The sequence below is a fragment of the Oribacterium sp. WCC10 genome, from assembly GCF_900113415.1.
GTDB lineage: Bacteria > Bacillota > Clostridia > Lachnospirales > Lachnospiraceae > Oribacterium.
In genome coordinates, this window is record NZ_FOPH01000016.1 from 1 (window position 1) to 57671 (window position 57671).

Consider the following 57671-nt stretch of genomic DNA (forward strand, 5'->3'; position numbering starts at 1 on the left):
TCTCTTTAAGTTCTTCCTCTGTTTGTCATCGTTGAGCTTGTGACTCACCGATGATCCTGCTTGCGCAGGACGCCGATCATAGATCGGTGCATATCGTTCCGGAGTTTTCTGATGAAAACTCCTTCAACTCAAAACTAAAGCTTGGCTTTTCGTTCTGTCCGTTTCTTTACTGCGAATAAATTCGCTTGACCATATTTGGTCGTTTGCTTCCGAGTTCTCTCGAACTCTTCCGCTCTGAATTTTCTTTTTCAAAGAATCTTCAGGGTCTGTGTATTAATCGATCTTTGATTTTCAAGGTTCTAATGTGCTCATTTTCAAGAACTGATGTTCCGGTTCTCTCGAGCGCTCAGTTATAATAACAATTCACGGCAAAGATGTCAAACACTTTTTAATGTTTTTTAAAAGTTATTTATTTAACAATATTCCTCCGTTATTATGCTTATTTATGCCCTGTTTCCGAAGCTCTGACACCAATAACAAACCCCATTACTTTCATATATACCTATGCCTATATCCCGAAAGTCTCCAAGCATATTCTTACGGTGCCCGTCAGAATTCTTCCATGTGTTAAATACCTCTTCTGCAGAACGGTGGCCGCAAGCAATATTTTCACCTGCGATTGTATAGTTATACCCCATCGCTTTATATAAGGTAAAACACTTTGAACCGTCAGGTCGCGTATGAGTATATTTATTGCTAAGTTCAACAGCTCTAGCTTTGGCAACTTCCGATAGCGTGTCATTCACTTTTAAAGGCGCTTTTCCATTTTCAGTTCTGTACTCATTTACCAGACTAAGAATTTCTTCAGCAGAAGCTGCAACGTCAATCTTTTCACCATTGCATTGAGACGCCTCGACGCCGGTTTTCATCTGATATAATCCGGACAAGTCATTGTATGAAATATTGTTGGCAAGAGATGAGTACAGCATTTTACCCTGCGTATCAACTGCTGCAGAACTTAAATATAGAGCCGGGTGTATCCAAAGTGCCCCGTCATCGCCAAAGAAATACGGAATGTTATCTATCACACGCCACCCTGTGACCATCAGTTTATATGATGGATCTACATAATATACCTTTCCGGAGTCCTGTATCCACCCATCCGCAAGAGTTATCCCATCTTTTGTATATGCCCAGTTTGTTCCCAGTTGAATCCAGTTTCCGGCAAGTGATTGCACAGACAGCATAACACTTGCTGCCATTCCTATTATTATTGATATTTGGCTTTTCTTCATTTCTTTATCCCCGTTTTATTCTACGCCCATTTTTGATGCAGAGTTAAAAGTACCAAATCAAACTCCTATGCTAATCAGTGAATCGCAAAGTCCGGGCGCATCCATTATTTTCTACGCTTTTTGAAGAGCGAGACACAACCTATGACAATTCCCAACAGCCGTTGCATATGTTTTGTGGGTCTCTTCATTATAAATAGCAACTAAGAACTTTTATCCTTTATTTTTTGTAGTATACTACCTTAAATTTATCGAAAAAAGCGACGTTTTTATTAAATCATTCTGAGGAAATTACCTTTATATCCCACAATCACCTTAAGCCAAAAATTGACCGGCAAACCGGCGCTTGCATTGCACCTGTTTGTCGGTCAACTCATCTAATATCTATATAACTACCAGGATTGATTTACTTCTTCTTTTCTACTGCCTTCTTGTCAACAGGCTGTGCAGCAACATCGCTCTTTGCCTGCTCGGGCTTTTGGCTCTTTGCAGCCTTTGCCTGTGCCTTTGCATCCTTACGTGCAACATACTGTAACAGGTTGATGCACTGATTTGAATAACCCCACTCATTGTCATACCATGCAATGAGCTTAACAAAGTTGTCATCAAGCATGATTCCGGCCTTAACGTCGAATATACATGTCTGGAAGTTTCCTCTGAGATCAGAAGAAACGATCTCGTCTGTATTGTACTCGATGATATCCTTCATTTCATGACGGGATGCATGCTCGATAGCCTCGCAGATTTCCTCATAGTTTGTCTTTGTCTTAAGCTCAGCTGTAAGATCAACTACTGATACATCGTTGGTAGGAACACGGAAGCTAAGTCCTGTCATCTTTCCTTTAAGCTCAGGAATAACCATTCCAACAGCCTTGGCAGCTCCTGTTGATGAAGGAATAATGTTGTTAAATACTGAACGTCCTGTTCTCCAGTCGCGACCTCCGTTTGAGTCTACCGGCTTCTGCTTGGATGTAGATGCATGAATTGTAGACATAAGAGCTCTCTCGATTCCAAACTTCTCATTAAGAACCTTAGCAAGAGGTGCAAGACAGTTGGTTGTACATGATGCATTTGAAATGATTCTCATGGAAGGATCATAGCTTTCGTTGTTAACACCGAAAACGAATGTTGGGAAGTCAGGATCCTTGCCCGGTGCTGTAAGGATAACCTTCTTTGCACCGCCTTTGAAATGCTTTTCGCAATCCTCAAGACGAAGGAACTTACCTGTAGACTCAATGATGTATTCAGCTCCTGTTGACGCCCAGTCAATATTTGCAGGGTCATCCTCTGAGAATACATGTATCTTCTTCCCATTAATCACAAGCTCATTCTCTGTGTATCTAACACGGCCTCTGAAACGACCGAATACCGAGTCATACTCCATCTGATAGGCCATACGTGCAAGATCAGCATTTCTTAAGTTTATAGCGCATACCTCGATATCATTATCACGCTCCTCGAGAATTCTAAGGATAACTCTTGCGATACGGCCAAATCCATTGATACCAACTTTAACTAACATAATTGCTCCTCTCTATCTAAAAAATCAACTATTCGGATTGTAGCACTATTAAATTTATATGAAAACAAATGTTAATTTATGGACATTTATGACTATATTTTATCAATTGTTATAATGTTTTAGCTTTTAATTCGTGCACATTCAACAAAGCTTGATTTTGCGCCACTTTTTGTGGTTTTTGTATACATAAGAGCAGGTATCATCCGGTCTCACGCCATGTTTTTTGTATCCAAAGAAATACATAAAAGGGGAGCTCACCATAATGCCTCCTGTAATTTATCAACAAAAAAGACCAGGCTCTAATGCCTGGCCCTTAATATCCCCGGAGGCCTCAAGTGAATTTTGAGGATTATCTATTTATGTTCTTAAGAGTAGTTCGCCACCTCGTTAAATGCCAACTCACCCCTGGCAAACTTTTCAGCAGCGTCATCACAATTGCCTTCCATGCCACCACAAACTCTTATTCCCAACTCAGCGAGAGAAACCTGCGCTTCATCACCTATACCACCACAAACCAAAGCATTAACGCCTATTCTGCGTAGTACACCAGCCAGCGCACAATGCCCCTGTCCATCGGTGCTGACTACAGATGAATCTATGATATCGTTTCGCTCAATGTTGTAAAGCTTAAAAAAACGAGTCTCACCAAAGTGCTGAAACACTTCTTTTTTGTCCGGATCATAAGTAATTGCAAGAATCATAGTCTCATTAACCTCTTCTATTCAATTTTCTATACTTCTTAGGCCTGCAAGCCAATAATAAAATTATTATAAATTTTTCAGTATAATAAAACAAGCTATGGTTTAAATTTAATTCAATTTTTAATGGAAGAAGCCACGCGGCATTGAGTGCTTCAAAGGAATCTGCAAAGATTCTTGCTCTTTCACACGAATGTGTGCGTTGGCACTAATCAGCGAGTGACAAATACTTTTGACACTCAATGATGATATCGGCTCAACAAAATTCCAAAATAAAAAGCCTCCCACCACAGGAGGCTTGACCAATGTTATATACTTGTGAACTTTGTGCCCATAAGATTATTTACTAAATATATGTGTCCCACCATCTTCATGTTAATACATTAACGCATTTTTTGCAACAAAAATCTTAAAAAAGATATTTCTTTTGTCATTCACCATTGACTTTATAATTATTTTATCTTTTTTTCTTTTTCACAGGTGCAAACAGTGCAAAAGCCAATACAATAACTGCAAATACGGCAAACGCTATAGGAAGATACTCCGGTATCTCATGTCCCTGAGACGCATCAGATTCAACGGCATTTAAGCTCGTACCTCCTGTAGCTTCGTAGTTTCTCGCCACATACTCTTCTTCAGTTATGGTCTCTGTATGCTCGCCCTTAACCAACATACGATGAGTGTTGACACCATACGGGGTACAGGTTACCAGAGTGCAGTAATCCTTGCCTTTTTCAATGTCTATATTATCAACTTCGTCAGGAAGAACTACCGTAACATCGCACACCTTATATATAAGAACCTTTCCAAGGACATGCAATGCGAAAATGTCTCCCTCTGTCATTTCATCAAGCCTCGTAAAAAGCTTTGCTGAGGGAAGACCACGATGCCCTGATAACACAGTATGTGAGCTTTCTCCGCCAACCGGAAGAGAAGAACCCGGAATATGCCCCACTCCTATCTGAAGCACTGATTCATCCGTTGAATGATATATAGGAAGGCGTACTTCTATTTTAGGAATGGTTATAAAACCCATAATTCCGGTTCCGGTAGAATTCAAAAGTCCCGTATACTCTTCCTCTTCTTTTTCGCTCATTTTGTATCTGTCATTTTTTGAAAGAAGCTCTTTATTATATCTGACCGCATCGTCCCACTCTTTCTCTACATGATCGGAATCGTCCGATTGAATCTGTTCAGTATATCCGGCAATGATTCTGGACTGGTGTAATGCATTCCACTTCTCACTGATGGTTGGATATAGTAAAAGGCCGATTCCGGCAAGCATCACCAGCACCATAAAGCCGGTTATGACATTCGAAAATGCACCCTTCTTTCCTTTTGTGATTGGAGTTCCGGCAGATTTTATTTCATCATTATTCTGATCTGTTTCAACAGTTTTTCTTTCTTTCATATCTCAATCTTTCATCTATGGGAACAAAGGATAATTGAAATTTAGGAAAACGCTGATTAAATCGTTTCCCTGGCCGGATTTTCGATGCGAAGCATCAAATACCTTTGAAAATCCGTGTCCCGACGCCGGAGGCTCTGAAGAAACACTGATATAATCAGTATTTCCTTAGTTTCTTAAAAATCGAGTAGCAGTCTGTATAAAACTGCTACTCAAAAATAATTCTATATGTAGATTAAGCACGTTGCATATGCAAGCAAACATTCACGTATTAATGAATGACAAACACTTTTGCGACTCATGTCTTGTACATCGAATAATAAGTACCTGACACGTTGTTTATTGTAAAAATGCTGAAATATACAGTGATTACAGCGAATATGATGTATCAGCTACTCAATATATGCTGTACTCGTCAGCAATTATGCTGCGTCATTTCTTCTCTTTATGATGATAGCTGCGCCGCCCATGATAACAAGGATTGCACCGAATGCATACATGATAGTTGTACCAATGCCACCGGTTGATGGAAGTGTTGAACCTGTGTAGTTAACAATCTCTGTCTTTACAATTCCATAGTTGTCATCAGACTTAATCTCTGTCTTGTCATTAAGCTTTACGGTGAGTGCCTTTAGAGCAGCATCCTTAGCTGTCTTGCCTTCCCAGTTCTGATCATTAACTGTAACAGCTGTAAGCTCAAGCTTTACTCTGTCTGTGAGCTTATTATATCCGCTAGGTGCCTCTGTCTCTTCGAGATAATAAACGCCTGAATCAAGGCCCTTGATCTTTACAAGACCGTTAGCATCTGATTCAACCTCTGTAGACTCACCTTCTGCAACTTTATAATCAGCATCTTTCCAGCCCTTAAAGTTAAAATCTTTCTTTTTTCCATTGTCATCCACATCATAACTAAAGACTGCTACATCGCCTTTTTCTGTGAAAAGCTTGAACTTTGCGCCTGAAAGCTTTCTTCTGTATACTTTCTCAGCTGTCCCATCACCATCCAGATCATAGCTTACCTCTTCAAACTTAGCTTTATCCTCCTGATTAAGAAGGGCATAGTCAGTCTCTGACATGTAGGTTACCTTTTCGTTGTCAATCTCGTAAGTAAATACAATGTTCTTATCCTCAGGAGTTTTTCCATGTCCTTCTCCGTTGGGATTATTAGAATACTCAAGATGGAACTCGTTCTCATTACCCGGAAGACCTACTGCAGCTTTCTCATTAAGTGAAGCATTGTATCTTACAACAAACGTACTGTCCTTTGTAATGTTTATTTCTTTGCCGGAATCCTTTGCAACAGCTTTTTTTAGGTCTTCGAAAGATACATTAAGTACTGTTGAACCATCATCTGTCGATACTGTCTTTCTATAACCAGTCTTGTCATCCTTGTTTGTCACTTCTTTTAATTCTATCTCTGTAGAATCATCGACTGCTGGTCTGAAATATACCTTAACGCTGTCACCATCAAGTGTAAGACCCTCGCTCATGGTATCAACAAAAGAATAGTAGTAGGTCTCATACTTATCGTAGTTTGATGGAAGTGTACCAACAAGCTCATAAGGGATTACGTCGCCAATGCTGTAATCCGCTACATCGTTGTACTGTTCACCTACTTTGAAGGAAGCAATTCTGGTATCTTCATCTCCTTCAACTTTCTTAACGTTCTCTTTTACCTTCTTAAGAGATGAAGGTGCATCAAGCTTCGTCTCAGTCTCAGTATCTCCGACGATCTGAAGGATGTACTGTGTATAAGAACCATTCTCTACGTCTTTGCCGTTAAGTTTTTCCTGTGATCCGTCAAGATCCTTTACAAAGTAATAACCTGCAGGAAGTGCTACAGTACCTTCATTTCCGGCATCGATATCAATAGTTGCTGTAGCACTCTCACTCAAAGCCTTGCTGATGAGTTCTGCAAATTCCTCTACATTTATTTTTCCTTCCTTTGCATCTTTTTCATCTGTAAGTTTTGCTGCAACCTTTGCCGCATCTTCATCATTTATTTCATTTGGAAGTTTTGTTGTATCAACGCCTTCTCCCCACTTGATGTATGATAAGCTTCTTTTAGCATCTGTCACAGTAAGCTCACCCTTGAAAATCTGATAAATCTCGAACTTGTGAGCAGTCTTACCTGTATTCTTAATGGTAAAGTTATACTTATCTGTCTTTTCCTCTGCCCCCTCGGTTGATGAACCATTCTCTGTTGCAGCGTATGCTGTGAAGCCCTGTGAAGTTACGGTTCCCATAGACATACTTGCGATAAGTGCCAGTGTCAAAAAATTCTTCTTTTTCATTTCCCTATACTCCTCATATTTAATGTCATCCCTTTTGGCTTAGCCAAATGAAGGATGACATCATATTTTTCAGTCGTTTCTTAAAAGCACATGTATACTACACAAATTTCTCTTATATTTCAAATTAAATTTGCATCTATATTATGCTTTTTTATATTTTGTTTATAAGATTTTGTCGGTTGCCTTTAATATTTAAAACTTTCTTCTCTTAATGATCGCAAAACCACCCAAAAGAACTAAAAACATTCCCATGAAATACATCATGGTTGTTCCGGTGCCACCTGTGATAGGAAGTTCTATAACAAGCCCCGGCGAATTGGAAATCGACAGAACATATCCGGATGCATATACCGGCCTATCACTGTTATAGTCAAGCTTTACATTACTGTCTTTGCCATCACAGATAGTAAAGTAATACGCATTATCACTGTTAACATGATAGCCATCAGGAGCCCGTGACTCTACAAGACAGTACTCCTGGTTGAAAAACATCTCATTACCATCTTTGTGATGATCCAATTCCACTGTGAATTCTCCGTCTTCGCCCGTAGAAAAAGCTTTCAAAAACTCTCTGGCGCCATCCTCCTTTACTATATAGAGATCGAATACAGCACCTGAAAGCTTAGTCTGAACATCCCCTTCCTTGTACTTAACGATCTTAATCTTTGGAATGCTTCCGTTACCCGTTAGCCAAGAATCGAATTCCGCATCAAATTCCGTAATTGATTCAAAGGTCATAAGAGTTGCCTTATTTTTAAGAGTTACAGTATTTTCTTTGAAAACAGGCACAGCCTTATAGCTTATTTCAATCGCTGTTTCATCAGGAATCTTGTCAAAGGTAAGAACATTTCCAGAAAGCGAATATTTAATTTCTGAGACCCTGTCCTTATTTTCCTTATCCTTCGCGGTTATCTTAATAGTGGAAATGTCTATGATCTGATTCTCAAATTCATCCTCAAGTACCATCGCATCCCCATTGTTAAGCTTTTCTTTGCCGGAATTGATGGTTATCGTATACTTTGCCATTCCGTCACCATCTTCATTCCACTTGTATCCCTTTTTCACAGGATTATGCTCGTATGTTATATTAACTTCTGATTTTTCAGTCGCCCAGTAAGCAATATTTTTGAACACAGTTTCTCCGCCATTTGCAAGTGCACTCTGAATAGCATCGCTTTCATTCACAGAAAGATAATATCTTATCCTGTAGTATCCGTAATAGCTGCCGTCTGACTGCTTCGGAAAATCTCCGATATGAATCTTTATTATGCCTGAATCGGTTTGTGTCACATCCACATCCGCTTTTTCACCGGTATCATCCCCGCAATCATACTGATTTCCACCATAAATGCGAGCCGCCGTGGAAGTAAGATCATTGTTATACTGAGATTTACCCATGTAGGAAAGAACCTTAGTATCAAAATAATCATCTATGGTCACATTTCCGTGTGTCACTCCTCCAAGCACAAGGTCATAGCTGTATACAAGTCTTCCATTATCGGTACTGTAATATGCCCCCTGCTTCTTCAGACTTTCCCTTGATGGATATGCCTTTGCATTTACTTTAAGTTCACTGGTCCCTAGCTTTATCGTAGCCTCATTATTATGCTCCCTATAATGTCCGTTACCTGAATCCTCAGCATAGTCCATCCAGTCTTTGTTGTTTTTGGTCTTGTAGATTACAGTTATTGTTCTCTCCGAAACCGTGCTATTAAGTCCTTCAGTAGTTTTGTTTCTGTCCTTATAAAAGGTAAATGTAAGTGTTTCTGTAGTCTTATCAAGTTTGTAGCTTTCTGAATCGCTAAGTCCATAAACACCTGTAAGTTCATAAAACTCATCAAATTTATGAACATTATTTATCCATACATTCGGAAGCGTATCCACGATATGAAGCTTGTCAGCTCCACCGGCTGGAACATTGACATGAATGGTCCAGCTGACTTCGCCTACGTTTACATCTGTTGCATGCTTTGATGCAGTAATATTTGTATTATTTCCCGGTGTGACCTTTACCTCATCATAATTTGAAGAATGATCTGTTTCCGCATGGTTCTTTACTTTAAGATCTGAGGTTCCGTTGGGAATATTCACGGATGTCGTATAAGTCACTTTATATGACGCCTTGCCATCTGATATAGGCGGATACCATTTCCACTCATAGTCGTTAGGTCTTTCCAAACTCTCCCAAGGTATCTCTCTTGTCTCTGTTCTTCCATCCTCAAATGTAACCAGAACACTGATGCCTTTTCCGGAGTATCTCATATTTGATCTCGACTTTTCGTCTATAGAATCCTTTATGTAAGAAACCCGTGTAACGCGTTCTTTATTTGCCTCGATAGTCCAGGTCATATTCTTAGAGATACCATTACTATTAATCGCATCATTCCTGACCTTCGCAGTCTTAACCTCAACGGATCCATATTTAACAAGTGATGAAAAAGTAACATTCTCCACAGGACATGATTTAGACTCATCATCTCTTCCCAGAATCTTTACAGTTACATTATTGCCGGTTTCGCTGAATGTAGCATGACCATTCTGAGCAATCTGATCAAAATCCACCGATGCCGTATAGTTAATATTTGCCGTCTCACCATTTGACATCTTAGGGACTAACACTGTAAAGCCTTTACTGTCAGCTTTAGTCACCTTCGCATCATTGTTTCCATAGATTTTTATAGAATCTGTATCCAGGCTAAGCGCCTTGCCTACAAGCTCGTCCACAGCCTGAATGTTCCTGGTAGTGCCTTTGGAATATAACGTTACTGTGTAATGTATTTTTTTGTCATTAGCATCATAATATCCGGATTTATAGACATCAACTTTGGCTGAATCATCTATCTTTATTTCCCTTGTGATACTATCAGAAAATACGATCTTCTTTGAGTTCTTGTTAAAATAGCCTTTGAAACCAGCTTCAATCTCTACGTTCGTCGAATTGAGAAGGTGGCTGAAATTGGGGCTTTTTGTATTCCATTGGAGTTCAACTGTACGCTCTTTGGCTTTTACAATTAAACGGTTCTCACTGATAACATATTTTCCGTCAATGACAATAGTAAAATAGCGGCTTTGATCCTCTACATACAGTCCTTCAGGGATGTGATAAACCATCCATGTGTCATCATAAGGGAACTGATTCTGATTTGTCTCTTCAAACTTAAGCGTAAGCTTATAGGTCTCTCCGTTTTCAACCACCCAGGTCTTTCCATCATCAGAGCGTGCACCCTCTATGGAAACATTTGTAAGAAGGTTTCTTCCGTCTACGCCTGTTTCCACCATCACGAAAGGAGATAATGTTTCAGCTGTAAATGATATCTCACGAACTGATCCTTCATCGTCCCCGGTAACCTGCGTATCACTTGATTCAGTCAGATCTTCTACACGGCTGAGATCATTGTTTTCGATATGGAAAAGCTTTAACCCTGCATTATCTTCAGTAACGACAGGCTCAACAAACTCCATGTTGATGGACACATTACCATCAGGTTCAACTTCATTACCTTCTTCATCCACGAAGGAGATGTCGTAAGAATACATATTCTTAACAAATCTGTTCTCATTCTTAAGCAGGTCGTTGAATGTATCCTCTGCATCTTTCATCTCTTCGGATCTGAGTTCTGTAGCTTTGAGTGTTACTTCCTTATCAAAAGAAGAAACACCGTAAGAAGCCGTCACTGAAACCCTGCCGTCATCCGAGATGGCTGTCTGTGTCAGACTTTTGCAAATGTTGATGCTTCCGGCATAAGTGCCAAGTTCAACGGTGAACTCATCATCTTCGGTATCAATGTTTGCCTCGGCTTTAAAATAGAAAGCGCCTTCGATACATGTTTCCGACTTAACATAAGTTCTGTCAAATGTAATAGTGATGACGTCCTCTTCTACGCTGTAGGAGCCGACAGTTCTGTCCTCATCCTTTATCTTTCCCTTCTCTTTTTTTGCAGCTTTAAGTCCTTCCGGTATGCTATAAGCTACGCTGCAATCATCTGTTGAAAGAGTATGTTCAGGGATATTAAAGAATAAAGTGATATAAATATTCTCCCCGGAATCAAAATTGTTTACTTCTGTAAATCCTTTGCGCGAAAGCCTCTTTGTTGACGAGAAGGTAAGATACTCATCAAGATCAATGGCATTTGATGTTTCATCCTTGGATTCTGCAGCAATCGTGCTTGATTCAGCTGCTGTTTCTCCGGTCACTTCGGATGTTCCTATTGATTCTTCCTTTGTTCCATCAGTTGTTTCAGATGTTTCGCTTATTTCTACTTTTGTCTTTTCTGTTACCTCAGTTGTATCACTGGTTTCTTCAGCTGCCTCAGTTGTCTCGCTGATTTCTTCCCCAGCCTCTCCGACAGTATCAGATGTTTCGCTGATTTTTCCCTCTGTCTCTTCGATAGCCTCAGTTGTTTCCTTTGTTTCTTCTGTCTCGTCGGTTGCCTCAGAGATTTCGCTGGTTTCTTCTGTCTCTCCGGTTACATCAGTTGTTTCGCTGATTTCTTTTCTTTCTTCGGTTTTCTCAGTTGTATCACTGACTTCTTCCGCTTCGCCGGTTGTCTCAGTTGTTTCCCTTGTCTCTTCTGCATCTTCGGTTGACTCAGAGATTTCATCGGTTTCTTCCCTCTCTTCTGTAACCTCAGATATTTCACCAGTTTTTTCTTTATCTGTCTCTCCGGTTGCTTCTGATGTCTTGCCGGTTGCTTCTGTTGTATCTCCGGCTTCTTCCGATTGAACCTTTTTTCCTTCAATCTGATTCAATGAATCGTTACTATCTATGATGTTTCCAGAATTTGTTTCTTTAACATCTTCAGAAATTTCTTCACTTTGAACAACAGCTTCTCCATTCACTAAAAATGTATCTTCATTTATCTTCTCACGTTCGTTTGCTGAAGAAACATCATGAGTTGTATCAGCTGTTCCCGAAGACTCCTTCTTTAGTTCGCTCTTTGTGGAAACATCCCTGCGCTTTTCGACGTCATCCTTATGCCAGACATAAACCAGGCTGTTTCTGGTCTTGCCCAGCTTATCGATTCTTTCAAGAATCTTTTCGTCATGCTTTTTATCTGCTTCTCCCATCTTAACGGCAATGTTACTTGCTGTTGCGACGGTGTTTCCGTCAGAATCCTCTCCGAAGTCGATCACAGGTGAATCCTTCATGCCGTTTCTGACAAGCTGTCTTAATGCTTCATCTCTTGACAATTCGCCCTCATCGTACTGTTCAAGAATTCTGTTTATGTAATCATCTCTGTTTACAGCAAGTGCAATTCCGACATCACCTATGATGCTCGATAATATAATCACTGTTGCCATGAACAGGCTCATGAACTGTCTGAACCCTTTATTGCTAAAACCTGTTCTGTTCATCAACTTTTTCCCTCATAACTACTCTTACTATCAATGTGCGTGATCAGAATATCTCTTCCGGAAATCATCCTGATCAAAACTGCGCACTACTCTATTTTCTGTGCTTCTTAAAAAATACGATGGACCAGACTGTCAAAGTTGAAATGGAAATGACAATGATCAGAAGATACATGTTCATCAGACTTGAATCTCCGGTCTGAGGTACGCGCATCTTTCCAAGTACCATTTTTTTATCAATTTCCGGTATATCACGGTCTTTACCAAGTACATGTCCGTCATTCTCTTCAGGACTGTCCTTATCATCATTCTCCCCCGGCGGAGTTCCATCGGAACCTCCATTGCCACCCCCATGGCCATGGTCATCCTGAATTTTTGCCTCCAAAATATTCGAAGAAGATTCTCCATCAAGAACTGTCACAAAAGAAGGTAATGCATCATATCCTGATCTCTCGGAATAAATAATGATATATAAGCCTTCTTCAAGTCCGCTAAAAGACGTACTTCCGTTTTCATCTGAAGCCTGTGTAGCTAATGCAGGAATGTTGTTCCTGATTATATTTTCCTCAATCTCAGATGCTTTCTCTGAGATATCATTGGCCGTCTGCTCTTTTACAATGAAATCCGAATCAATAAGTTCTTTGAAATAATCACTTATGACATACGAAGCATCTGTCTCTCGATAAGATGCCACTTCATATATAGAAAGATTCCATCCGGCAATGGCCTGATTTTTTGAATTATGAATGTTGGTAACTGTGACAGAATTGTTCCCGGCTGCCATTGCAGTTGATGTCGAAAGCATCAGCTGCGTGAACATCAACACCCACATCATTAATTTTTTCATACTATCCTATACTCACTCTTTGCTTAAAAAAGCTCATCATCACTGTTAATTTCACATTATTTTTGTAAAATCGCAATGTGGAAATAATAGTCCTATTTCTCTTATAAATCTACTTAAATTTCAATTATTATTTGTGCTTTATTAAATAATAATATGTCACACACAAAAAAGCCGGTATCGAACTTAAAATACGACACCGACTATCTTAAATTTATCTATATTTTGTTTCTATTTAATAGTAAGATTTTGTTTCTTATTGTTATAAAAAGAAATTTTACTCGACATCCTGAAGAGCTGCAGGTCCTTCTTCACCTGTTCTGATCTTTACAACATTATCAAGACTGTATACAAAGATCTTTCCATCTCCGATATGACCTGTATAAAGCGCTCTCTTTGCAGCTTCAATAACATCTTCAACAGGAATCTTGCTGACAACAACTTCAAGCTTGATCTTTGGAAGGAGGGTAGCATCAAGTTCTACACCTCTGTACATCTCGCCGGAGCCCTTCTGAACTCCACAACCCATAACCTGTGTTACTGTCATTCCTGTAACTCCGAGATCATTCATAGCTCTTCTGATCTTGTCATATCTCGAAAGTTTTGCAATGATAGTAACCTTATGAATTCCGCTACCGCCATGGAGAGGGGTAGAAAGTACCTGAACGGAGGCTCTCTTTTGGAACTCAGAAGCCTCATCATATTCATCAGTACCGAGATCAGTGTTCTCATTTACTGCCATATTAAGTGTATTGGAAACGTCCATGATTGCAAAGCCTGAATATGCTGAAGCAAGGCCATGCTCGGTTGAATCAAGTCCCTGTATCTCCTCTTCCTCTGAAACTCTGAGTCCGAGTAGAGCCTTAATTGCTAAAAATGTACCTGTAATAGTAACTGCGGTCCATGCGGCTGTAGCAAACATTCCCACAAACTGTAATCCGAGAAGCTTCAATCCTCCACCATAGAATAGACCAACCATCTCATTTCCGGCAGCATCTGCGATTGAATATCCCGGTGCTGCATTTGTTGCAAAAAGACCTACAGCAAGTGTGCCCCAGATACCATTCAGGCAATGAACAGCTACAGCACCTACCGGATCATCCACACGAAGCTTATAGTCAAGGAACCATACACCGAAGCAAACAAGAAGTCCGGCTACTATACCTATCATTGATGCGCCAAATGCATCAGTAACATCGCAAGGTGCAGTAATTGCCACAAGACCGGCAAGAGAAGCATTAAGACACATAGATACATCCGGCTTGCCATATCTTAACCATGTAAAGATCATGCATGTTACAGTTGCAAGAGCCGGTGCAATGGTAGTTGTTACAAATACTGATCCAAGCTGCTCAACGGTTGTACATGCCGCACCGTTAAATCCGTACCAGCCAAGCCAAAGGATGAAAACGCCGAGGGCTGCGGCTGTAAGATTGTGTCCCGGGAAAGCATTAACCTTAACTATATTTCCGTCCTTGTCTTTCTCAAACTTACCAATACGTGGGCCGAGGAATGCTGCACCGATAAGTGCTGAGATGCCTCCGACCATGTGAATACAGTTTGAACCGGCAAAGTCATGGAATCCAAGCTGTGCAAGCCATCCGCCGCCCCATGTCCAGTGAGCCTCTATCGGATAGATTACCGCCGAAATAACCGCCGAGTATACACAGTAGGAAATGAACTTGGTTCTTTCTGCCATGGAACCTGATACTATGGTTGCTGTGGTAGCACAGAACACAAGGTTGAATACGAAGTTCGACCAGTCAAAACTTCCGTAATTTGTAAAAATGTCAAAGCCCGGTTTACCGATGATTCCCAGAAAATCCTCTCCCAGGAAAAGGCCGAAACCTATAAGAATGAAAACAACCGTTCCTATACAGAAATCCATCAGATTCTTCATGATGATATTTCCTGTATTCTTGGCTCTTGTAAATCCGGCTTCGCACATTGCAAAACCTGCCTGCATCCAGAACACCAAAGCTGCGCCTATCAAAAACCATACTCCGAAGACGCTTGAGTTAACAGCACTTAAAATTTCCTGACTCATATTTACCCCCTAAACTTTCATTTGATTTTTTCGCTACAGAATGATGTAAAAAAAAACGACACAATGGTCAATGTACAACGTACATCGATACAACATTGCATCGTTCTTTATTCTTCCTGCATATTTCTATATGATCGATCATCATTCATACTCACCCGGGATCATTGATCCAACATATAGACATACGCTTATTCTGTGCGATAAACAAAAAGCGCCTTGGATAAATCCAAGACGCCTTTGCCTTTATGGATACATAATTTAAAGCATAGTTAAATATCTGTCAAGAACAATTTGAATGTTGATGCATCGATGATATATCCCCAAGTTATATCATCTCAACTTTAGTATTTTGTCATTAAACACTATGGCCACGGCTCCTATAGAATCCTCGTGATCACTGATTGTTGATCTGCTGACAAAGTCTTCATCGAGCATAGGATACCGGCGTGTAAAAACATTTTTGAAATTGCTCTTTATATAGTCTATATCAAAAAGTTTTCCGTAATAAATTATATTATCAGGAGACAGCACAACTGAGACATTGTAAAGTGCCTGAGCAAGCATCTCCATGATGCCGTCTAAAACCGATTCGACTCCGGGATCCTGAAATGAGCACCATTCGTATATGTTCTGTTCTTCTACCCTCTGTATGTCCCCCGCAAAATGTTCCCATAGTACAGGAGTTACACTCTCAGAAAACATAGACCTGACTTTATCCGTGATAGCACCTACTGACACTACGGATTCAAGCGTATGGCTATGGTTGTCTATGATGATATGTCCAAGTTCTGAAGTCCTTCCGTCCTGATTGCTATAGACCTTATTATTGATAGCGATGGAAGATCCTAAACCCGGGCCCCACTTGACGAAAACAAAATTACCTTTTTCTCTGCCGGCACCATAAATAAGCTCTGCCATTGCAAATGCATTAACATTGTTCTCAACCACAACCGGCAGACAGAGTTTCCTCTCCAGCATCTTCTTGACGGGGATAGGAACATCCCAGATGTTGTTTCCGTCAGACTCCCGCAGATTCTCCTTTAGGCCATATCCAGGCATGGTGACACCAACACCAAGGAAATCATCCGGTCCGATAGAGATGCTGTCCATAAGTTCATAGACTGTGTCCACGATCTTTTGGAGATATGTCTCCGGAAGCGTACCGGTGTCAGTTGTTATGGCTTTTTTCAGGATACATCTACCCCGAAGATTATTGATTGAAATCACAGTCTGATTTCGTTCAATGCATATCCCAAGAATGTTTGTGAAATCCTCATCCAGTCCTATGCGGATCTTTTTGCGACCCACATGAGCTTCCTCTTCCATCTCACCGTTTTCCTTGAGAATACCTATCTCCAGAAGTTCATTACTGATCTGCGTCACAGCAGCTGCCGTAAGTCCCAGTTCGGTAGCGATATCCTTCCTTGCCATATCACCCTTGTCGTTCAACAAACGGATGATTTTACTTCTGTTTTCTGATTTAACATCGTTGCTGTTTATTCCTGAGTATTTCATGCCGTCTCCTATACGTTACAAGAGAAATATGAAAACGAGCCCTGTACACCTTTTGACGCAAATATCTGAAACTGTAACAGCCTAATTGCATCTGTTCGCCATTGTAGCATGGGATTTCAAGCTCTACCATGTACAAAACGCTTGAAAACACGTGCTTTTTTTTAGGGAAACGCTGAATAAAACGTTTCCCCTGCCGGATTTTCGGCTCAAAGCATCAATTTCTTTTGAAAATTCGTGCCCCCGACGCCGGAGTTTCTGAGGAAATGCTGATAATAACAGCATTTCCTCAGTATCGGTCAGAATCTGCACACCTCAACACCAAGCATATTACCGAGTGCTTCGAGTTCTTCTGCACAGCTTCCGTATGTCACAACATAGTGTGGCTCCCAACCGCCCTTTACTGCATCTTCAACTATCTTCCTGGAATTATTATCAGTCTTTACAACTATAGATGTTCCAAGGAACTGCTTTGGTTTATCGAGTACAGCTCCTTCTGCGATAAAGAATCTGAACTTTCCGTTCTCATCTCTTCCAACACGGAAGATGGTTGCATGCTCCGTACTTTCGCATCCAAACTCCATCGTAGGTCCAAGTTTTCTGTTTGGATGTACACCAACGGCTGCGCCGGTATCTTTTCTTGCGAGATCACAGGATGCCATTCCGCAATGCCAGAATGTAATTGTGTTTTCACCCTCATCCAGTGAAACAGGATCACCAAAGAAGCATGACTTTCCTGTAAGCTTTGATCCTATGTACATTGAAAGAGCACCGTATGTATCGGATTCACAGCTTGCAGATACTCCCAGTGAATTGAGAAGGGAAAGAACCGCGCAAACAGGTGTGCCGAAATCAGTGAAGAAATCCGGCCAGCAGCGTGAAGAAATCGCACCGATATGATTCTCTGTTACATAGTCCTTGTACGCCTTGTAGAGCTTTGCAAAATCCTTAACATTCTTTTCAGGGGTGTTATCAAGTCCAACGATCTTCTTTTTAGCATCATTGAGATACTCTTCACACTCTTCGTCTGTATATGACTTTGCCTTATTGATGAGTTCTCTTGATTCGATAGAATCGAGAGTTGCACCAAATACTGAGGTAATGTCACAGTCCAGTGCTCTTCCGAAGCCAAAGCCCTGAGGAGTATGTCCGATAGACACAAGCTTCAAGCCCTTTAAGTCTTTCTTTACTCTTGCAGCATTGATAACAGCTCTTGCCTTGTCAATGATTTCCTGCTCATCAGGGGCACCGAACATATACTCAAACTTTGAGTCTTTTCTGAATGCCTTGATACTGTTTGCCGCAGAAAATGCTCCTGTCAGTGAATTCAGTCTGAGTCTTCCGCCGTCGATAACAGGCTCTCTCAAAGTCCAGAGAAGAATAGGACATGAGAATTTCCTCAGGACCTCAGTAGCATATGCAGCATTTGCGAATGTTATATTCTGAAGAACTATAAGGTCAGGATTTATCTTATCCAGAAACTCATCAAGAAGGTCTATGGACAGAAGCATTTGCTCCGGAACCACAACATCCTCTGTGATGTCTCTAAGCATCTTTACTGACTTATCAAACTGAACCTGTGCACTCTCTAAATGAAATGTGCCTACTCCTATAGGTACATATGCTACCTGAAAACCCATTGTTATTTCCTCTTTTCCAATTACTTGATGTAAGTGTCAAAAGTACCAAATCATATACTTGCACTTTGATTTGAGACTTTATGACCCGCCCGAACACAAATGTGTGCGTTGGCGCTAATCAGTGAGTGACAAATACTTTTGACACTCACGTCATTACTTAAGTTTATGTCTGTTCAATTTTTCCGGAATGATGACCTGAAAACTGCATTTCTTCACCCATTAGGGGGCAGACGCCGGACGGAATAATCCCTGCTCGAATCTATCCGGTCAATTAAGTATGAAGTTCATTTGGAACCTTTACTTCTGTAAAGTGTCATCACTCACTCCCCTTCAACAGGCCTCTGCTGAAAGATCCTCATGCATCTTTTCGATTTCTTCAGCCTGCTCTTCGTTGAGGGCTTCAACCTTCTTGTTGATTCTGAGCATTGAGCCAACCAATACAACTGTGATGAGAAGGATGATGAGAGATATAGGTCTCTTGAAGAAAATGAAGTAATCTCTGTCATAAGACATCATAGCTGTTACAAAGTTTGTCTCCATGATCTTCGCAAGGATCAGTCCGAGAAGAAGCGGAATGGCATCTATCTCCATGATCTTAAGAAGATAGCTGAATACCAGAAGTACGGCACAGAATACCATCTCCTTGAAGTTTCCTGTTCCTGCAAATGCTCCTGCGAAGCAGAAAAGCATGATAGCCGGTGCAAGATAGGTGTACTTAACCTGTACAACTTTGGCTACAACTCGTGTCATAACCTTACCGAGCGGCCAAAGGAAAAGGTTTGCAACGAAACATCCAACGATGATTGTGTACGCCTGAAGTGCCTGCTTTGTGAACATGTTAGGACCCGGCTGCATACCATGAAGGATAAATGCTCCGAGAAGGAGGGCTGTAACACCGTCTCCCGGGATACCCATGGTCATGAGAGGAATCATTGCTGAACCTACGACTGCATTGTTGGAAGACTCTGCTGCTGCGATACCTTCGAGAGAACCCTTGCCGAACTTCTCAGGATGCTTTGAAAACTGTTTAGCCTGGTTATAGCAAAGGAACTGCGCAACACCACCGCCTACGCCCGGCATAGCGCCGATAAATGAAGCGATAATGGTTGAAATGGCTGTTGCCGGAAGTATTGACTTCGCCTCTGAAAGGCTTAATCCCTTCTTATCGATCTTATTGGCATCTTCCATCTTTCCGCCGTTTACCTTGAACTCGGCAAGCTTTCCAACAACCTGCTTAAGAGCAACAAGTGCGATCATTGCAGGAAGCATATCGATACCAAACTGAAGGATGGATACTCCAAATGTAAATCTTGAGACACCTGTTACGGCATCAACACCGATGCAGGCGATAAGTATTCCGAAAAGACCTGAAAGGATTCCCTTTGGAAGTGAGTTTCCGGATACACCTGCTAGAAGTGAGATTCCGAGGATTGCCATTGAGAAATATTCAACTGAAGTAAACTTTGAAACAAATGCTGCGATAGGAGCTGCAAGAATAAGAAGCAGAAGTGCGCCGATGATACCACCAAATGATGAAGCAAAAAGTGAAGTATCAAGTGCCTGAAGAACTCTGCCCTTCTTAGCCAGTGGATATCCGTCAAATGTTGTTGCGATAGCCGAGTTTGTTCCGGGCGTATTGAGTGTGATGGCACTTATGGAACCGCCGTACATTCCGCCTACGTAAACAGCAAGGAGTGAAATGATGGCTGTACTCGGATCCTTGATTCCGTAAGTAAGCGGAAGGAACAGAATGATTCCAAGTGTAACGCTGAGACCCGGTATACAACCGATGACCATACCCATGAGCATTCCGCCAAATATGAATGCCAGATTTCCTAATGTAAATACCGCAGCAAAAGCGGATGAAATATAATCAAAATAACCCATAATCATACCTCTTTAGATTATTCCCTTGAGTATTCCGGCAGGAAGATCCACATGGAACACATTCTGGAAAAGGAAGTAAACTATGACCACCATAGCCAGTGTATAAATGTAGATAAGCGGTTTTCTTTCGCCCTCATACCACTGGATACCGCAAAAGATAAGCATTCCGGCAGGAATAAATCCAAGTATCCTGGTAAGTGCCACAAACACTACCAGTGCGCCTATAAGAAGCAGCTCTTTTCTTTCATTTTCCCAGGCGAATTCATAAATATGCTCTTTATGGAAAACGAGACTTTGTACCAGAAGTATGATGGAACAGATAAGTATGCCAACCAGACATATACCGGGTATTATTCTTGGGCTTGGCGCTCCCGAATCCCACATGGGAAGTCGCACCTGTGTGGGCATTACCAGAAGCATGATGACCGAAAACAGTCCCATTACGATACCCGCCAGAAGGTTGGTTCTGATTTTAATTGTTTTTTTCATAAGAAAATCTCCAAAATAGACCAAAACAGCCCGGCACTGCACAAAGGCAATGCCGGGCAGCTCTTAAGTTTTTAACTTATTAATAATTCAATGAACAACTATTTATACCTGATAACCAGAATCAGTTCTGACCGCTGAGAAGCTTGAAAGCCTCTACCGCTGCCTTACATGCATCCTCATAGTGCTGAACATCATCCTGTCCGTAGATCTCTGTATCGTTAAGCATGATGCTTGCAATGAAATCCTTGTACTCGTCTGTTGCCCAGACATCCTTTGCAACCTGAACGACTGCATCCTGCCACTCCTGAGATGCACCCTTACGTGTTGCAAGAGAACCGCCCGCAGGAAGGATTGACTTTGTATAGTCCTTAGAAGCATCAAGATCAGCTGCCATATCAGCGCCTGCAAGTGAAGGAACTGTTATATCGCCCTGAGGTCCCTTGAAACCTGTGAATGCCTTGTCAGAGAATGCAAGAACCGGAATAAGATTTCCTGCTTCAACATCTTCCTGTGCAGCCTGTGTTGTACCTACGAAACAATCAACTTCACCATCTGTGAGACCCTTCTTCTGAGCAGCACCACCGTCATAAGGTACTACCATTACCTTTCCGCCCTCCTGAGCAAGAAGTGAACCTAAAGCAAGATGTGGGTCTGAAAGAGGGTTTCCACCGGACATCTTAAGTCCGCCGCTCTTTGCCTTCTCGATAAGGCCGCCAAGTGTCTGATCAGGTGTTGTGTAAAGGATCCAGGTTCTGTCGTCTACTGTTGCAAGTGGAAGGATCTCGCTTCTGTCGAAATCAACAACTTCTGTATTGAACTGCTTTCCGAGATCATGACGATAAGCTACACCGTATCCGTAAACGAGAAGATCTGTTGTGCTTGGATCTTCCTGTGTAAATGCTGTTGCTGCTGCAAATCCGTCACCGCCTGTCTGCTGCTCAACGATGAAGTTGTACTCAGGATGAGTCTTTGTTGCTACTTCTGCGAACTTTCTTGCGATGATATCTGCTGTTCCGCCTACGCCGTAAGGGCAGATAACCTTAACTGTCTCACCGCTTCCTGTTGCTGCCTGCTTTTCTTCAGCTTTTGTCTCTGCTGCTGATTCTGTCTTGGCAGCTTCTGTCTTGGCTGCCTCTGTTGCAGCTGAAGGTGCGCTTGAGCTGCCGCATGCAGCAAGTGATGCTGCCATTGCTGTTGCAAGGATTCCTGCCAATAACTGTTTTCTCATAGTAACTTCCTCCTGTTTACCTATGTAAATATTTTTCTCGGTCTTATGACCTTTTGATTTTTAAATTTAAGATGTTAATTTTCCTAAATACGCCTTATGCTCAATGATCTCGATACGGTGAGACTATGAATTGATATCCATACAGTCATGGAAACGCTGAATTAATAAGTGGTTTCTCAGAATAAGAGCTTTATTCCCATCAGTAAGAGAAGAACAAATGTCACGATCATAAATGTATGCTGGCTCATTCTCTTATAAAGCATTGAACCTATCTTCAGTCCTCCGAACAAAAACGGTGCTGCACATACTGTAGTAAGCATGAGCTTGACATCCCAATATCCTGATCTCAGATCATCCATAAGAACCAGAGTATTCAGAAATATCCAAACCGTCGATATGGTGGTTCTGAACTGATTTTTCTCCGGAATACGCTTTGCAAGATAGCTTATGAGAAGCGGGCCTCCGCTGACAAAAATTCCATGAATCACTCCGGCTACCGGAAGCAGCAGACAGGATAATCCCGAAAAAGCCCTGCCCTTATCGCTTTTCTTCGCTTCGCTCTCCGTATCAACTTTCAAAGTCCCATTTATATCTGAATCTGTTTCAGCATCCGGCCTTTCTTTTTCCAATGCTTCTTCAGAATGAACTTCACCTGACTTTTTTCCGGAGCCTGTCATAAGCTCCTTGATAAGCCCTTGTATCGATACTGCTATAACAAAAATGCCAAGCACCAGATAAAGCAGCTTTTCTTTTCCGAGAAGCATATCCTTAATGCATATTCCCGCCAGTATTCCGACAGACATTATGGCCACTATCTTCCACAATTCCTTCCATACTACATATTTCCTGTTTCCGAGAAATACATAGATTCCACTGAATAATCCAAGAATATTCAGTACCGGTTTTGCTACCGGGTACCCCACCAGCATGAGTCCGAAGGGCATGGCGAGAAGTGTTCCCGCAAAGCCTGTGACTCCATGCATGATGTGGGCGAGAAAAATATCAAGAAAGAAGTAAAGATAATTAGTACTAAGCATCTGTGTTCCTTTTCAGCCCGTCTTTATGTTAATGTTAAGAATCTGCTTTATTGTGCCGGATACCTCGCTGCAATCAACTGCGCCTGCCGTATTTATCAGTAATGTTTTCGAAAAGTTCTCTGTATCCGGAAGACTTTCTGTAAAATACAGGCGGAAATCCAAGTTCCGCATCTACAACATTTATGCCCTGACCGTAGCTTCGTCCTGTCCAGAAGTGAATCCACTCATCATCCGGAAGAAAAACTTCTCTCTCAGTCTTTCCGGCTTCATAAACCGGCGCTACCAGCACATCTCTTCCAAGGAGATATTCAAACTGCTCCGTATAGCAGCGTGGCTCATCATAATGAAGGAACAGCGGTCTCTGAACCGGAATTCCCTTTTCATGATTTTCCTTTACGGCATCCTTTGTGTACTGTGACATCTCTCTGTAAATATCTACAAGTCGTGCCATCCTTCTGATACCGTCTTCATCATCATAGAACTGATAACAGTCGTCCGGTCTGTTCCCCTCGTGAGTTCTCATAACAGGTGTAAATGCTGCCATCTCCGCCCATCTCATGAAAACTTCCTTGGTTCTGACATTGCCGAAAAGTGATGTATAACCACCAATATCGCTGTGACTTAATCCGCAGCCCATCATTCCCGAGCCTAACGCCGCTGAAATGACTGTGCATAAACCGTCATGTCTTGAGAAATCAACCGACTGATCTCCTGCCCAGAGAAGTGTGCAGTACTTTTGGCTTCCCGCAGCTCCTGCTCTCATGAAGTAAACTATCTTACCGAGGTTTCCCGTCCCGGAAACCGCTTCGTAATTGCATTTTGCCCAGAGAAGCGGCCAATGATTATGCTCAACCATAGCCTCTTTTCCGCTGTGAAGCACGATATCGTCAGTTGGAAGGTATTCACCGAAATCCGCCATCCATCCGTCGATTCCTATGTCAATACTGTACTTCTTGATGATTCCCTTGAACCACTCGAAGGCTTCCGGGTTTGTAAGATCCACCGCACCGCAGTAGAACTCACCGAAATCCACAAGATATGTGGTACCATCGTGGCGCTTTGCGAAATATCCCTTTTCTTCGCCTTCTTTAAACAGCTCTCCGTCATTTACAAGATATGGATTCACATAACCAAGGAATTTAATTCCCTTTTTGTGAAGCTCTGCTATCTTCTCAGGAAGATCCGGATACATCTCTTTGTGATAATGCCAGTCCCACTGAAGTCTCTTGCCGAAGCTTGTGATTCTCTTGCCGCACCAGTCCTGACACCAGATTCCCGAAAGCTTTACGCCTTTCTCACGTATCTTTTCCGCAAGTCCGAAGGACCTTTCATTTCCGCCCTGAACTCCGAAGATAAGTCCGTTATATACCCAGTCGGGAAGTTCAGGCTGTCTTCCGAAGTATGCTGTTTCCTTTAAAAGAAGTTCTTCAAAATCCTTTGCTGCCTCTATGCGTATAGAAGCGGGAACCTCCCAGATCTGAAGCTCATGGAACTCATCATTTCTGAAATCAAAATCAGCATAGGCTGTTGAATCAACATGGAGATAATATCTTTTTGATGAAACGAAGGTAGGCTCAGGATAGTTCGTATTGTAGTAGTCCCCTCCGGCCTTGTTCTCAACGTCCGATCTCCAGGTTACATATGTTGTTTTATCTCTGCCGACTCCCGGCTCTGATGTCCAAAGGGGGAAATGTCTCCCTCTAAGGTCAAAATAGGACATCTGCTCACCGCAGCCATAGATATGCTCATCCTTGTCGGCTGCGACTCTGAACCAGAACCTGTTTATGGCCGGATCATGATTCTCAAATTTTATTTCCGCACACTCACCCTTTAGGGTAACTGTGGCTGTTATCTTTCCTTCAAAATCAAGGACAGTGGTTCCGTCTTTTTCTTCCGAAGAAGTAAGTTTCAAAGGAACTTTATCTTCCACATAATCCTCGATCTTGAAATTTCCTCTGTACATATCAACAGATTCTTTTCCATGACCTATGTAGATCATGGGCTTATCCGAATCTGCGGAAAGTATGATTCTGTCACCTTCTGTAAGTTTTAATGTCTGACCAATAATCTGTAATTCCATACTGCCCTCTTTTGTTTTCTATATTGAAGCGTTTATCTGTCACGAAGGCTGCGCCGCCGCTTCACAGTGACGGCTGCACCCCGTGATCATGGCAAAAGTTTCAATAATGGAGTTCCTTATTTGGTCCGATGACTCCTGTAACCGCTCCCTGTTTTACCAGTGGTTCTCTCTCAGGATGACAGATGACCCATTTGTTTCTCTGAAGAAGCAGCTCGCTTTCCTTGTCTACCGGCGAAAGCTTCTCAAGCGGTGTGTTGGTTCCCTTTGGCAGGATCACAACTCCCTTGAATCCTTCATCCGTCACTCTGCAGGGTGAAAGGTGAAGAGTTGTCTCATACATCTCTATCACTGTGCCCTTCGGCACGAAGAATACCTGCACATCCTTAATGTCATAGGTATTATCCTTTATGTCCCAGACATGTCCGAGACAAAGCATAAAGTCTGTAACGGCAATGTTTATCTCGCTGCCCTTGTGATACTCGAAACCGTTGTATGTGGTGTTTCTGCCGTTGCAGTATCCGATTTCTATAGGCATCCCTCCGTACAGAAGATTCTCAACCTTCTCTTTTACGGCCAGGTTCTCCATTTCGGGAACCGATGCTACATAGACATTGCCCTGCTCCGGAATAGGAGTTTCTTTTTCCATATAAGCGATAACTTCCGAAAAATCGTATCCTGTGACTACACGTCCGTAGGTCTTGAAGGCTTCCGGGTCAAGAACTGACTTTACAGAAACATCATTAACTTCATTTAAATGCTTTAAAAGCTCCATAATTATTCATAGATAAACGGTCATCTCCCCTGTCGTTATTTTCCCCGTGGATCAACCACCGCCATCTTTCATTCCCCTTTTACAGTTACTCTCTTTATGCCTTTTCAGATCTTACAACCTTGATGGTCGCCGAGAAGTCTTCCTTGGCAAATCCCATCTCCATAGCCTTGTCGTAAACTCTTACTACATTCATCTCACCCGGCATAGGAAGTCCCTTCTCCTCAGCAAGCTTCTTGCAGATGTTCACATCCTTATACATGTTCTCGATGGAGAAGGCTGTTGCGAAATCATTCTTCTCGATAACGTCCTTCTTGCTGTCCAGATAGAAGTTCTGTCCGCCGCCGTAGGAAATAGCTGTTGCGAAAGTCTGAATGTCTATTCCGCAAACTGCTGCAAGGTTTGAAACTTCATTGACACCGTTCTGAATCTGTCCGACAAGTGCATTGTGAAGGATCTTCATGGTGATTCCGGTTCCGTTCTCACCCATACGGATGATGTTCTCACCCATGTAGGAAAGGATAGGACGAACTGTATCATAAAGTTCTTCGTCACAACCAACGTAGATTCCAAGCTTTCCTGCGATTGCTGCAGGCTTTGACTTAACTACGGGAGCATCTGCGAACTGAGCGCCTGTTTCCTTAACCATCTTTGCGATCTCAACTGAAACGCTTGGGTCGATGGTACTCATATCGATGCAGATCTTGCCTTTTCCAAGTTTAGGAAGGATTTCGGTATAAACCGCTCTTGAATGCTCTGACTTGGGAACCATGGAAATAATCACATCCGATTTCTCAGCGAGGTCAACATTGTTCTCAGCAGGAACTGCTCCCAGCTTTGCAAGTTCTTCAACCTTTGCTTTTGCAAGATCGAAACAATAAACTGTGTCGTCGTGCTTTTTTACTATATTTGCACACATTGACTCGCCCATGATTCCGAGTCCGATAAAACCAATCTTCATTGCTTCCTCCAAAGATCTTTTTCTTTTAGTTGTCAGATCTTCTATTCTCTGATTTTCTCCGATGATAATATCTTTTGTTTTTATATGTCCCGTCAATCAGCATTACTTCCTAACTTCATACCGATCGGCAGGCTCCTGTTACCTATCTCAGATTTATGAGATTACTCTGTTTTTGTGTTATCCCATGCATCGCAGAAGGTTCCGATTCCCTGAGTTGTGTATGCGTGGTGCTGAGCGCTCTTGTAGATTGCAAGACCTGCTGTGATAATGTCTGCACCTGCTACTGCGCAGTCAACCATCTGCTTTGGTGAACGGAGTGCTGCACAGATGATCTGTGTCTTTCCGTAGAAGCCATAGTTCTTATAGATGTCAACGATGTCCTTGATGTACTGTCTGCAGTCTTCGCCGTTGTCCTCTTTCCAGCCGATGAAAGGTGATACAAAAAGTGAACCGTTCTTAGCTGCGAAAATAGCCTGCGCAGGAGCAAATACAAGTGTAAGGTTTGTTCTGATGCCTTCCTTCTCAAGCTGTCTTGCTGCTGCTACACCAGCCTCTGTTGCAGGAATTTTGATAGCAAAGTTTGGAGAAACCTTTGCATACTTTCTTGCTTCAGCTACCATATCCTCTGTCTTGTCAAGATGTGGATTGATCTCGATGGAAACAGGGAATTTGTCGATACCCTCAAGGCCGTTTTCCTTAATCCAGTTTGCGATATCTGTGATTGCTGTTACGAATGGCTTTCCGCTAAGCATGATGTGCTTAGGGTTTGTTGTTACACCGTCAATTCCGAATGTCTTGTACGCATAGTCGATCTCATCTAATTTTGCACTATCAAGAAAAAACTTCATTACTTCCTCCTATTTTACGAGAACCCTTCCCCCCCTTTAAGTCTGTTTTTTTAGGTTAGGGCTTGTCTCGTCTGATGCTGTATTTGGTTCGCATCAATTAGTTAATTCAATTAATTAATTAGTATTATAGTGCGACTTGCACAATTGTAAAGAGCATAATCGACCATATATGCACCACTTTATGATTTTTGTGAATTCTATATCAAACATCAACTTAATTTTATCCAAATTGACAGCTTTTTAAGATTGTATTTTTGTAGTAAATATGCATTGCAGCCATCAGCTAAAATCCCACAAAAATACCACCCTTAACTTCCATGGCCATAAAGAGCTCATGAAATATCAAGGGTGGTTTTACTTTCAGACTTCTCACATTAATAATGGCAGCGCACCATTAATGTTTGAATGTCAGGTATCTTATATTCTCTTTTAAACTATGATATCACGTAAGGACGTTTTTTGCGGCCTGGGCGTGAGGAATATGGGAGGAACGCGTGAGCGCAAGGCGGATTCACTTGTCCAGTTTCCAGAAATCGAGATTCATCACTGCGCTTCCTTTTGCTGAAAAGCTTATTTTTCCTGCATCTTCAGGAGCATATACTGTTGACGAACATGTACTTTCCCCATCATTGACAAAAATTTCAGCGGAAAATCTGTCAAGAAGTATACGAAGCTTAAGCCTGCCGCCATTATATCTCACAGGGAACTCTCTTTTGTTATTTATATCATTCGGGAATCCGGAATAGGTTCTGTCGAAGATGGCTATACCATCCTCCGGTCTGTAAATAAAGTCTGTATGGAAATCAGCATTTGAATGGAATGATATCTTAAATTCCCTAAAACTCTGTCCGTTAGGCACAAGCTCAAGTTCCATATCGCAAACCTTCCCGGAAACCCCGGGAAGAGTTGTCTCATGAAGAAGATCTACATCCCTGTATGCAGCATGCTCCTTTCTGTAACTCTCGATTTCTCTCACCGGTCTCTGATAAAGTCTGCCGTCTTTACAGCTCAGCTCTCTCGGAAGAATCATCTGACCGAACCACTTCTGTCCCTCGGGCACCGCCTTACAGGACTCCCATGACTGCATCCATGCTGTCATGATCCTGCGGCCATCCTCGGATTTAAGAGTCTGCATGGCATAGAAATCAAGGCCGTAATCTATGGCAGATACACTTTCGCGTACAAAGCTGTGATTTTTCCTGTCATAGCTTCCCACAATCACGATATTACCGTTTCCATTGTGAAATTCCAGTGTTCTGGCCTGCATGAACTGAGGAGAGGTAAATATAAAGTGTTTACCGTCAAGTTCAAAAAAATCAGGGCACTCCCACATCTTTCCATATTCATTTCGGGAACGGTCAAGCACTGTTACAAACTTCCATTCTTTTCCGTCCTTACTTTCAAAAAGAAGTATGGCACCGCTTCCGTCCTCTGTTCTGTTGCCGGCCACTATGTAGTAACAGTCATCCTCTTCATCAAACCATATCTTAGGATCTCTGAAATCCACTGGACTCCAGCCCTCAGGAATACTTTTATGATCTATCACCGGATTATGCCGGAATTTTTCATAATCAGCTCCATCTCCGAAAGCAAGACACTGGGTCTGTCGTATGATTTCTTTTCCTTCCTTATATTCGGATTTCACTCCGGTATAGACCAAAAGCTGCTTTCCGTCCTTTGTTTCAACCGCGCCGCCTGAAAAGCATCCGAAATTATCATAGGATTCATCCGGAGCTATAGCCGCAGGTAGATAATCCCACTTCACATAGTCCTTTGATACCGCATGGCCCCAATGCATGGGACCCCACTCTGTTTTGTATGGATAATACTGATAAAACTGATGGATCGTTCCCTTATAAATCGAGAATCCGTTGGGATCGTTCATCCATCCTGCCCGGGGCGAGAGATGATATACGGGTCTTTCATCCTCACCTATATATCTCTCTGTCTCTTTCTCCTGCTCTCTGGCCTTTTTCAGTAATTCACTAATCATACTTTTCCCTTCACTTCCGTCGACATTCCCCTCTTTAATTTTACAGGCAGTGTAATGACTTTTTTCTCCGGATTCTTTCCTTCTATTCTCATCTCAAGCTGTTTGAAGCACTCTCTTGCAAGTTCCTTGATGGGCTGCTCTATAACGGTTATGGTAGGATATGACATCTCTATAATATCTGTTCCGTCATAGGAAACTATCTTCAGATCCTCAGGTATGCGCTTTCCTGACTTCAGGGCTTCCTTTTCGATATTGAGTGCTATAAGATCTGTGCCAAACACTCCGTCTATATCTCCATGCCTTTCAAAAAAATCTTTACACAGATTTTTGTTATACTCATAGCCCAGGCTGTTCCACCTGGTGTAGACATTGATCACCTCAACGCCCCTGTCTCTCAGTACCTTTTCAAAAGTATCATGCCTTATGACAAACGGTGCCGAGGTATTTTCTTCATTTCTGAATTGAGCTACTTTTCTGCAGCCTGCCGCCAACAGCTCTTCAGCAGCCATCCTTCCTCCGGCTTCATGATCCGATCTCACGCACGGAATCATATCTCCCAGATCTCTGTCAAGTGCTACAACCGGACGTTCAACCGCTGCATACTGCTCAATGTCCAATGTATGAGAGGCCACCACTATCCCATCCACCAGCTTTTCTTTGAGCATCTTCAGGTACTGATACTCATAATTCTCTTTAAACCAGGTGTTGCAGAGCATCATCCTGTATTTATGCTCTGCAAATATCTCCTCCAGTTCATTTACAAAGGCGGAAAAAAACGGATGATCTATCTCAGGGATAATAACCGCGATTATACCGTTTTTATTGCGGTACAGATTTCTGGCTACAGCATTGGGCGTATAGTCAAGCTCCCGAATAGCATTTTCTATGCGTTCTCTCGTCTCTTCCTTTACGTAGCCCGTATCATTAATGACACGCGATACGGTGGCAACTCCAACCCCTGCCAGCTTTGCCACTTCCTGTATGGTTGCCATAGCTCCTTACTCCTTTCCTTCCGTCTTTCCTTAAATCAAAAAACCTACACATATTTTTGCATATTCCCTGCGCATCATCAACCTGCATCTCATCATCCCTTTATTCCGGAGGAAGCTATTCCTTCCACATAGTATTTCTGCATGAATATGAACATGAGGATCATAGGTACCGCAGAGATCACAAGTGCCGCCATGATGGCGCTGTAATGAACAGGCTGCGTTCCGAAGAACACCTGAACAGCCAGCTGAATAGTTCTCTTTTCCTCTCCGGTCATAACAAGAAACGGCCACATAAAGTCATTCCAGTGAGCTACAAAATCAAGGATGAATACTGTCGCATAAACCGTTTTTGAGATAGGAACCACTATGCTGAAAAAAGTCCTTATATGTCCGCTTCCGTCGATATATGCAGCTTCGATCAACTCATCCGGAATATCGGAAAAGAACTGTCTGAACATGTATATCGAAAAGCACTTCGGGATGAAAGGGATAACCAAAGCCTGAAGTGTATTGACCCAGCCAAGCTGTGACATCTCTATGTAGAGAGGAAGCATGATAGCCTCCATGGGAAGTACCATGAGTGCTATGACCAGATTAAGTATAAGTCCCTTACCCTTAAAATCAAATTTTGCAAGTGCATATCCGCAAAGTGAATTCAGAAACAGGTCTCCCACAAGAATCAAAGCGATATAGCAGAATGTATTTTTCAGAACATTCAGTATATTAAGTCGTGTGAATACCTCTATGTAATTGTTTATGGATGCATGTGTCGGAATAAATGTCCTTATGGAATTCATATTGGCAAATATCTCCGCCTCAGGTTTCAGCGATGCACTCACCATCCACAATAGCGGCGAAACAAAGATGATGCCGATGATTAAATTCCCCAGATAAAAAAGAAATTTACTTATTATTTTTTGTCTTTCAATCGAACTGGTTCTGCTGCTCATGAAATACCCCTTTCAGTCTCTCAGTCTTTCGGCATGGTCAAACGTTTCATAACAAGTGACATCGTTACAACGATGATGAAAAACACAGCTGCCGCAGAGCAGGCATATCCAAAATTACCTTCCTGAAAACCTTCGGTATAGATATAGTAGACCAGTGTTTTGGTTGAGTTCTGCGGACCGCCCTTTGTCATGACATATGGCTGCGTAAAAAGTTTCATAGCCTGTATCATAGTTATCATCACAACATACTTTATGGTTGATTTAAGTCCGGGCAGCGTGATATAGACCAGTTTCTGGAAAGCCGTTGCACCGTCAACCGAAGCAGCTTCATATTGGGATGACGGAATAGCCTGAAGTCCTGCGATGAAGATCATCATCTGGTATCCTGCTCCCTGCCATGCAGACATGAAAATGATCGAATTCATGGCAGTCTTTTTATTACTCAGAAAATTGATGCTCTCCATCCCCAGACTTTTAAGCAGTGAATTGATGAGACCTGTAGATGGATTTGAATTGTACAGGATCGTCCACAGTATAGATATGACAACCATGGAGGTGAGCTGTGGAGCGAAGTACATGGTTCTGAAAAAAGCGACTCCCCGTGTTTTCGCCGCAACCAGAAGTGCAAGTCCTAAAGCCAGAGCCGTCTGTACAGGAACTACAACTACCGTAAAGTAAATTGTGTTTTTAAACGCCTGCCAAAAATCTTTGTCCTGAAAAAGCTTTATATAGTTTTCTATATTAATGAAAGTCATGTCCTGCGGCCGCATTATCTGATACCGAAAAACTGAAAAATACACGGTATATATCATCGGTACAAGAAGAAATGCTATGAGCAGAAAAACCGATGGTGTTACGAGTACTGCCGCTGAGGTACTTTCATTTCTGTTTTTTACATTATTTACCTTTACCATAGTAAGTTCCTCTTATGCAGTCAGCGCTTAAGCGCCGACTGCTGTTTTATCATACATGATACCTTACGCATCACTTTGCATAGTATGTATTGTAGTCTTCTTGAAAATCTGCGGCCACGCTGTCAAGCTGCTCCTTGATGTAAGCTTCATCAACCTTATGATCTGAAGCTGCTGCGGAGAATATGTTAGACATAGCCTCTGCATACTTTGTAGAGAAGGACGCATAGGACGGAGTACGTGGACGAGGTACTGCAGTATGGTTAAGCTGTTCAACCATCAGTGAAAGCGGGTAATCCTTGTAAGCAGCCATTGACTCAGTCTCATAAGAAGAATTTCTGGTGGCAGGCTTTGCAATTGCTGCAGCATATGTAGCAACATTGTCTGTATTCATAAGCCACTGTAAGAACTTTCCTGCAGCGTCAACATTCTGGCAATCCTTTGAAATAGCTGCTGACCAGTCTCCGCATGGTGAAACCGCCTTCTTTGTATCATCGGAAACCGGATAGTAGGTTACTCCCCAATCAAAGTCAGCATTATCTGTTAATGTTGCCACATCCCATGAACCACCCAGCATGGTAGCACATGCCTTGTTAAGGAACTCATCTGTAATCGGCTCTATGTTTGCATATCCGTCTGCTATAAGCTGCGCAAGGAAAGCGCTGGTCTTCACTGCCTCATCACTGTTTACATATCCATCTGCCGTATCTCCTGTCTCGTTGATATAGTCCTTACCCTGTGAGATATACATAGGTTCCAATGCATAAGGAATTCCTTCACCATGATCCATGATGATATGTGTTCCCACATGATCCTCAGTTGTACACTTTTCAGCTATATTACGAAGCTCTGACCATGTAATAGGGTTATCAACAGTCCTTTTATCGATGTCATCCACATCGATTCCTGCTTCTCTGAGCATGTCTTTGTTGTAGTAGAAGGCAACAGATGATTCCGTCGCGGAAATGGCATAAGTCTTTCCGTCATATGTGCACTGGGCAACTGTTGAAGGAACAAAATCCTTCAGATCCTCTGCCGTAAAGTATTTATCCAGAGGCACTATGATATCATTCGCTGCATAGTAGGAAACCTGAGGCCCGTCCACAAAGAAAATGTCCGGAAGAGAATTTGATGTGACAGCTGTTGCAACTTTATTGTCATAAGCGTATGAATCCGAACGATCTATAGCATCTCTTTTTACCTGTATATCAGGATTTGCCTTGTTCCACTCATCAATTTTTTCTGCCCACCATTTTTCCACAGATTCCTTATCTGTAGGACTCCAGATAGTCAAGCTTGCTGCTCCGTCTGAAGCGCCTGAAGCTGCAGAAGTTGACTGAGCCGGTACTGCTCCCGCGTTTGAAGCTCCGCCGCATGCAGTAAGTGATACGGCCATAACTGTCGAAAGAATGGTTAATAGGTTCTTTTTCATTGGATCTCCCTTTCTCTGCATTACATATACAGTAGTAACGTCGTTTTTGTGGAACCCGTTCCATATGTTGCCTTTTATAATGCACAACCAGAAAAGTTGTGCATTATCCCCTTCAATCCATTAATGGAACCCGTTCCATATGTTGCTTTTAACTATAAACATCTTTTGGATTTCTGTCAAGCCTTTAATATGATATAAGTGTCAAAAGTCTTCCTCCACTTGTGCTTGCACAAAAGTGGAGGATAGACTTCATGACACGCCCCACATGACTGGTGGCAGATTCCGTAGGAATCTGGCATATAGCACCAGCCCTTCGCGAAGCGAACTAAATGGGCTGGTGTTCCCAGAGAGCACGAAAGGACGATTTATCGGCCTGAGAGTGCGGAATGTGGGAGGGCGCTGATGATCCAGTGGATCATCGCTTAGCGCCGACCGAAGTGGAACGTAGACGCGGGAGCGCATAGCGCGAAGCGGTCCGATATCGACTTTTGACACTCACATCATTAATATACCTGAGATAGAAAGATACGGGTCATATCAACTTTATCGTAAAAAAGTGCAGATGTCAGAGGAAATTAATCTCTGATATCTGCACTTAATCATCATTTTCACGGAAGATCCCGAAAAATGATCCTTCATTTCTCCAAAGCTCAAAGACCTGTCACAGCGCCTTTTTATAAAGCATCACACAATCCTTAAGTGTGGTCTGGCGCGGGTTAGCCATGATGTTAGCCTGTCCCTTCATGGCATCTTCTGCCATAACATCGACCTTATCTTCTGTTACCCCAACATCCGAAAGCTTCTCCGGTATGCCGAGCTGCCTGTTAAGCTTTTTAAGTTCATCCACAAGCATCATAGGAACGAAGTTCTCAACAGGTCCCTTTTCTTCTCTGATGTATCTGTAGATCTTCTCATACTTTCCGTCATGGTCTGCGATAGCGTTGAACTCAGCCACATAAGGCAGGAGGATGGCATTGGCAACACCGTGAGCCACATGGAAATGTCCGCTTACCGGGTGGCTTAATGCATGAACGTCGCCGAGTCTTGCCCATGCAAATGATATTCCCGCGAAATTGGACCCAAGCATCATGGCACTGGCAGCCTCAGAGTCCTTGCGGTTGGCGGTGAATCTGCGGAGATTCTTTCCGATAAGCTCCATAGCCTTTTCTGCCATGGCATCTGAGAACGGTGTGGCATTGTTTGAAACGTAGGCCTCCATGGCGTGAATAAGGGCATCGATACCGCAGGAAGCTGCTACAGATGCAGGTGCGGTCATGATGAGCTCCGGATCAAGGATGGCAAACTTCGGAATCTGCTCATAACTGAAAACAGACATCTTGAAGTTTGTTATCTCGTCAGTAATTACCGCTGAAGCCGTAACTTCACTTCCCGTTCCCGCTGTTGTGGGAACCGCAATGATAGGTGTGATAGGTCCGGGAACCTTGCCTGTTCCCACATACTGCTGTATCTCACCGCCGTATGTTGCAAGAACACCGACGGCCTTGGCAACATCCATAGGACTTCCGCCGCCGAGAGCAACGATGCAGCCTGCGCCGGACTCCTTGTACTTTGCAGTTGCATCTTTTACACAGGCAACTGTAGGGTTTGGAACCACATCAAGAAAACTTTCGCAGCTGATGCCTGCTGCCTCTATAAGATCAACTACCTTCTTAACTACACCTATGGACTCGAGTCCTCTGTCAGAAACCAGAAAAACCTTATCTGTCTTCATCTCTGACTTCACAAGCCCCGGTATCTCCCTGAGGCTCCCCATTCCGAATTTTATAGTCTGCGGTACTTTAAAATCAAAATCCTTCATCTCATTCTCCATTAATCAATTCCCAAAGCTCCGCGCTTTATCCAATGATACGCGGAAAATCAGGAACCATTCCATAATATTTATTTTTATAATCAGCTATAATCTCTCACCTGAAAGAATCATACATTTGTCATAAGCTTCCGGATGTATCCAGGAAAAAAGCTTCTGAAAGTCCTATATTTCATAAACTATCCAAAACTAAGCTCTGTCCTCTGTATCAGATCTTTCTGCAGCGCTTTTCCAAGTTCCACGAAATAAGCGCTGTACCCAGCAACTCTCACCAGCATGTCCCTATATTCCTCAGGATTCTTCTGAGCTGCCCTCATGGTAGCCGAACTCATGATATTGAACTGCACATGCATTGCCCCAAGCTTTACATATTGATCGATAAATGCTATCAGGTTATCTCTTCCTGTTATTCCTGCCACTGCATCCTGTGGGAACTTCATGTTCATGAGGGTTCCGTTTCCGGCCTTACTGTGGTCAACCTTTACAAGAGAGTTTGTCAATGCTGTCGGCCCCGACACATCATGTGAACCGCCATCGGTATGTACCGGTCCCATATTGTCTGAAATTGCCTCGCCCTTCTTTCGTCCGTCGAGAGTTGCATTGGTGGCCATTCCCATGGCGACATTGGCATTAACGGAATAAACTCCCGGATTGAACTGACCGCCCTTTCGATAGGTCTTTCTGCCACGTATATGCCCGGTGTAGCAATCAAACATGAACTTAAAGAGCTCGTCTGCATAGTCATCATCATTTCCGTAATGATGAACCTTTGATCCGTTAACCAGCGCATAAAGCTTTTCGTACCCCTTCCAGTTATGCTTCACCGCATCCAAAAGCTCCTCGCCTGTCACTTTTTTTTCGTCAAACAAAAGCTGCTTAATCGTAGCAAGAGAATCCGCACAGGTTCCGAGACCGCTGGCCTGAGGTCCGATGCCGTTGTACTTTGCACCGCCTTCGGTGAGATCTTTTCCGGTGTCTATGCAGTTCTGAAAAAATGCTGACACATAAGGCAGCGGTTTTCTGTGCTCATGAGCCGCTTCGATAATGTATAGGCTTGAACACATCTGATCACACCAGTAGTCGAACTGCTTATCTATGCTTTCCAGCACCTCTTCAAAGTTCTTGTATGTAGCGAGACTTCCTGTATCCGGGCCGAACTGATCATCACAATCAAGGAACTTTCCGCCGTTTATGACCATCTCAAGCATCTTAGGAGTATTTACATAAGCAGCGTCATGCCAGCCATATTCAGCGCCCGGTAGATCCGGTTCCACACAACCGACAACACAGTAGTCACGGGCTTCCTCCATAGACATTCCTTTGCTTAACATTGCCTTTATGGCCGGAGCATCATTGAAAAGCTTAGGATGTCCATAGCCGGCTCTTATACATTCAACGGTTTTCACCTTCAGTTCATAAGGAGTCTTTTCAGATACACGGACACAGATCCATGGCACCATCATACGGGTATGTTCCGAAGCCTCCAAAACAAGGAAAGTAAGGTCATTGGTGGCATCATTACCATCCTTATCAAGGCCTCCGATAGTGAGACTCTCACCGCCGAAGCCTCGTCCGTTTCTTACGGCAGTTGAACCCCAGTCTTTGAGCTTTGTGGGATTGTTGAGTTTCACGAACTGATCTTCAAGAATCTCAAGAGCCTGTATTTTGGTGATAACTCCGTCATCGATGTCTGCCTTGTAGTAGGGATACAGCCACTGATCCATGCGCCCGTAGGAGATGGAATGACCGTTACTCTCGATGGTTATAAGGGTTGTAGCAAAATTAAAAAGCTGTATAGCCTGCCAGAAGGATCTTGCAGGTCCCCCTGCTATCTGATGACAGTTAAATGCCATCCTTTCAAGCTCGTCTCTTCTCTCAGGATCTGCTTCTTTATCAGCATATTCCTCTGCGAGACGTGCGTATCTCTCTATATAGGCACAGGATGCCTCAAGCTCTATGAGCATTGCATCATAGAATTCCTTTTTATCGGAGAACTCAGGGTCCTTTTTGGATAATGCTTTCCTGTGGCCTCTTGCCTCTTCCATGAGACCGTTGAAGCCCACCTTCATAAGCTTTCCGTAGTCTATGGCAAGATGACCGGTTCCTGCATAATGATAGAGATTGGTCTGGAAGATCTTCCTGCCTGCCTCAGAACCCTTTAACTGCTCTTCATCAAGACGTCCCTCTACTTCATCTGCAACGGTTCTTCCCTGCCACCATTTGAGAAGCTCGATGGCTTCCTGCTTTTCTTCCTCATTTCTCCAGTAGAACTGATCATGCTCTCTGTCTTCGAAAGGATGATTCACAGCCTCATCCAGGATCCAGTTAACGGAAAACTCAGGATATATAGGTGATGCTTTCGCGGGGGCAGCATTATCACCAAGGATAAGCTCCCGGTCATAGATATGAAGTGTTACATTTTCGAGAATGTTTTTGAAGGCATAAGCACACCGGAGCTTTGCCGGCGCGTTTGGATGTGCCTTGTAAGATTCCGTCACGAGGCGCAGACGCTCGATATCGATCCAGTAATTCTTCTCAAGGAAAGTCTTTCTCAGGTAATTGATCCTTGGGAACGGTGACCAGTCCTTGTGATTAACCTCATAACCCAGGTGGCACTGATGATCATAAGGCTCAGTGCCTGAGCAGGTAGTGTGAAATTCTGCCATGTATATTCCTCCATTTTATTTCTGTATACTTGGTTTATGTTTATATGAAACCAAAGGTATTTATTTCTATGTTTTTACTTAGTCTTGTAACTACCCGGGTCAGGCGATCCAATCAATTCTTTGCTCCGGTTCCAACCGTGCAATTGATTCCTCTCTCTTCAAAGTAATCTCTGATTTTCTCTACCCGCTTTTGAAACGCCGGCCTGTTAAATCTCAAATCCTTCATGGGGTATTCCCGCCCCAGAGATTCATACTTTTCTATTCCCAGACGCATGTAGCTAAGAAGCTGCAGAACCTTTACATGGTTCTGTAATTCCTCCAGTATGAAATCTGCTGTTTGGGAAATGTTTTCCATGTCGTCGTTTATGTGTGGTATCACAGGAATGCGAAGTATCAGGTCATCTCTCGATTCCGACAGTATTTTCAGATTCTCGAGTATCAATCTGTTGTCGACTCCGGTAAAGGTTTTGTGTTTCACCGGGTCCATCATCTTGATGTCTGATATCAGGATGTCAGTGTAGGGGAGTACCTTTTCTATTTCCGTCCGGCCTGCGAAGAATGTAGATTCAAGGCAGGTGTTAATGCCTTCCTCTCTGCACTCTTTAAAAAGCCCGGCAACGAAATCCGCCTGCATCAACGGCTCGCCACCGGAAACCGTAACTCCGCCTCTGGATTCTTCATAGTAACCTCTGTCACGAATTATGATATCCATACATTCGGAAACAGACATTTCCTTTCCCCAGACCTTGATGGCATCAGATGGACACCCTTCTACACAGGACATACACCCGGTACATTTTTCTCTGTCAAGACCGGATAACCTGTTTCTCGTAAAGTGTAAAATGTCTTTTTCAGGACATACGTCAAGACATTCACCACACTGTTTTTTTCCGATACATCTTTTACTGTAAAGTCCCGGTTCAGGACTCTTCCTCTGACTCTCGGGATTGCTGCACCACTTGCACTTAAGAGGACAGCCCTTCAGAAAAATCTCGGTTCTGAGCCCCGGTCCGTCATGTATGGTGAACCTCTGAACATTGAACACTACTCCGCTTTTATTCATGAACTCACCATCCTTTCGGAAACTTCCTTTAAACACGTTAAATTTTAGGAGATTTTAAAGAGCTTTAATATTACCCGTATTTCTTATTTCATATAGGGAATGTTCCCTATATACGTAATCAAAAAGAACCGGAACAGTCGTTTTTTCAGACTGTTCCGGTTCGTTAAGTTTTATTTATTCAGCTACATCCGACACCATCCGGAGCTCATCCGGCTCCACCTTGCATCTCAGGATCAATATCCCGATGCCGGCATTTTTATCAAAAACCCGCTCCGAATCAGATTCCGCAGGCCTCAACCTTTACCGCACACACTTTATATTCCGGAATACGGGCAAATTCATCAAGCGCTGCATTGGTCAGCATATTTACAGGTGAATCAGGGAAATGAAACGGCATCCAAGTCTCTCCCTCAGAAACTTTCCTGCCTACGCGGGCCTTTGCAGTTATGGAACCTCTTCTGCTTGTAACTCTCACGAGACTTCCGTTTCTGATTCCAAGTTTATCTGCGTCCCTATAATTTATTTCTATGAAACCTTCACCAGAGATATCCATGAGCCCCTTTGAACGTGAAGTCATGGCAGAAGCATTATAATGATACAGAATTCTTCCGGTCATCAGAATAAAGCTGTATTCTTCATCCGGAAGTTCATCGGAATCCCTGAACTCTGCCGGATACAGAAGAGCCTTTCCGCGTACCGGATGCCCTTTATGCATTATATCCGTACCCGGTTTATCCTTATCAGGACATGGCCACTGAAGGCTTTCTCCACTATCAAGTCTTGAGTGACTGATTCCATGGAAGCTCGGCGTCAGTTCAGCAATCTCATCCATTATCTCTGAAGGTGTCAGATACGGCTGCTTATATCCCATGGCATTCATGAGATCAATGATTATATCCGTATCCGCTCTCATTTCTCCCGGAAGCTCCACTGCCTTTCTGATTCTCTGTACTCTTCTCTCAGTATTGGTAAATGTTCCCTCTTTTTCTGCATAACTTAATGCCGGAAGGATAACGTCCGCATATTCTGCGGTCTTTGTCATAAAGAGATCCTGAACCACAAGGAACTGAAGACTCTCAAGTGCCTTTATTATGTGGTGTGTATCCGGATCGGAAACTATCGGATCCTCACCGCAGATATAAAGTCCCTTTATCTTTCCCTCAATTGCCGCCGGAAATACCTCCGTCGCTTTCAAGCCCGGAGTCCTGTTTAGTTTGACTCCCCATGCCTTCTCGAATTTAAGTCTGACGTCTTCATTATCCACCTTCTGATATCCCGGGAAGTCTGTCGGCATAGCACCCATATCACAGGCTCCCTGAACATTGTTCTGACCGCGGAGAGGATTTACACCACAGCCGCTGCGACCGATCTTTCCGCAAAGCACTGCCATATCAGACATTGACATGACGCCCTCCGTTCCGGTGGAATGTTCCGTTACTCCAAGACAATAAATGATGGGAGCCTTCTTTGCAGTGGCATACATTCTCGCTGCTTCTCTCAGCATATCAGGATCTATATGGCAGATTTCACCGACTTTTTCCGGAGTATACTCTGAGACAAGTTCCCTGATCTTTTCGAAACCTTCGGAATTATCCCTTATGTACCCGTGATCCACCAGATCCTCGTTTATCATGACATTCATCATTCCGTTGGCAAATGCAACGTTTGTGCCGGGGCGAAGCTTCAGATGTATGTCAGCCACCTTTGAAAGTCCTATGTCTCTGGGATCCACAACTATCAGCCTTGTACCCCTCTTCACGGCTTCTCTTATCTGCATACCGACAACCGGATGAGCCTCCTCAGGATTGGAGCCTACCAGCATTATCACGTCCACATCATGGGTAATGTCATAGACAGGATTAGTCATAGCCCCAGAACCAAGTGTCTTTGCCAGCCCTGCAACAGATGCGGAGTGACAGACTCTGGCACAGTTATCCGTGTTGTTTGTTCCGAAGCAGGTTCTCACCATTTTCTGCACCATGTAAATGTCTTCGTTTGCACTTCTGGAACAGGCAAATCCGGCAAGACTGTCGCCCCCAAACTTTTCACGAAGCTCCATAAATCTCTTCGCTGTATAATCTATCGCCTCTTCCCAGCCTGCTTCCCTGAATTTACCGGTGCTCCTGTCTTTAATAAGCGGCTTTTTCAATCTGTCCGGCGAATGAACAAAATCAAAGCTCCCGCTTCTTCCCTTTACACAAAGTCTCTTGTGGTTTGACGGACCGTCCGCAGCTTCAACATTAACGATTCTGTTATCCTTTACCACAAGATAGAACTGGCATCCCGTCGCACAGTGAGGACAGGTGGTCAAAACCTTTTTAACCTCCCACTCTCTGTATGTCCTTTCTCTTTTTAGTGACAATGCTCCCGTCGGGCAGACAGCGGCACAATTACCGCAGCTTTCACAGCCGGTTTCCTTATAGTTTTCTCCGAAGGGTGCCTCAACGATATGAAAAGTACCAAGTCTTCCGCTCTTTATAGTGCCGTTACATGCCACCCGATGACACATATTGATGCACCTCTGACAATGGATACACTTTCCGGGTTCATAGCTGATGTAAGGATTACCCTCCATAACAGGAAGCCTGTTTTCTATCTCCGCTCTGTTTCCCACATGCTCTGAACCGCGGACATCATATCTGTTGCAAAGACTCTGAAGCTCACATTTTCCGTTGGATGAACAGCTCATACAGTCAAGATCATGGTTTGAAAGTATGAGTTTAAGCATGTTTCTTCTGTATTCTGTGAGGAGATCCGACTCCGTCACGATACTCATCCCGTCCCACACTTTGGTTCTGCAGGCAGGAAGCAGAGAGTCATATCCTTCAACCGAAACCATGCAAAGCCTGCATGAACCAATGTTACTTACATCCTTAAGATAACAAAGGGTAGGGATATAGAATCCAAGGTCCGTAGCAGCCTCTAGGATCGTGCAGACTTTTTCAAGCTGATAATCCGCACCATTTATCTTAATGTTTATCATTCCCCTCTGCCTCCTTCCATAGCTCCGCAGCCGAAGTGGTCACAGCGCAGACATCTTCCTGCTTCACGCATTGCCTCCTCATGTGTCATGGGAAGCTCAACAAATTCAAAATCAGCTCTTCTTTCAAACGGGTCCCGTTCCTCTATTTCAGCTCTTCCTGTCGGCGTACATGTAGATGGCATGGCATCGGGAACAGAAACATCCAGCGAAATCTTATGATGGTATCCCAGATACTCATCGATGTTGTAAGCTGCCACCTGACCTGCCGCTATGGCATTGATGGCAGTAGAAGGTCCTGTGACACAATCCCCACCGGAAAAGACATTATCCATCCCCTCTACCCGGCAGAATTCATCCGCTTTTATCCGGCCTCTCTCGACAGGAACTCCTGAAGCCTGAAAGCTTTCAGTATCACTTCTCTGACCGACACCAAGGATCAAAAGATCACATTTGAAACGATACGGATAATTGCTTGAGTGCTCAGTGGTCATCATTCCGAACTTATCATACTCTGCAACTATCTCCGGCTGGAGCCATACAGCTCTCACCTCGTTACTTTCTTTATCAGTTTCAATGTTAAGGAAGCTGAGAAGTGTTCTGAATCTGACTCCTTCCTGCATGGCTGCTTCTATCTCACTGGGGAGCGCGGTATAGTCATCACGTTTTCTTGTGAACACGTGAATAGTCTCCGCATTAAGCCTTGCTGCGGTACGTGCAGCATCCATGGCAACATTTCCTCCGCCGATAAGGACTACCTTTTTACCGCGCAAATCTATATTTTCACCTCTGGCAACAGCCTGCAGGAAATCTGCTGCAGGGATAACATTTTTCGCATCTGCGCCCTCCACAGGCATGCGATTACCGATCTGAGCTCCTATGCCAAGATATACAGCATCAAAATCCTGCCTGAGCTCTTCAATTCTGATGTCTATGCCGATTTTTGTACCGCTGTGAATCTCTATATCTCCTGCTCTCAGTATGGCTCTAATGTCTTCATCCAGTCTTTCCTTCGGAAGTCTGTATTCGGGAATGCCGTATCTGAGCATGCCGCCGAGTTTCTCATGCTCCTCGTACACATGAACCTCGTGTCCCATAAGCGCAAGAAAATAGGCAGAAGTCAGGCCGGACGGGCCGCCTCCGACCACTGCAATTTTCCTGCCGGTTTTGACATTTTTCGCAGGAACAGATACCTTGTCTGCAGAAACCATATCAACAGCATATTTCTTGAGACCTCTGATATTGATCGGAGCATCTATAAATGTTCTCCTGCATTTTCTCTCACAAGGATGCTCGCATACCATGGCACAGGCCGTCGGGAAAGGATTCCTGTTTCTGATCACCTTAACCGCACCTTCATAATCTCCCGCCTTTATCATGGCTATATATGCAGGAACATCAACGTGCGCAGGGCATAATGTCACGCACGGTATAGTTTGAGATGATTGAAGACATCTTCTGTTTTTTATATGACTTTCATACTCATCGGGAAATTCCGATAGGGAATCAAGTATCAGTTTTGCTCCCATGATTCCCACCGCACAATCAGCTGTTTTCGCAATCATCCTGCACTTATTCTCGATCTCCGATAGTGCATCCTGTGAAGCATCCCCATCTATAATGCTCTTCAATATCGCATCAACTTCACTTAATCCGTCTCTGCACGGAACACATTTCCCACATGATTGATTCATGGAAATCTGCAGAAGTGACCTGTACAATGTAAGCGGACACAGTCCCGGCGGATAAGAAGTCATCATAGTTTTGAATTTCCGAAGAACTGTATCTGTTCTGTCATTAATGTTTCCCTTTTTACTTAGTGCACGCATATCAACCTCACTGAAACAAAACTCCCGATTTTTAAATGAATCCTTTTTTTATTTTAACATGAAATCAATATACACAATCTCTATTTTAATACATTTCCTAAGCAGAAATGCTGCTACCTATTTTACGGATCAACAATCAGTTTCAGGCTATGATATGATATGATGTAAGGGTCAAAAGAACCCAAAAAAACACTGATTATTTAAATGTTTACCTCAACTAAAGCTAACATCGCATTTATGAACAGAGAAGAAATATTCAAAAAAGGCTTTTCCGGCATCATACTCGCCGGCGGAAGAAGCCGGAGAATGAAAAGAGATAAATCAGAAATAAAGATAGGGGATAAAACATTTCTTGAGATTCAGATTGAAAAGCTTAAAATGCTTGGTGCCTCTGAAATTCTTATCTCAGGAAAAACCGTGCAGTTTTCGGGAGTCAAAAATGTCTCTGACATCATTCCGGACTGTGGTCCTCTGGGCGGCCTGTATTCCTGCTTTGCAAACTGTTCATGTGATGATGCACTTGTTCTTTGCGTAGACAGTCCGCTTCTAAGTATCACAACTCTTAAAGAGCTCCTTATCACTCATCAAAGCAGCTTAAAGGACGCCACCATTCTTTCACACAATGGTATAACAGAACCACTCATTGCTGTTTATAACACAAGAAAGTATCCCCTCATTAAAACTCTATTAGACGGAACAGCGAAACAAGTCACTGTTGTCTGTTTTCCGGATAAAAATATTGCAGAGAAAAAAGCAAAGAAAAAGCCGGCAGTACGGGCGTTTCTTGACAGGCTCGACTTCCGGCTGTATGAATTCAAAGGTGATGAAACTGAGCTACTGAACTTTAACACACCGGAGGATCTTCATCATTTCCCCCCAAGCAGTTTCATCAGCTGATATCTGCTGTTTACATGGCACTTTTCATAGATGTTCTCCACATGCTTTTTTACCGTGTGGAAACTTATCATCATTTCTGCTGCGATTTCTTTATAAGTGTATCCCTTTGCCATAAAGGAAGCCACCTTCTGTTCTGTTTTGGTAAGCTCTCCCATACAGTATGAAGCCACTGCTTCCGGCGAAGAATCATTGGCAGACAAAGTATCACTTACGACATCCTTTTTATGTATGGTTATCCAATGATACATATCAACTATTCCGTTGGAATATCTTTTGGGATAATCATGTATAGTGTAGATATAATTCTTGATAGTCCGGTTATGAACCTCAGAAATATCATCATCACTCACTCCCAAAAGAAACGGCAGCCAACCGCATGGTGTATCAGAATCTATCCTGCCGACACTTCCCATAAGTTCTTCAAGTCTCTTTACCGCCTCGTCACTGTGATCAAGAACATGCATAAAATCATCCGTAATAAGATATGCTCTCTCACCTGATGAAATAATCTCTCCCTGAATCTTTGATATGATCTTCACCTGTTCATATTTCTTGAAATTCTTATACGCCATAGCAATGTAAGAATAAATATCCTTCATGTAACTCAAGTCATCTTCTGAAAAATCCCCCTCTGACTCTTCTCTCAGAAAAACCAGTTGTATGTAGGCATTAATGCCGAAAGCCATAGTGAGACTGTAGTGAGCATTGAGATATTTTTCAAGGAAATCAACATATACCGACTCTTCATAATCAGTCACTATATCTGTGGCCCTGTATATCCTCGGCTCAATATCAAAGTAAGTAAGGTGATCACTTACCGCATCATCGTATATATTTCGTCTCACTATATCTTCCGGAACAAAATCGCGATAAGGATGAGTTTCCGCTTCCTGCGCTCCTCCTGTTTTATCCGTCCAGGAGAGAAACTTTCCATGAGTATCAAAATAAACGATATTTACATTATTCAATCCGAAGTTTCTCTCAAGTGCTTCCAGCATAAACGGGCTGAAAAACTCCTGTGCCGAAATCTGATGATTCTCCATTTCGAGAAAGAAATTCTTCTGCCCGTCATTTCGTCCGTAATTCATCTATAATTAATCCTTTAATCTTTTCATAAAACCGGCTTAGGTCCATATCGTATACTCACCTGCATTAAGATAGAGCAGCTTCTCCACTATCCATCATATAAAAACCGTGGTTCAATGATACAACATTTCCAACCGACTTTCCTCAAAAATATCAAATACCCCCTTATGCAGCCGGCATAAATCCGGGTGATTGCTTTGCCCTGCTTCGGACACAATTATTCATACTGATAATAAAAAAGGCCCCCTGGGATTCTGTTTCAAATCCCGGAGGCCTTAGCAATATTCACTTTTAAGCAATTCTTGCATCTGTAGCTTTCTTCATTTCATCAGACTGCTCTGTGATACCATGCTTTTCTGCATAGCCTGTAAGGATAAGTGTAAGGGCACCATCACCTGTTACGTTACATGCAGTTCCGAATGAATCCTGAAGTGCAAAGATTGTGAGCATAAGAGCGGTTCCTGTATCATCAAAGCCGAGAACGCTGATGATAAGTCCGAGCGATGCCATAACTGTTCCACCCGGCACACCTGGCGCTCCGATAGCGAATACTCCGAGGAGCAGACAGAAGATGATCATCTTAGGTGCAGGCGGGAATGTACCGTAAAGCATCTTTGAAACTGCCATAACGAAGAATGTCTCTGTCATAACAGATCCGCAAAGATGAATGTTTGCAAAAAGCGGAATACCAAAGCTTACCATATCATCACGAAGTGTAGGCTCTGATTTCTTTGCGCACTGAAGGGCTACAGAAAGTGTTGCTGCAGATGACATTGTACCTACTGCAGTCATGTATGCAGGGCCGTAGTTCTTCAGAATATTCATAGGATTTCTTCCTGAATAAGCCCCTGCGATTCCGTAAAGAAGTGCAAGCCAGATATAATGTCCTACCATGACGATAACGATGATGGCGAGGAATATCGGAAGCTGCTTTGTGATAGTTCCCTCATATGCAAGTGTGCAGAATGTTGTTCCGATAAGTACAGGAAGTACCGGAATGACAAACTTCGTAACGATACTGAGTACTATCTTCTGGAACTCTTCGAGTATATTTGTGATGTACTTGCTTGAATTCCATGCCGCTGCAAGTCCTACCAGAACTGAGAAGAACAGTGCTGACATAACAGGCATGATCTGCGGAATATCAAGTGCAAATACAGGTGCAGGAATCTCCTTAAGTCCGTCTACCTCAGGATTGATAGCCATATGCGGAAGAATCGCATATCCTGATGCTGTTGCAAAGAATGCTGCTCCGATAGATGATACATATGCGATGCAGAGCGCAACCATAAGCATCCTTGAAGCATTGTTTCCGAGTCTTGTAATTGAAGGAGCGATAAAACCGATTACGATAAGCGGTACGCAGAAGCTGATAAACTGTCCTACGATATACTTAACGCAGACAAGTACGTTAAGTACTGCCACTCCAAATGCTGAGCCATCCGCAGCATTCAGTGCAAGTCCTACGATGATACCTATCGCAAGCGCACATAAAAGCTTAAACGGTAGGCTGTGAATAAAGCCTTTCTTTTCCATCCCCTTGTTCCTCCTTTTCATTGGGAACATCAGCCCTCTGTATTCATTTTTCAAAGGGGTGATGCTTAATGTCAGTTTATGCAGAGACTGACATATGATTGATTTTTGTTTTATGCCACTCTCAGGCTTAATTGAGATGAACGAACAGCATAAAACAATTTGAAGAAATCAATCATGACTTCTTCTATGTGAACCGACGCACATTACCCTTAATTCATGCATCAGATCATATATATTTAATATATCATTACTATAATACACAATCATGACTTATATATCCACACCAAGATATACATACTGCACAACAGCCACAATCATATCCTTGAAATTCTTTCCTTTTCAGAAGATCATTGAACCCTGATGTATGAATGTTTCACATCATAAGTCAGCAACAACTTCTATGAAACAATGAACAGCGCAGTATTCCCTCTGTCACTCATGTATCCTATCCGCAATACAAAATCCATGCTCAAAGGCATGCTCCAACATCCACCTTGTCTGTCATGACATTAAGAATTTCCTTATCTGTAGGCATCATTCCGATCTTTCCGATGTAGCCCATATTCTTGATGGTCTGCTCTACATCCTCCTCAACGATTCCCTCGCCTGGCTGGAAAGATTTGTCATTCATACTCATATAGTGAGCAAGAAGCGCAGCATGAACAGACGCTGCGATCTTGGCCGCACAGCTTGGCTTCGCACCATCACATACGATGCCGCCGACATTGGCAAGCGTATTGGTGATGGTCTTCGCAATATGAACATAATCTCCACCGCTCATATATGTGATGGCAGCTCCGGCTCCACAGGAAGCACTTACTGCTCCGCAGAATGCTGAAAGTGCACCGATATAGTGCTTAATGTAAATAGATACAAGGTTCGAGATAATAAGAGCACGCATACGCTTTTCATCTGATAATGAAAGCTCCCTTGCGTATACGACAACAGGCATTGTAACAGTGATCCCCTGATTTCCGGAACCCGAGTTAATGACTACCGGCATAGGACATCCCGACATTCTGGCATCTGAGCCGGCTGCTGCACAGGCACAGGCACAAGACTTCACATTATGGCCAAAGTTCTCGAGAATTGTCTTTCCTACACTGGCCCCCCATGGGTTATCAAGTCCTTCCTGTGATATTGCAGAATTCATCTTTATCTGACGGTTAAGAATATCTTCAACCTCGGAAAGATCTACCTGATTCGCATAGTCAAGAAGTCCCTTCAGACTCATTAGATTTCTGTTTCCTGCATGAATGGCTTCTGAATACTCATTCTTTTTACCATGCTCAACGAGAACTTCTCCGTCTCTCTTTATCAGCGTGATATCCGTATGATGTTCAGCGATAACGACCTCGGCATCATGCTCTTTTCCTTTGATGAGAGCCTGAATATAAAGATTCGGTACATTCTCAACATAGTTGCAATCACAGAACTTTTGTGCCACCAGTTCTCTCGTCTTATCGCGATCCTCATCTGTGACCTCTGCGATAACCTCAAGCTTCTTGTCCGGATTTCCTCCAACTACTCCAAGTGTGGCAGCAACCTCAATGCCTCTCTGACCTCCTGAATTCGGAACTTTGACACCCTTTACATTCTTGATCATGTTACCGGAACAATTGATAGTGATATGCACCGGTTCATCTGAAAGAACCTTTCTGGCCATTGCTGCTGCATATGCTATGGCGATCGGCTCTGTACATCCCATGGCGGGAATCAGTTCATTACGTAAAATGTCTGTATAATTATCCATCAGTTCCTTATCGAGTGAAAATTCTGCCATAATTACCTCCTCTGTTTCACGTACCGGAAACGCTGTTCATATTACTGATAATATCACTGGTATTATCAGCTGTCATTCTTAAATTTCTATGAAATGATGCACTATTTATTGGATAATATTTCGCCCCGTTTCACTTGCATTTTCCCGATGTCTTTTGAGAAAACACAGGTGTCTCCCGTATGCGATACAATACAAACCAATAAAAAAATCACCCGAACATGAACCTTTCTCAAATGTAAATCCAACATCGGAGATCAATCCATATTCAGGTGATTTGTATATCATTTTGATTCTATATTCTATACAGACTCTTGCAGCATTTCAAGAAGCAAATATCCGAATCTGAACTATCAATCCTTTTTATCCGACAGATTTCGAAAAGAACATCGATGTACCGCCGAAATCATTCAGGTCTTCTTTCAGATGGAACAATGCTTCATCTATCTTTTCATGCTTAAGTGCATCAAGAATCTCTTTATGATGCCTTGTATCCATGGAAAACATGATATCCACACCGGGATTCCAGTAGAACTGGGCATAGGCCCGTTTAAGCCTTATCATACACTGTTTAAGCTGCGTGGTAGCATAATCATTGCCACAGCTTTCTATAAGCCTGATGTGAAATTTGATATTATACTCGAAGTGAGTTCTTGCATCTGTATCATTGATCCTGCAATACTGATCCAGGTGCTCCAGCTCGGCATAATCCTCTGCACTGATATTCCTGTATCTCTCACGAAGTATGCCGCCCTCCAGTGCAAGTCTGAACTGCAGCATCTCATAGATATCATCTTTGGTGAGTCTGATAACTTCATATCCATATCTCGGTATGCTTCGTAATACACCATCAGCACACAGCGATAGCAACGCTTCTCTAACCGGAGACTTGCTGCACTTATACTTTTCGATCATTGCTTTTTCATTCAAAATCTCACCGGAAGTATAGGTCGAAGAATAAATGTCTTCGAGTATGGAATTGTAAACAAATTCTTTCAGATTAGTTGTCTTACGCTCCATGCAATCTCCTTAACTGCTCTTTTGATGACTCAGTCCACGAATAATGCTTCATGGAAGGACTGAGTCGTCCACCGTGTTCTCGCGAAAATCAGCCTTAACTAAAAATCAGCTTCAGCTGTACTTTCATTTTCGTATTTTAACGCGTGCAAATTTGATTTACAAGTGAGCGTTTTCATGTATAAATCCACTCTTTCCATAGTTCGTTTTATTTTTCAATTCGTATTATTTAAACAATTATAAATATATATTTTTTACAACATAATTTTCGGTTTTTTTGTTATACTAAAAATAGATTTTCTACATTTGCGATAACTGTGAAAATTTTATCCTTATGTACATTTTTGCAACGTGATTTAATACTAAAAAGGAGGTCAAGATGAAACTGAAAAAGCTGTTGATGACTACAGGTCTTACTTTTGGACTTGTGGTGATGTTCGCTCTTACATCTTTTGCCGGAAAATGGCATTGGGGCGATTATGGCTGGTGGTATGAACTATCGGACGGTTCATATGCCAAAAACGGTCTTTGGTCGATTGATGGCGAAAAGTACGCATTTGACAGTCATGGCTGGATGATTTCCAATGACTGGTTCCAGGGCACCAAGGGCTGGTACTACTGCACAAACAGCGGAGCTGTTGCAAGAAACCAGTGGGTAGGCAACTACTACATGGGAAGCGATGGCATCATGCTCACAAACACGTGGACACCTGATGGCTATTATGTCAATGAACTCGGTGAATACGATCCTTCGATGGGCGGTGGCAATAAAGACGAAGAAATCAGCGAGTACTACACCATCGACGGCAACTGGGATAACCGTGATCAGTCCGGTTACAGCAAGGATAACAGAGTGGATCTATGGATAAATGTTGATCCGGGTGATGCATATCTTGCCACTATGGATTTCGGTCTTTATATGAGCAGCGGCACACCGTACAGTCTCTATGATTCGGTTAATCCTAACGGTGACTCCCTGAAGATTGCAACAGTCGACGGTCTCAACTGGGGCTGCAGAAGTACGATATCCGACAAGTGGTATGACATGACTTATAACGGCAAAGATACCATAACACTTTACTGGAGAAGCACAGCATGGACTTCATCCGGAAAACTTATATTTAAGAGAAGATCCGGCGGACGTCTGCTTAACTCATGGGACAGCGGTTCAGGCGGAGTAGGCTGATATATTGCAGAGTCTCATCATGATCCGTACCCGCAACTCCTTAACTATTTAATACGAATAAAAAGCCCTTCAGGGAGTTTAACCACTTCCTGAAGGGCTTTTTCCATGTCATCTCACACAGGAGAATCATAATATGCGTATTTCTTTATATTCTTATAGGCTGTAACATTAAGCACCACCATTACAATCATGAGAAGAATACCAAGAATGATCTGTATCGCTTCAGATTCGACAACACCACTTAGCATACAGATAAAATCATAAGCTCCATGAATCAGTATTGCGGTGATCACACCCCGTCTTCTGAGCTTTTTAGCACCCACAGGATCTCCGTGAAGCTCATGAGTCTTTGCCTGCCCGTAATAATAACCCATGTAAATGCCGAAAACACAATGTCCCGGAAATGCCGCTCTAAGGAACGCCGTGCTGGCTGTACTGTCGACGATGTACAGAAGATTCTCTGCAATATCAAATCCAATGGCAAGCATAGTACTGTACACAACTCCGTCAAAACGATAGTTAAATGCCGGATGCTTCCATGTAAAGGATTTCAAAATAAAGTATTTGCACAGTTCCTCCGTTGCGGCTGCCAGAATAAATGCTTCAAAAAAGCAGTAAACAACAGGATTCCACCAAAATAAACAGTCTATAAGTACTCCCATGAAAGATTCTATGAAACCGGCTGCTGTAGTTGCAAGAAATGCTCCTCCAAGAAAAAGTTTCAACATCAGTCCCACCGGTTCAGGCTCTATCCGATCCATCTTATATATAAGAAACATCAGCACTATACCTGGTATGCAGGATACCATCAATGCAAGATCGGCTTCTCCATCCTCCATAAAGAAAGAACTAATGATAAAACCAATCGTCAATACTATGATGAGAATTATGGGCATACCCCTGACAACAAATGTCTGCCGCTGCACTAGGCAGGGTGTCCCGCACTTAGGACAAAACCTCGCTCCATCCCGGAGTGGTGAACCGCAATTTTGACAAAACATAATCCATCTCCATAAAACAGCTGTGAGTTTCCAAAGTATTCCATACCGGTGAGTGAATCACTCCCTGACTTTCTGTGATAATGCATTATCCCGTGCAACTCTCACCCGGATGCATCATCAAAATCAACTTAAGTTTATCACAAAATACTATGATGATGTCAGGGTCATTCGATATCGGAGATCATAAAAAAGCAGCATGCAGTACTTCCACCAGCTTGTTTCAGAGGGAAAAAGCATCATGGAGGCCTGCATAAACAGCGGTTTTTCTGACTACTCCAGCTTCACAAGAAGCTTCAAGAAGATACATCAGATGAGTCCGACACAATATATAAAAAGGATGGAGGCAGGCGAAGCTGCGCAGAAATATGTATTTCTATAACCTTATCAATAGAGCAAAATCAGCCTTTATTGCGTCATTTTCAACCTTTTGTCTGTCAAAACCTGATGAATCCTTTCTTAAATGCAAATAAATTTTGTTAAGATATAACATTGTTCAATGCGTTTGTATCATGTTATATTTCTTTTCCAATGGCGGTCATAACCGCCTGCGGAAAGGTGAATCTATGAAACAGTATAAACTCAAAAACGGAACTTATATTGTAGAGGCTGTTCCTATGTCTATGGGCTCTATCGAGGGTTATGGCGTACGTTATACACCTAACGGCAATATCGTATGGTGTGAGCGCAACGGCTTTGAACTGGACTATGAGCCTGTAAATAAGTAAAGATATGAATAAGCTGTCGCATGACCGGATAATACTCCAAATCAGCGGCAGCTTTTCTCATGAAGATACGAATCCCCCTGCTGTCTCAGCACATCAGCGCTTTTATTTTTTATATCTCTTTATATTCAGGATATGGTGAAACCGAACCTCCAGATCCGCAAATCTCTCATCTTCTATCCTTCGACTGTAAGTAGCAAAATCAACTCTTATATCCTTTATTACTCCACCCTTAAGCTGAAACAGCACAGGTATGGTCAGCTCAGATCGTTGATTAGCTTCCTTTATCATATCCACGTACGCAAATACATTATCGGAATAAACCGAATCATCCTTAAATGCACATAAAGTATGTATATACTTATTCCACCCGATAATCTCTTCTCCGTAAATCTCTGCGACGATATGGCCGCTTTCGACATCACTCTCATCCTGTGTGAAATTGACGCCCATTTCACAGGTTTTATATTCAGACTTCCCAAGTAACTGTTCCAAAAATCCCATATACATTTTCCTGTTAATTATGATGTAGTATAGTTTTTAACACGCATTTTTACGAAATATACTATGACATATTATACCATCATTAAACACTGCCATATCTTAAAAACACAATCTTTATCCTTTTCTTTGTCTTATTATTTAATTCCTTTTGCCGATTAAACTACTAAGAGGAAAGATCCATTAGGAAGGTGGTACGGTCATGATAAACATCAGTAAAAAGGACGCTTTAAAATATCTGGAAAATACTCTAAACAATACAAGCCAAAAAGAAATCATGGATCTTATCTATGAGACCACAGTACTTGGCAGAGCCGCCAGTGATGAAAATGCCATGTCATATTTTTGCAGGGCATATAATATAACTGCTTTCGGAGTAGAACATCAGTACAGAAATGTACTGAATGATTTTCTGCAGGAATTCGGCTCTGATCCGATACGCAGAGCCTTCTCTCAGCTTTTCACAAGATATCCGAACGGAATCTCAAAAGATTTCCCTACTTTTGCAGACATGCTGGAAGCACAGATCAAGTTGAACAATGAAAATGACGAGAAGCTTATTGAATCCCACGAAAGCATGTTTAACATCTTTTCGGCTTTCGGTAGCATTTTTGGCTCCCCAAGAGTTCGCGCAAATTAAGACAACATAAAAGGCTCAGCCCTAACGGGTTGAGCCTTAATTCGTGCACCTTCAGGGACTTGAACCCTGGACAAACGGATTAAGAGTCCGCTGCTCTACCAACTGAGCTAAAGGTGCATTTCGTTCATCGCTCTTGGCGACGCGTTATAATATACCCTTTTCTTATGTATCTGTCAACAGTTTTTTTAAAAAAAATTTCGAAGTAAGAATTGAATGTGAATGTCATAGCAAACCTTAACAATTCTTTATACTTTTCTGTTTTCCCTTCAGCTTCATTTAAGCTTACTGCGCTATCATATGTCCATCAGATAGAGATATCTGAGCCCTATATATTTTTTTCATACTACCCGCCGGAGAAACGATAACGACAGTTTTTACTTTTCCCCAAAGAACTATCGCAATCCTCCCTCACTCTCTCCGGCAACCCTCGTTAACAAAGGATAATTCCTTTTATATATACATACTGATGGGACCAATACAATGGACATCCGTTTAAAGCACCACTCACACATCACGCAGTAATCTGCACGATGAACTCAGCGGTCAAATGCATATCCGTCAAAACCGGATGCACACAAGACCGCGCTACCATTCATACGAACAGGCCGGAATCTTTAATCGATTCCGGCCTGTTGTTTTTCTGCCTCCTTAAAGGCAAATATAGAAATGAATATCTCATCCGGTTTCCCGAAATCTATATCAAATACTTTCTCCAGTTGTGAAACTCTATACTTAACAGTATTCAAATGAATCCCCATTTTGTCGGCAGTATTCTGCTTTGAACACATATTATGAACATAAATATCAAGGGTTTTAAAATAATCAGTCTTATACTCTTTATCATATCTCAGGATTTCACGTATCTCAGGAATTATGAAGGGACTTGTATCCTTAATATCGCGACTTAAGCATTCTCTCATATAAGCATTGTAGTAATCCCTGAAATATTCAACGCTGCCACTGCCATTTCGGATGGCAACATCTGCCTGAACAGCATAAGCCTTAAGCAAATGCAGGCAGTCAAAGGGCAGACTCACTCCAAGACGTATGTCCTTCCTCAAATGTTTTTGAGGAACATCGTGACCTTCTGAAGTCAGGATGTAACACTGATTACTGATCACTCCGCACAAAAGCATGGGATCCATATTTTTAATATCGACAAGAAAAGCGCTCAACAGTGCAGAACGGTCTTTAACCGATGTATCCGCTTTGATGATATGGTATGGAGGTTTCCCGGTATATCCGGCAGATTCCAGTATCTTCCTTCCTGTACTCTCTGACTCCGGTGTATCCTGTAAAAGAAGTGCAAGCCCCTGCTCCAGAGTGGAACCCGATGTTCTTGACTGCATTCTGAGATAAATCTCCGCCGCTTCACTGATATGTATAACCTCATCATCTGTCACAGGCTCCTGCTCGACTATGGTCAGTTTTCCTATGGAATTATTCCCGGAAAAAATATCCATAATCACCACATCTTTATCAAACAGACTGTCATGAAGCCGCACTGGTTTCCTGTTCCCACTCACCTTCTCCAAAAGTCCGCTGCTCACCCACCTGTCGACCCGTTCCATGGTTTTTCCATCTTCAAAATCACGGATAAACGGCGTCGATGAAGGCTTGAAAGATCTCGCCAGTATCCTATATGCCACATCCATGATCCACAGGGGATTTCTGATATACTTCGCACAGGCTTCCACATATTCCTCCAATGTCTTCGCATGTACGATTATCTCAAACAGATCTTCTTTTCTCATCATAACTTTCCTTATTTTGCTGTACTCCCCGAAATGTTACCCGAATAACTCACCGGTTACCATCCTATTATACAGAAAAAGCTCTGATGTTCAAAAAACGGGCAGAGAAAAAAACGTCCGTAGACATTTCTCCTCTGCCCTTATGTAACATAGTGTTCGATATATAACTCGGCAAAAACATCCGATTCATAACAATAACAAGCTGTTATGATTCCCTATTCCGAAACACTCTGTTTCTATCCTTTATCTCATATCTTTTACGTATTGATTATCCTCTGGCAAATTCAGCAGCTTCTTCTCCGCAGATTCTTCCGCCTGAAAGTGCATTCATCATAGTTACACCCTCAACTAAAGGATAAGAATTATTGAACATTTCTGCAACATCATTTCCGGCTGCGTAAAGTCCTTTGATTACAGTTCCGTCATCCTTGATAACCTGAAGGTTTGAGTTAACAAGAACTCCACCTATACCGCCAAGTGAAACAGGTCTTGCCTTTACCGCATAAAGTGTTCCATCGCCAAGACTCTTCATGTACTTAGATGCCTTTCCATATACCGGATCTACTCCATTCTCACAGGAAGCATTGTAGTCTGTCAATGTTTTCTCAAGAGTTTCAGCATCAATGCCCATGTTTGCTGCAAGCTCAGCAACATTGGCACCCTTAAATACGATTCCCTTTGAAACTCCGTCCTCAAGAGCTGCACGGAACTCAGTCCATCCTTCATCTATTGAGAACATAGGTATAGTAGGTTCATAAGCAACTGCTGTATCAACATCCAGAGCCTTTGCGCCACCCTCTTCGAGAGCCTTCACCATATCCTCTGAAATGATTGAATAGAAATACTCACCCTGTGTAGCTGCTGCATTTGAGCAAAGTGCTGTATCATAGTTCAGATCCTCAGGACAGAATCTTGCTGCACGTCTGTTTACCCAAACGCTTGTAGGCATATAGATGGCCTTTGCGATCTCATCCTTGCCCTGGCCTGTCTGGATTCCTGAGTATGAAGTTACACCGTGATACTGCTGTATAGTCTTGCCTTTACCTGCCCCGATAGCAC

General features: G+C 42.6%; 41 protein-coding genes and 1 tRNA gene (1 of these 42 running past the window's edge). 5 read left to right on the forward strand and 37 right to left on the reverse strand.

Annotated features, from left to right (window positions below):
- Positions 1–443: 443 nt before the first annotated feature.
- The 28 genes from BM294_RS11445 to BM294_RS11580 form a co-directional block, all read right to left on the reverse strand.
- Complete coding sequence (locus BM294_RS11445; RefSeq protein WP_091208339.1) at positions 444–1235, reverse strand: CAP domain-containing protein; 792 nt, start codon at positions 1233–1235, stop codon at positions 444–446.
- A 403-nt stretch (positions 1236–1638) separates the two neighbouring features.
- A complete protein-coding gene (gap, locus tag BM294_RS11450) occupies positions 1639–2754 on the reverse strand; it encodes a type I glyceraldehyde-3-phosphate dehydrogenase (RefSeq protein ID WP_091208342.1) in 1116 nt (371 codons plus the stop codon).
- A 365-nt stretch (positions 2755–3119) separates the two neighbouring features.
- Complete coding sequence (locus BM294_RS11455) at positions 3120–3455, reverse strand: NifB/NifX family molybdenum-iron cluster-binding protein (RefSeq protein ID WP_091208345.1); 336 nt, start codon at positions 3453–3455, stop codon at positions 3120–3122.
- A gap of 454 nt (positions 3456–3909) precedes the next feature.
- Positions 3910–4863: a class C sortase gene (locus tag BM294_RS11460; RefSeq protein ID WP_091208348.1), complete on the reverse strand. Its 954-nt coding sequence runs from the start codon at positions 4861–4863 to the stop codon at positions 3910–3912.
- Positions 4864–5282: 419 nt separating this feature from the next.
- Positions 5283–7154: an isopeptide-forming domain-containing fimbrial protein gene (locus BM294_RS11465; RefSeq protein ID WP_091208504.1), complete on the reverse strand. Its 1872-nt coding sequence runs from the start codon at positions 7152–7154 to the stop codon at positions 5283–5285.
- Between the two features lie 192 nt (positions 7155–7346).
- The gene (locus BM294_RS11470; RefSeq protein WP_091208351.1) at positions 7347–12509 is read right to left on the reverse strand and encodes an LPXTG cell wall anchor domain-containing protein; all 5163 of its coding nucleotides are present in this window, start codon (positions 12507–12509) and stop codon (positions 7347–7349) included.
- A gap of 91 nt (positions 12510–12600) precedes the next feature.
- The gene (locus BM294_RS11475; protein ID WP_139225879.1) at positions 12601–13353 is read right to left on the reverse strand and encodes a hypothetical protein; all 753 of its coding nucleotides are present in this window, start codon (positions 13351–13353) and stop codon (positions 12601–12603) included.
- Between the two features lie 274 nt (positions 13354–13627).
- Positions 13628–15397 (reverse strand): ammonium transporter, encoded by a 1770-nt coding sequence (locus BM294_RS11480; RefSeq protein ID WP_091208356.1) that lies wholly within the window; start codon positions 15395–15397, stop codon positions 13628–13630.
- A gap of 330 nt (positions 15398–15727) precedes the next feature.
- The gene (locus BM294_RS11485; protein WP_091208359.1) at positions 15728–16912 is read right to left on the reverse strand and encodes an ROK family transcriptional regulator; all 1185 of its coding nucleotides are present in this window, start codon (positions 16910–16912) and stop codon (positions 15728–15730) included.
- A gap of 296 nt (positions 16913–17208) precedes the next feature.
- Positions 17209–18549 (reverse strand): fucose isomerase, encoded by a 1341-nt coding sequence (locus BM294_RS11490; protein ID WP_091208362.1) that lies wholly within the window; start codon positions 18547–18549, stop codon positions 17209–17211.
- Positions 18550–18879: 330 nt separating this feature from the next.
- Positions 18880–20436, reverse strand: a complete 1557-nt coding sequence (locus tag BM294_RS11495) for a tripartite tricarboxylate transporter permease (RefSeq protein ID WP_091208364.1) — start codon at positions 20434–20436, stop codon at positions 18880–18882.
- A 12-nt stretch (positions 20437–20448) separates the two neighbouring features.
- Positions 20449–20925 carry a tripartite tricarboxylate transporter TctB family protein gene (locus BM294_RS11500; protein ID WP_091208367.1) on the reverse strand — a complete coding sequence of 159 codons (477 nt, stop codon included), beginning with the start codon at positions 20923–20925 and terminating at the stop codon, positions 20449–20451.
- 121 nt (positions 20926–21046) lie between these two features.
- Positions 21047–22153, reverse strand: a complete 1107-nt coding sequence (locus BM294_RS11505) for a type 2 periplasmic-binding domain-containing protein (RefSeq protein ID WP_091208369.1) — start codon at positions 22151–22153, stop codon at positions 21047–21049.
- A gap of 176 nt (positions 22154–22329) precedes the next feature.
- Entirely contained in the window at positions 22330–23190 is an 861-nt protein-coding gene (locus tag BM294_RS11510; RefSeq protein ID WP_091208372.1) for a sulfite exporter TauE/SafE family protein, read from the reverse strand.
- Between the two features lie 73 nt (positions 23191–23263).
- Positions 23264–25270 (reverse strand): alpha-glucosidase, encoded by a 2007-nt coding sequence (locus tag BM294_RS11515; RefSeq protein ID WP_091208375.1) that lies wholly within the window; start codon positions 25268–25270, stop codon positions 23264–23266.
- Between the two features lie 100 nt (positions 25271–25370).
- Positions 25371–26042: a DUF4867 family protein gene (locus BM294_RS11520; RefSeq protein ID WP_091208379.1), complete on the reverse strand. Its 672-nt coding sequence runs from the start codon at positions 26040–26042 to the stop codon at positions 25371–25373.
- Positions 26043–26136: 94 nt separating this feature from the next.
- Positions 26137–27000: an NAD(P)-dependent oxidoreductase gene (locus BM294_RS11525; protein ID WP_091208507.1), complete on the reverse strand. Its 864-nt coding sequence runs from the start codon at positions 26998–27000 to the stop codon at positions 26137–26139.
- Between the two features lie 161 nt (positions 27001–27161).
- Positions 27162–27848 (reverse strand): transaldolase family protein, encoded by a 687-nt coding sequence (locus BM294_RS11530; protein ID WP_036611113.1) that lies wholly within the window; start codon positions 27846–27848, stop codon positions 27162–27164.
- A gap of 511 nt (positions 27849–28359) precedes the next feature.
- Positions 28360–29841 (reverse strand): glycoside hydrolase family 32 protein, encoded by a 1482-nt coding sequence (locus BM294_RS11535; RefSeq protein WP_175494655.1) that lies wholly within the window; start codon positions 29839–29841, stop codon positions 28360–28362.
- Complete coding sequence (locus BM294_RS11540; protein WP_091208382.1) at positions 29838–30833, reverse strand: LacI family DNA-binding transcriptional regulator; 996 nt, start codon at positions 30831–30833, stop codon at positions 29838–29840. The genes BM294_RS11535 and BM294_RS11540 overlap by 4 nt, the downstream gene beginning before the upstream one ends.
- Positions 30834–30925: 92 nt before the next feature.
- Positions 30926–31783, reverse strand: a complete 858-nt coding sequence (locus BM294_RS11545) for a carbohydrate ABC transporter permease (protein ID WP_091208385.1) — start codon at positions 31781–31783, stop codon at positions 30926–30928.
- A 20-nt stretch (positions 31784–31803) separates the two neighbouring features.
- Positions 31804–32697, reverse strand: coding sequence for a carbohydrate ABC transporter permease (locus BM294_RS11550; protein ID WP_091208388.1), 894 nt, complete (start codon positions 32695–32697; stop codon positions 31804–31806).
- Positions 32698–32767: 70 nt separating this feature from the next.
- Positions 32768–34126, reverse strand: a complete 1359-nt coding sequence (locus BM294_RS11555; protein ID WP_091208390.1) for an ABC transporter substrate-binding protein — start codon at positions 34124–34126, stop codon at positions 32768–32770.
- Between the two features lie 661 nt (positions 34127–34787).
- Entirely contained in the window at positions 34788–35945 is a 1158-nt protein-coding gene (locus BM294_RS11560; protein WP_091208393.1) for an iron-containing alcohol dehydrogenase, read from the reverse strand.
- A gap of 188 nt (positions 35946–36133) precedes the next feature.
- Positions 36134–38620, reverse strand: a complete 2487-nt coding sequence (gene hpfG, locus BM294_RS11565) for a (2S)-3-sulfopropanediol dehydratase (RefSeq protein ID WP_091208396.1) — start codon at positions 38618–38620, stop codon at positions 36134–36136.
- Positions 38621–38732: 112 nt separating this feature from the next.
- The gene (hpfH, locus tag BM294_RS11570; RefSeq protein WP_091208398.1) at positions 38733–39683 is read right to left on the reverse strand and encodes a (2S)-3-sulfopropanediol dehydratase activating enzyme; all 951 of its coding nucleotides are present in this window, start codon (positions 39681–39683) and stop codon (positions 38733–38735) included.
- A 277-nt stretch (positions 39684–39960) separates the two neighbouring features.
- A complete protein-coding gene (gene fdhF, locus BM294_RS11575; RefSeq protein ID WP_091208401.1) occupies positions 39961–42666 on the reverse strand; it encodes a formate dehydrogenase subunit alpha in 2706 nt (901 codons plus the stop codon).
- The gene (locus tag BM294_RS11580) at positions 42663–44492 is read right to left on the reverse strand and encodes an NAD(P)-binding protein (RefSeq protein WP_091208404.1); all 1830 of its coding nucleotides are present in this window, start codon (positions 44490–44492) and stop codon (positions 42663–42665) included. The genes fdhF and BM294_RS11580 overlap by 4 nt, the downstream gene beginning before the upstream one ends.
- Positions 44493–44729: 237 nt before the next feature.
- Between BM294_RS11580 and mobA the strand changes: the two genes are divergently transcribed.
- Positions 44730–45389 carry a molybdenum cofactor guanylyltransferase gene (gene mobA, locus BM294_RS11585; protein ID WP_255407199.1) on the forward strand — a complete coding sequence of 220 codons (660 nt, stop codon included), beginning with the start codon at positions 44730–44732 and terminating at the stop codon, positions 45387–45389.
- On the opposite strand, the gene BM294_RS11590 is transcribed toward mobA, so the two are convergent.
- The 4 genes from BM294_RS11590 to BM294_RS11605 form a co-directional block, all read right to left on the reverse strand.
- Positions 45359–46477: a helix-turn-helix transcriptional regulator gene (locus BM294_RS11590; protein ID WP_091208409.1), complete on the reverse strand. Its 1119-nt coding sequence runs from the start codon at positions 46475–46477 to the stop codon at positions 45359–45361. The genes mobA and BM294_RS11590 overlap by 31 nt on opposite strands.
- A 289-nt stretch (positions 46478–46766) precedes the next feature.
- On the reverse strand, positions 46767–48011 hold the full coding sequence (locus BM294_RS11595) for a dicarboxylate/amino acid:cation symporter (RefSeq protein ID WP_091208412.1): 1245 nt from the start codon (positions 48009–48011) through the stop codon (positions 46767–46769).
- A 469-nt stretch (positions 48012–48480) separates the two neighbouring features.
- Complete coding sequence (locus tag BM294_RS11600; RefSeq protein ID WP_091208414.1) at positions 48481–49794, reverse strand: L-cysteine desulfidase family protein; 1314 nt, start codon at positions 49792–49794, stop codon at positions 48481–48483.
- A gap of 360 nt (positions 49795–50154) precedes the next feature.
- A complete protein-coding gene (locus BM294_RS11605) occupies positions 50155–50811 on the reverse strand; it encodes a GntR family transcriptional regulator (protein ID WP_091208416.1) in 657 nt (218 codons plus the stop codon).
- 376 nt (positions 50812–51187) lie between these two features.
- On the opposite strand from BM294_RS11605, the gene BM294_RS11610 reads away from it, so the two are divergent.
- Complete coding sequence (locus BM294_RS11610; RefSeq protein ID WP_091208419.1) at positions 51188–51994, forward strand: PspC-like choline-binding domain-containing protein; 807 nt, start codon at positions 51188–51190, stop codon at positions 51992–51994.
- A gap of 113 nt (positions 51995–52107) precedes the next feature.
- Here BM294_RS11610 and BM294_RS11615 read toward each other — a convergent pair whose 3' ends face one another.
- Positions 52108–52995, reverse strand: coding sequence for a PrsW family glutamic-type intramembrane protease (locus tag BM294_RS11615; RefSeq protein WP_091208421.1), 888 nt, complete (start codon positions 52993–52995; stop codon positions 52108–52110).
- Between the two features lie 196 nt (positions 52996–53191).
- Here BM294_RS11615 and BM294_RS11620 point away from each other — a divergent pair, with 196 nt between their 5' ends.
- Both BM294_RS11620 and BM294_RS15970 read left to right on the forward strand, forming a co-directional pair.
- Positions 53192–53374, forward strand: a complete 183-nt coding sequence (locus BM294_RS11620) for a helix-turn-helix domain-containing protein (RefSeq protein WP_091208424.1) — start codon at positions 53192–53194, stop codon at positions 53372–53374.
- Positions 53375–53558: 184 nt separating this feature from the next.
- The gene (locus BM294_RS15970) at positions 53559–53720 is read left to right on the forward strand and encodes a hypothetical protein (protein WP_175494657.1); all 162 of its coding nucleotides are present in this window, start codon (positions 53559–53561) and stop codon (positions 53718–53720) included.
- Between the two features lie 102 nt (positions 53721–53822).
- On the opposite strand, the gene BM294_RS11625 is transcribed toward BM294_RS15970, so the two are convergent.
- The gene (locus BM294_RS11625) at positions 53823–54221 is read right to left on the reverse strand and encodes a hypothetical protein (protein WP_091208427.1); all 399 of its coding nucleotides are present in this window, start codon (positions 54219–54221) and stop codon (positions 53823–53825) included.
- 199 nt (positions 54222–54420) lie between these two features.
- Here BM294_RS11625 and BM294_RS11630 point away from each other — a divergent pair, with 199 nt between their 5' ends.
- Positions 54421–54858 (forward strand): hypothetical protein, encoded by a 438-nt coding sequence (locus BM294_RS11630; protein ID WP_091208429.1) that lies wholly within the window; start codon positions 54421–54423, stop codon positions 54856–54858.
- Between the two features lie 44 nt (positions 54859–54902).
- On the opposite strand, the gene BM294_RS11635 is transcribed toward BM294_RS11630, so the two are convergent.
- The 3 genes from BM294_RS11635 to BM294_RS11645 form a co-directional block, all read right to left on the reverse strand.
- Positions 54903–54975: transfer RNA gene (locus BM294_RS11635), tRNA-Lys, on the reverse strand.
- A 497-nt stretch (positions 54976–55472) separates the two neighbouring features.
- Positions 55473–56615, reverse strand: a complete 1143-nt coding sequence (locus BM294_RS11640; protein ID WP_091208432.1) for a helix-turn-helix domain-containing protein — start codon at positions 56613–56615, stop codon at positions 55473–55475.
- A gap of 265 nt (positions 56616–56880) precedes the next feature.
- Positions 56881–57671 carry the final stretch of an FAD-dependent oxidoreductase gene (locus tag BM294_RS11645; protein WP_175494658.1) on the reverse strand. It continues 1180 nt past the right edge of the window, so the window shows 791 of its 1971 coding nt (coding positions 1181–1971); its start codon lies off the right edge, out of view; it ends in the stop codon at positions 56881–56883.

What these genes read in the sequence shown, in the direction of transcription:
- BM294_RS11640 (WP_091208432.1), bottom strand. Translation starts at nt 56,615, where the DNA reads ATGATGAGAAAAGAAGATCTGTTTGAGATAATCGTACATGCGAAGACA.
- BM294_RS11460 (WP_091208348.1), bottom strand. Translation starts at nt 4,863, where the DNA reads ATGAAAGAAAGAAAAACTGTTGAAACAGATCAGAATAATGATGAAATA.
- BM294_RS11530 (WP_036611113.1), bottom strand. Translation starts at nt 27,848, where the DNA reads ATGAAGTTTTTTCTTGATAGTGCAAAATTAGATGAGATCGACTATGCG.
- gap (WP_091208342.1), bottom strand. Translation starts at nt 2,754, where the DNA reads ATGTTAGTTAAAGTTGGTATCAATGGATTTGGCCGTATCGCAAGAGTT.
- BM294_RS11630 (WP_091208429.1), top strand. Translation starts at nt 54,421, where the DNA reads ATGATAAACATCAGTAAAAAGGACGCTTTAAAATATCTGGAAAATACT.
- BM294_RS11615 (WP_091208421.1), bottom strand. Translation starts at nt 52,995, where the DNA reads ATGTTTTGTCAAAATTGCGGTTCACCACTCCGGGATGGAGCGAGGTTT.
- BM294_RS11495 (WP_091208364.1), bottom strand. Translation starts at nt 20,436, where the DNA reads ATGGGTTATTTTGATTATATTTCATCCGCTTTTGCTGCGGTATTTACA.
- BM294_RS11590 (WP_091208409.1), bottom strand. Translation starts at nt 46,477, where the DNA reads ATGAATTACGGACGAAATGACGGGCAGAAGAATTTCTTTCTCGAAATG.
- BM294_RS11465 (WP_091208504.1), bottom strand. Translation starts at nt 7,154, where the DNA reads ATGAAAAAGAAGAATTTTTTGACACTGGCACTTATCGCAAGTATGTCT.
- hpfG (WP_091208396.1), bottom strand. Translation starts at nt 38,620, where the DNA reads ATGGCAGAATTTCACACTACCTGCTCAGGCACTGAGCCTTATGATCAT.
- BM294_RS11490 (WP_091208362.1), bottom strand. Translation starts at nt 18,549, where the DNA reads ATGGGTTTTCAGGTAGCATATGTACCTATAGGAGTAGGCACATTTCAT.
- BM294_RS11540 (WP_091208382.1), bottom strand. Translation starts at nt 30,833, where the DNA reads ATGGCAACCATACAGGAAGTGGCAAAGCTGGCAGGGGTTGGAGTTGCC.
- hpfH (WP_091208398.1), bottom strand. Translation starts at nt 39,683, where the DNA reads ATGAATAAAAGCGGAGTAGTGTTCAATGTTCAGAGGTTCACCATACAT.
- BM294_RS11535 (WP_175494655.1), bottom strand. Translation starts at nt 29,841, where the DNA reads ATGATTAGTGAATTACTGAAAAAGGCCAGAGAGCAGGAGAAAGAGACA.
- BM294_RS11520 (WP_091208379.1), bottom strand. Translation starts at nt 26,042, where the DNA reads ATGGAGCTTTTAAAGCATTTAAATGAAGTTAATGATGTTTCTGTAAAG.
- BM294_RS11485 (WP_091208359.1), bottom strand. Translation starts at nt 16,912, where the DNA reads ATGAAATACTCAGGAATAAACAGCAACGATGTTAAATCAGAAAACAGA.
- BM294_RS11555 (WP_091208390.1), bottom strand. Translation starts at nt 34,126, where the DNA reads ATGAAAAAGAACCTATTAACCATTCTTTCGACAGTTATGGCCGTATCA.
- BM294_RS11500 (WP_091208367.1), bottom strand. Translation starts at nt 20,925, where the DNA reads ATGAAAAAAACAATTAAAATCAGAACCAACCTTCTGGCGGGTATCGTA.
- BM294_RS11505 (WP_091208369.1), bottom strand. Translation starts at nt 22,153, where the DNA reads ATGAGAAAACAGTTATTGGCAGGAATCCTTGCAACAGCAATGGCAGCA.
- BM294_RS11475 (WP_139225879.1), bottom strand. Translation starts at nt 13,353, where the DNA reads ATGAAAAAATTAATGATGTGGGTGTTGATGTTCACGCAGCTGATGCTT.
- BM294_RS11455 (WP_091208345.1), bottom strand. Translation starts at nt 3,455, where the DNA reads ATGATTCTTGCAATTACTTATGATCCGGACAAAAAAGAAGTGTTTCAG.
- BM294_RS11580 (WP_091208404.1), bottom strand. Translation starts at nt 44,492, where the DNA reads ATGCGTGCACTAAGTAAAAAGGGAAACATTAATGACAGAACAGATACA.
- BM294_RS11545 (WP_091208385.1), bottom strand. Translation starts at nt 31,783, where the DNA reads ATGAGCAGCAGAACCAGTTCGATTGAAAGACAAAAAATAATAAGTAAA.
- BM294_RS11480 (WP_091208356.1), bottom strand. Translation starts at nt 15,397, where the DNA reads ATGAGTCAGGAAATTTTAAGTGCTGTTAACTCAAGCGTCTTCGGAGTA.
- BM294_RS15970 (WP_175494657.1), top strand. Translation starts at nt 53,559, where the DNA reads ATGAAACAGTATAAACTCAAAAACGGAACTTATATTGTAGAGGCTGTT.
- fdhF (WP_091208401.1), bottom strand. Translation starts at nt 42,666, where the DNA reads ATGATAAACATTAAGATAAATGGTGCGGATTATCAGCTTGAAAAAGTC.
- BM294_RS11625 (WP_091208427.1), bottom strand. Translation starts at nt 54,221, where the DNA reads ATGGGATTTTTGGAACAGTTACTTGGGAAGTCTGAATATAAAACCTGT.
- BM294_RS11600 (WP_091208414.1), bottom strand. Translation starts at nt 49,794, where the DNA reads ATGGCAGAATTTTCACTCGATAAGGAACTGATGGATAATTATACAGAC.
- mobA (WP_255407199.1), top strand. Translation starts at nt 44,730, where the DNA reads ATGAACAGAGAAGAAATATTCAAAAAAGGCTTTTCCGGCATCATACTC.
- BM294_RS11620 (WP_091208424.1), top strand. Translation starts at nt 53,192, where the DNA reads ATGCAGTACTTCCACCAGCTTGTTTCAGAGGGAAAAAGCATCATGGAG.
- BM294_RS11595 (WP_091208412.1), bottom strand. Translation starts at nt 48,011, where the DNA reads ATGGAAAAGAAAGGCTTTATTCACAGCCTACCGTTTAAGCTTTTATGT.
- BM294_RS11515 (WP_091208375.1), bottom strand. Translation starts at nt 25,270, where the DNA reads ATGGAATTACAGATTATTGGTCAGACATTAAAACTTACAGAAGGTGAC.
- BM294_RS11550 (WP_091208388.1), bottom strand. Translation starts at nt 32,697, where the DNA reads ATGGTAAAGGTAAATAATGTAAAAAACAGAAATGAAAGTACCTCAGCG.
- BM294_RS11445 (WP_091208339.1), bottom strand. Translation starts at nt 1,235, where the DNA reads ATGAAGAAAAGCCAAATATCAATAATAATAGGAATGGCAGCAAGTGTT.
- BM294_RS11605 (WP_091208416.1), bottom strand. Translation starts at nt 50,811, where the DNA reads ATGGAGCGTAAGACAACTAATCTGAAAGAATTTGTTTACAATTCCATA.
- BM294_RS11525 (WP_091208507.1), bottom strand. Translation starts at nt 27,000, where the DNA reads ATGAAGATTGGTTTTATCGGACTCGGAATCATGGGCGAGTCAATGTGT.
- BM294_RS11510 (WP_091208372.1), bottom strand. Translation starts at nt 23,190, where the DNA reads ATGCTTAGTACTAATTATCTTTACTTCTTTCTTGATATTTTTCTCGCC.
- BM294_RS11610 (WP_091208419.1), top strand. Translation starts at nt 51,188, where the DNA reads ATGAAACTGAAAAAGCTGTTGATGACTACAGGTCTTACTTTTGGACTT.
- BM294_RS11470 (WP_091208351.1), bottom strand. Translation starts at nt 12,509, where the DNA reads ATGAACAGAACAGGTTTTAGCAATAAAGGGTTCAGACAGTTCATGAGC.
- BM294_RS11560 (WP_091208393.1), bottom strand. Translation starts at nt 35,945, where the DNA reads ATGAAGGATTTTGATTTTAAAGTACCGCAGACTATAAAATTCGGAATG.